44 protein-coding genes (1 of these 44 cut by a window edge) are annotated in these 51,602 nt (G+C 71.6%); 20 read left to right on the top strand and 24 right to left on the bottom strand.

Annotated features, from left to right (window positions below; translation table 11 throughout):
- Window positions 1-587: 587 nt before the first annotated feature.
- Window positions 588-842, bottom strand: a complete 255-nt coding sequence (locus AC0AIB_RS02565) for an SCO4848 family membrane protein (protein WP_328342017.1) — start codon at window positions 840-842, stop codon at window positions 588-590.
- Window positions 843-932: 90 nt separating this feature from the next.
- Here AC0AIB_RS02565 and AC0AIB_RS02560 point away from each other — a divergent pair, with 90 nt between their 5' ends.
- The 3 genes from AC0AIB_RS02560 to argS all read left to right on the top strand — a co-directional run bounded on the left by AC0AIB_RS02560 (window position 933) and on the right by argS (window position 4,267).
- The gene (locus AC0AIB_RS02560; RefSeq protein WP_465095913.1) at window positions 933-1,100 is read left to right on the top strand and encodes a hypothetical protein; all 168 of its coding nucleotides are present in this window, start codon (window positions 933-935) and stop codon (window positions 1,098-1,100) included.
- 99 nt (window positions 1,101-1,199) lie between these two features.
- Window positions 1,200-2,261 (top strand): tryptophan--tRNA ligase, encoded by a 1,062-nt coding sequence (trpS, locus tag AC0AIB_RS02555; protein ID WP_465095912.1) that lies wholly within the window; start codon window positions 1,200-1,202, stop codon window positions 2,259-2,261.
- A 287-nt stretch (window positions 2,262-2,548) separates the two neighbouring features.
- Window positions 2,549-4,267, top strand: coding sequence for an arginine--tRNA ligase (argS, locus tag AC0AIB_RS02550; protein ID WP_465095919.1), 1,719 nt, complete (start codon window positions 2,549-2,551; stop codon window positions 4,265-4,267).
- A 68-nt stretch (window positions 4,268-4,335) separates the two neighbouring features.
- On the opposite strand, the gene AC0AIB_RS02545 is transcribed toward argS, so the two are convergent.
- From AC0AIB_RS02545 to AC0AIB_RS02530, 4 genes are all read right to left on the bottom strand, one after another.
- Complete coding sequence (locus tag AC0AIB_RS02545; protein WP_465095911.1) at window positions 4,336-4,881, bottom strand: SRPBCC family protein; 546 nt, start codon at window positions 4,879-4,881, stop codon at window positions 4,336-4,338.
- Complete coding sequence (locus AC0AIB_RS02540; protein WP_465095910.1) at window positions 4,878-5,240, bottom strand: metalloregulator ArsR/SmtB family transcription factor; 363 nt, start codon at window positions 5,238-5,240, stop codon at window positions 4,878-4,880. The genes AC0AIB_RS02545 and AC0AIB_RS02540 overlap by 4 nt, the downstream gene beginning before the upstream one ends.
- A gap of 161 nt (window positions 5,241-5,401) precedes the next feature.
- A complete protein-coding gene (locus tag AC0AIB_RS02535; protein WP_465095909.1) occupies window positions 5,402-6,466 on the bottom strand; it encodes an ice-binding family protein in 1,065 nt (354 codons plus the stop codon).
- A gap of 216 nt (window positions 6,467-6,682) precedes the next feature.
- Entirely contained in the window at window positions 6,683-8,395 is a 1,713-nt protein-coding gene (locus tag AC0AIB_RS02530; RefSeq protein ID WP_465095908.1) for a sigma-70 family RNA polymerase sigma factor, read from the bottom strand.
- Between the two features lie 136 nt (window positions 8,396-8,531).
- On the opposite strand from AC0AIB_RS02530, the gene AC0AIB_RS02525 reads away from it, so the two are divergent.
- The 4 genes from AC0AIB_RS02525 to AC0AIB_RS02510 all read left to right on the top strand — a co-directional run bounded on the left by AC0AIB_RS02525 (window position 8,532) and on the right by AC0AIB_RS02510 (window position 13,609).
- Window positions 8,532-11,051 carry a S8/S53 family peptidase gene (locus tag AC0AIB_RS02525; RefSeq protein WP_465095907.1) on the top strand — a complete coding sequence of 840 codons (2,520 nt, stop codon included), beginning with the start codon at window positions 8,532-8,534 and terminating at the stop codon, window positions 11,049-11,051.
- Window positions 11,052-11,122: 71 nt separating this feature from the next.
- The gene (locus AC0AIB_RS02520) at window positions 11,123-11,995 is read left to right on the top strand and encodes a hypothetical protein (protein WP_328342003.1); all 873 of its coding nucleotides are present in this window, start codon (window positions 11,123-11,125) and stop codon (window positions 11,993-11,995) included.
- Between the two features lie 166 nt (window positions 11,996-12,161).
- Window positions 12,162-13,385, top strand: coding sequence for a cytochrome P450 (locus AC0AIB_RS02515; RefSeq protein ID WP_328342002.1), 1,224 nt, complete (start codon window positions 12,162-12,164; stop codon window positions 13,383-13,385).
- Complete coding sequence (locus AC0AIB_RS02510; RefSeq protein ID WP_328342000.1) at window positions 13,382-13,609, top strand: ferredoxin; 228 nt, start codon at window positions 13,382-13,384, stop codon at window positions 13,607-13,609. The genes AC0AIB_RS02515 and AC0AIB_RS02510 overlap by 4 nt, the downstream gene beginning before the upstream one ends.
- 71 nt (window positions 13,610-13,680) lie before the next feature.
- Here the strand turns inward: AC0AIB_RS02510 and AC0AIB_RS02505 are convergent, their stop codons facing one another.
- Window positions 13,681-14,388 (bottom strand): TetR/AcrR family transcriptional regulator, encoded by a 708-nt coding sequence (locus AC0AIB_RS02505; RefSeq protein ID WP_328341998.1) that lies wholly within the window; start codon window positions 14,386-14,388, stop codon window positions 13,681-13,683.
- 114 nt (window positions 14,389-14,502) lie between these two features.
- Here AC0AIB_RS02505 and AC0AIB_RS02500 point away from each other — a divergent pair, with 114 nt between their 5' ends.
- The 4 genes from AC0AIB_RS02500 to AC0AIB_RS02485 all read left to right on the top strand — a co-directional run bounded on the left by AC0AIB_RS02500 (window position 14,503) and on the right by AC0AIB_RS02485 (window position 18,750).
- Window positions 14,503-15,483: an NAD(P)-dependent alcohol dehydrogenase gene (locus tag AC0AIB_RS02500; RefSeq protein WP_465095906.1), complete on the top strand. Its 981-nt coding sequence runs from the start codon at window positions 14,503-14,505 to the stop codon at window positions 15,481-15,483.
- Window positions 15,484-15,694: 211 nt separating this feature from the next.
- Entirely contained in the window at window positions 15,695-17,089 is a 1,395-nt protein-coding gene (locus tag AC0AIB_RS02495) for a carbohydrate-binding domain-containing protein (RefSeq protein WP_328341994.1), read from the top strand.
- Window positions 17,090-17,299: 210 nt separating this feature from the next.
- Window positions 17,300-17,893, top strand: a complete 594-nt coding sequence (locus tag AC0AIB_RS02490) for a DUF4956 domain-containing protein (protein WP_328341992.1) — start codon at window positions 17,300-17,302, stop codon at window positions 17,891-17,893.
- The gene (locus AC0AIB_RS02485) at window positions 17,890-18,750 is read left to right on the top strand and encodes a polyphosphate polymerase domain-containing protein (protein WP_328341990.1); all 861 of its coding nucleotides are present in this window, start codon (window positions 17,890-17,892) and stop codon (window positions 18,748-18,750) included. The genes AC0AIB_RS02490 and AC0AIB_RS02485 overlap by 4 nt, the downstream gene beginning before the upstream one ends.
- A 102-nt stretch (window positions 18,751-18,852) precedes the next feature.
- On the opposite strand, the gene AC0AIB_RS02480 is transcribed toward AC0AIB_RS02485, so the two are convergent.
- From AC0AIB_RS02480 to AC0AIB_RS02455, 6 genes are all read right to left on the bottom strand, one after another.
- Window positions 18,853-19,422 carry a DUF3455 domain-containing protein gene (locus AC0AIB_RS02480; protein ID WP_328341988.1) on the bottom strand — a complete coding sequence of 190 codons (570 nt, stop codon included), beginning with the start codon at window positions 19,420-19,422 and terminating at the stop codon, window positions 18,853-18,855.
- 220 nt (window positions 19,423-19,642) lie between these two features.
- Window positions 19,643-21,007, bottom strand: coding sequence for a poly(ethylene terephthalate) hydrolase family protein (locus tag AC0AIB_RS02475; RefSeq protein ID WP_442930857.1), 1,365 nt, complete (start codon window positions 21,005-21,007; stop codon window positions 19,643-19,645).
- Between the two features lie 52 nt (window positions 21,008-21,059).
- Complete coding sequence (locus tag AC0AIB_RS02470; protein ID WP_328341984.1) at window positions 21,060-22,178, bottom strand: ricin-type beta-trefoil lectin domain protein; 1,119 nt, start codon at window positions 22,176-22,178, stop codon at window positions 21,060-21,062.
- Between the two features lie 416 nt (window positions 22,179-22,594).
- Window positions 22,595-23,968 carry an extracellular catalytic domain type 1 short-chain-length polyhydroxyalkanoate depolymerase gene (locus AC0AIB_RS02465; RefSeq protein ID WP_442930600.1) on the bottom strand — a complete coding sequence of 458 codons (1,374 nt, stop codon included), beginning with the start codon at window positions 23,966-23,968 and terminating at the stop codon, window positions 22,595-22,597.
- A 127-nt stretch (window positions 23,969-24,095) separates the two neighbouring features.
- Entirely contained in the window at window positions 24,096-25,826 is a 1,731-nt protein-coding gene (locus AC0AIB_RS02460; RefSeq protein ID WP_328341982.1) for a PQQ-dependent sugar dehydrogenase, read from the bottom strand.
- A gap of 31 nt (window positions 25,827-25,857) precedes the next feature.
- Window positions 25,858-26,940, bottom strand: a complete 1,083-nt coding sequence (locus AC0AIB_RS02455) for an SMP-30/gluconolactonase/LRE family protein (protein ID WP_328341980.1) — start codon at window positions 26,938-26,940, stop codon at window positions 25,858-25,860.
- A 456-nt stretch (window positions 26,941-27,396) separates the two neighbouring features.
- On the opposite strand from AC0AIB_RS02455, the gene AC0AIB_RS02450 reads away from it, so the two are divergent.
- Window positions 27,397-28,221 (top strand): SAM-dependent methyltransferase, encoded by an 825-nt coding sequence (locus AC0AIB_RS02450; RefSeq protein ID WP_328341978.1) that lies wholly within the window; start codon window positions 27,397-27,399, stop codon window positions 28,219-28,221.
- Window positions 28,222-28,447: 226 nt separating this feature from the next.
- Here the strand turns inward: AC0AIB_RS02450 and AC0AIB_RS02445 are convergent, their stop codons facing one another.
- The gene (locus AC0AIB_RS02445; RefSeq protein WP_465095905.1) at window positions 28,448-29,233 is read right to left on the bottom strand and encodes a class I SAM-dependent methyltransferase; all 786 of its coding nucleotides are present in this window, start codon (window positions 29,231-29,233) and stop codon (window positions 28,448-28,450) included.
- 47 nt (window positions 29,234-29,280) lie between these two features.
- Between AC0AIB_RS02445 and AC0AIB_RS02440 the strand changes: the two genes are divergently transcribed.
- Window positions 29,281-29,871, top strand: coding sequence for a helix-turn-helix domain-containing protein (locus AC0AIB_RS02440; protein WP_328341974.1), 591 nt, complete (start codon window positions 29,281-29,283; stop codon window positions 29,869-29,871).
- Here AC0AIB_RS02440 and AC0AIB_RS02435 read toward each other — a convergent pair.
- From AC0AIB_RS02435 to AC0AIB_RS02400, 8 genes are all read right to left on the bottom strand, one after another.
- Complete coding sequence (locus AC0AIB_RS02435) at window positions 29,861-30,007, bottom strand: hypothetical protein (protein WP_328341972.1); 147 nt, start codon at window positions 30,005-30,007, stop codon at window positions 29,861-29,863. The genes AC0AIB_RS02440 and AC0AIB_RS02435 overlap by 11 nt on opposite strands.
- A gap of 168 nt (window positions 30,008-30,175) precedes the next feature.
- A complete protein-coding gene (locus AC0AIB_RS02430; protein ID WP_465095904.1) occupies window positions 30,176-30,958 on the bottom strand; it encodes a hypothetical protein in 783 nt (260 codons plus the stop codon).
- Between the two features lie 505 nt (window positions 30,959-31,463).
- Window positions 31,464-32,402, bottom strand: a complete 939-nt coding sequence (gene surE / locus AC0AIB_RS02425; protein WP_328341968.1) for a 5'/3'-nucleotidase SurE — start codon at window positions 32,400-32,402, stop codon at window positions 31,464-31,466.
- A gap of 225 nt (window positions 32,403-32,627) precedes the next feature.
- Window positions 32,628-33,218, bottom strand: coding sequence for a hypothetical protein (locus AC0AIB_RS02420; RefSeq protein ID WP_328341966.1), 591 nt, complete (start codon window positions 33,216-33,218; stop codon window positions 32,628-32,630).
- The gene (locus AC0AIB_RS02415) at window positions 33,215-34,615 is read right to left on the bottom strand and encodes a hypothetical protein (protein ID WP_328341964.1); all 1,401 of its coding nucleotides are present in this window, start codon (window positions 34,613-34,615) and stop codon (window positions 33,215-33,217) included. The genes AC0AIB_RS02420 and AC0AIB_RS02415 overlap by 4 nt, the downstream gene beginning before the upstream one ends.
- Window positions 34,612-35,415, bottom strand: coding sequence for an ABC transporter ATP-binding protein (locus AC0AIB_RS02410; RefSeq protein ID WP_442930599.1), 804 nt, complete (start codon window positions 35,413-35,415; stop codon window positions 34,612-34,614). The genes AC0AIB_RS02415 and AC0AIB_RS02410 overlap by 4 nt, the downstream gene beginning before the upstream one ends.
- A 103-nt stretch (window positions 35,416-35,518) precedes the next feature.
- Window positions 35,519-36,322 carry a hypothetical protein gene (locus AC0AIB_RS02405; protein ID WP_328341962.1) on the bottom strand — a complete coding sequence of 268 codons (804 nt, stop codon included), beginning with the start codon at window positions 36,320-36,322 and terminating at the stop codon, window positions 35,519-35,521.
- Window positions 36,319-36,888, bottom strand: a complete 570-nt coding sequence (locus AC0AIB_RS02400; protein WP_328341960.1) for an RNA polymerase sigma factor — start codon at window positions 36,886-36,888, stop codon at window positions 36,319-36,321. The genes AC0AIB_RS02405 and AC0AIB_RS02400 overlap by 4 nt, the downstream gene beginning before the upstream one ends.
- Before the next feature lie 166 nt (window positions 36,889-37,054).
- Here AC0AIB_RS02400 and AC0AIB_RS02395 point away from each other — a divergent pair, with 166 nt between their 5' ends.
- The 4 genes from AC0AIB_RS02395 (at window position 37,055) to AC0AIB_RS02380 (ending at window position 41,453) form a co-directional block, all read left to right on the top strand.
- Window positions 37,055-37,414, top strand: a complete 360-nt coding sequence (locus AC0AIB_RS02395; RefSeq protein WP_465095903.1) for a TetR family transcriptional regulator — start codon at window positions 37,055-37,057, stop codon at window positions 37,412-37,414.
- 80 nt (window positions 37,415-37,494) lie between these two features.
- On the top strand, window positions 37,495-38,301 hold the full coding sequence (locus AC0AIB_RS02390; protein ID WP_328341956.1) for an SAM-dependent methyltransferase: 807 nt from the start codon (window positions 37,495-37,497) through the stop codon (window positions 38,299-38,301).
- Complete coding sequence (locus tag AC0AIB_RS02385) at window positions 38,298-40,151, top strand: putative bifunctional diguanylate cyclase/phosphodiesterase (protein ID WP_328341954.1); 1,854 nt, start codon at window positions 38,298-38,300, stop codon at window positions 40,149-40,151. Before AC0AIB_RS02390 ends, AC0AIB_RS02385 begins: the two co-directional genes overlap by 4 nt.
- A gap of 81 nt (window positions 40,152-40,232) precedes the next feature.
- Window positions 40,233-41,453, top strand: a complete 1,221-nt coding sequence (locus tag AC0AIB_RS02380) for a cellulose binding domain-containing protein (RefSeq protein ID WP_465095902.1) — start codon at window positions 40,233-40,235, stop codon at window positions 41,451-41,453.
- 32 nt (window positions 41,454-41,485) lie between these two features.
- On the opposite strand, the gene AC0AIB_RS02375 is transcribed toward AC0AIB_RS02380, so the two are convergent.
- Entirely contained in the window at window positions 41,486-43,873 is a 2,388-nt protein-coding gene (locus tag AC0AIB_RS02375; RefSeq protein WP_465095901.1) for a low temperature requirement protein A, read from the bottom strand.
- Between the two features lie 215 nt (window positions 43,874-44,088).
- Window positions 44,089-45,510, bottom strand: coding sequence for a poly(ethylene terephthalate) hydrolase family protein (locus AC0AIB_RS02370; protein WP_465095900.1), 1,422 nt, complete (start codon window positions 45,508-45,510; stop codon window positions 44,089-44,091).
- Between the two features lie 169 nt (window positions 45,511-45,679).
- On the opposite strand from AC0AIB_RS02370, the gene AC0AIB_RS02365 reads away from it, so the two are divergent.
- Window positions 45,680-46,378 (top strand): histidine phosphatase family protein, encoded by a 699-nt coding sequence (locus tag AC0AIB_RS02365; RefSeq protein WP_465095899.1) that lies wholly within the window; start codon window positions 45,680-45,682, stop codon window positions 46,376-46,378.
- 124 nt (window positions 46,379-46,502) lie between these two features.
- Here the strand turns inward: AC0AIB_RS02365 and AC0AIB_RS02360 are convergent, their stop codons facing one another.
- Window positions 46,503-47,561, bottom strand: a complete 1,059-nt coding sequence (locus AC0AIB_RS02360; RefSeq protein WP_465095898.1) for a polysaccharide deacetylase family protein — start codon at window positions 47,559-47,561, stop codon at window positions 46,503-46,505.
- A 178-nt stretch (window positions 47,562-47,739) separates the two neighbouring features.
- Here AC0AIB_RS02360 and AC0AIB_RS02355 point away from each other — a divergent pair, with 178 nt between their 5' ends.
- Window positions 47,740-48,609, top strand: coding sequence for an NAD(P)-dependent oxidoreductase (locus AC0AIB_RS02355; RefSeq protein WP_465095897.1), 870 nt, complete (start codon window positions 47,740-47,742; stop codon window positions 48,607-48,609).
- A 156-nt stretch (window positions 48,610-48,765) separates the two neighbouring features.
- On the top strand, window positions 48,766-51,602 hold the 5' portion of the coding sequence (locus tag AC0AIB_RS02350; RefSeq protein ID WP_465095896.1) for a glycosyl hydrolase family 95 catalytic domain-containing protein. 73 nt of this gene lie beyond the right edge of the window; 2,837 of the gene's 2,910 nt are visible here — the first part of the coding sequence; the start codon lies at window positions 48,766-48,768; the stop codon falls past the right edge of the window.

Here is a 51,602-nt window from a genome sequence, read left to right as displayed (position 1 = left end):
AAATGTTGCCAAAGGAATCCCCACCGAACAAACCCGAAAGTCTGCCCAGCGCGGGGTATAAATCATCATTGGCACTGGCTTATCAAGCACCCTGTTGAGTTCTCAAAGAACAACCACACACCACCCGGAAGCCCTGCACCGCAGAACCCCCGACCTGGGGTATCTCGTCCAAACACACCCCGCGCTTCCGCGCCAGGCACTTTTACTACGTTACCTCACCGTCTTCGCCGTGTCAACCGGTGTGTCCCGGTGTGTCACGCTTCGTACGGCATTGCTCCACTGAGCGCGCGCAGCGGCATGCACTGTGCTCGATCATTGGATTTTGCAGAACCGGCCGCTGCGGTCTCCCGCAAGCTCGCCCGGTGCCCTGCCGGTCTAGAACACTACCCGGTCGGTTCCGCCCGACCAAATCCGCCCTGCGGCGTTTTGGCGAGCACCACCCGGTCCGTGTCGTTCAGGTTGGTGCCCCGAACGAGCCGGTGCCAAACCCCGAAACTCGACCTCCAGGACTTTCGTCCCGTTTGCCCCGTTCCGCGCTGGCAGAGAGAAAGTTACGCGGTTTCGGGTTTGATCGTCAAATCCGCAGGTCAGCGCCCGACAGGGCGGCGAACTGCCCGCCACCCCCGAACGCCGAGCGCCCCGACGACGGTGCCGATCAACAGCGAGGCGGCGATCAACAGCGCGTGAATCCAGAGGAAGCCGGTCGGCGTCCCCTCGCCGATCGCGCCACCGCCCCAGGAGCGCGGATCGTTCCAGATGGCGAGCCCGAACCTGGGCCAGATGACCCAGCTCCACGCCCCGACCCCGACCAGGAACAGCGACCAACCCCGCGACAAGACCATGGTCGACGAGTATCCCAGCACCGGCTCGCCCGACCGGGTGGACGCCCGGTGCGTCCCCACGGAGCGGCCTTCGACAACTACCGTGGAACCATGTTCCGACCGGTCCCACCCGCGCCGGAGGCCGTGGTCGGTCTGCCGGGCGAGCCGTCGGTGCCCGTTCCCACCCGCCCCGGCCCCGGCCGGGAGTGGACCCTCGACCTCCTTCGTGCCGGCGGAATGCGGTTCCGCGCCGGCGGGCGATGGCGGCCCGTGCTCTGACGAGCCGCTCCTCCCGACCTCGATGGGCGACGACCGCCCCGGGTCGGTCGCGCGTCCGCGCGTCCCGCACCGTTCCTCCGGCACGAAAGGCGTACCAGCATGTCCGTCTCACGGATGCTCACCGGCGACCGCCCGACCGGGCGACTGCACCTCGGCCACTACGTCGGCAGCATCGCCAACCGGGTGGCGCTGCACCATCGGCACGAGAGTTTCTTCATCATCGCCGACCTGCACATGTTGACCACCCGTAACAGCCGGGACGACATCGCCGCGGTGTCCGGCAACGCCCGGGAGATGGTCACCGACATCCTCTCCTGCGGTGTCGACCCCGCGAGGGCGGCGTTCTATCTGCAGTCGGCCATTCCCGAGGTCGGCGACCTCAACACGCTGTTGCAGAACCTGGTGACCGTGCCCCGGCTGGAACGGGTGCCGTCGGTGCGGGAGATGGCCCGGGACGCGGGACGCGACGAGATCCCGTACGGGCTGCTCGGTTATCCCGTCCTCCAGGCCGCCGACATCCTGTGTGTCCGGGCGCACGTGGTACCGGTCGGCAGGGACAACGCCGCGCACGTCGAGGTGACCCGGGAGATCGCCAGGCGGTTCAACCACCTCTACGGCGACGTCTTCCCGGTGCCGGAGCTGATCATGTCGGCCACGCCGACCCTGGTCGGCACCGACGGACAGGCCAAGATGAGCAAGTCCCGGGGCAACGCCATCGCGCTCTCCGACGACCCGGCCACGGTCCGCCGCAAGGTCATGGGGATGTACACCGACCCGAACCGGGTCCGGGCCGACGTACCGGGGACGGTGGAGGGGAACCCGGTCTTCGCGTACCACGCGGTGTTCAATCCGGACCGGGAGCAGGTCGCGGAGTTCGCCGCGCGGTACCGGGCCGGCCGGATCGGTGACGTGGAGGTCAAGGAGGCCCTGGCGGGCGCGCTCAACCGGTTCCTCGACCCGATCCGGGAGCGCCGCGCCCGGATCGAGGCGCAACCCGGGCTGGTCGACCAGCTGATCGTCGAGGGCACCGAACGGACCCGGGAGCGGGTCCGGGCCACCCTGGTGGAGGTCCGCCGGGCAATGGGGTTGACCGCCGCCTACCAGCAGGTCCGCCGCCGGGCCGAGCGGGCCCGCCGGGCCGCCGCGACCGGATCGTCCTGAGCCGACGTACGGCCACCGGGCCGGTCGGCGATCGCGGTGTACCCGCCGCCGGCCGGCCCGCTACGCTGGCGGACATGACCAGCGTGACAGCTCGGCACACCGGAACGTCGTACGACGTCCAGGTCGGTGCCGGGCGACGCCGGCGATCCGTCGCCCGCCCGCGCTGACCATTCCCCTGCGACCGGCGGATCGAGCCGCCGGTCACCTCCGCTGCCCTCGGTCCGTCCGCAGACTCTCCCCCTCCGGAGATCCGCGTGACCGACGGATCCGAGCAGATCGGCGTACCCATGGATCTTGAAAGGCTGCTCACCGACCGGCTGACGCCGGCGTTCACCGCCGTGGCCGGCGAACCGGTCGCCCCGGTGGTACGGCGCTCGTCGCGCGCGGACTTCCAGTCCGACGCGGCGCTGGCGCTGGCGCGGCGGCTCGGCCGGCCGCCGCGCGAGATCGCCGGGGCGGTGCTGGACCGCGCGGTCCTCGACGACGTCTGTGCGGCGGTGGAGGTTTCCGGGCCCGGCTTCGTCAACCTGACGATCGCCGACGACGCGTTGGCCGCGATGGTCGCCGCCCTGGCCGGCGACGACCGGCTCGGGGTGCCGGTGGCCGCCGATCCGGAGACCGTGGTGGTCGACTACTCGGGGCCCAACGTGGCGAAGGAGATGCACGTCGGGCACCTGCGCTCGACTGTCATCGGCGACGCGGCGGTACGGCTGCTGGGCTGGCTCGGGCACCGGGTCGTCCGGGTCAACCACCTGGGCGACTGGGGCACCCCCTTCGGGATGCTGATCGCGCACCTGGTGGACCTCGGTGAGGCCGGGGCGGCGCAGGAGCTGTCCATCGGCGACCTGGACGGGTTCTACCGGGCGGCCCGCTCGAAGTTCGACGCCGACCCGGAGTTCCGGGCGCGGGCCCGGCAGCAGGTGGTCGCGTTGCAGGGCGGTGACCAGGAGGCCCGGCGGCTGTGGCGGCTGCTGGTCGCGCAGTCCCAGCGGTACTTCCTGAACGTTTACCGGCTGCTCGACGTGACCCTGACCGAGGACGACTTCCGGGGCGAGAGCGCCTACGACGACCGGCTCGGCACGGTGGTGGCCGACCTCGACCGGCTCGGGTTGCTGACCGACAGCGCCGGGGCGACCTGTGCCTTCCCTCCCGGGTTCACCGGACGGGACGGCGCCCCGCTGCCGTTGATCGTGCGCAAGGGCGACGGCGGCTACGGCTACCCCGCGACGGACCTGGCCGCGCTGCGGCTGCGCACCGGCGAGCTGGGCGCGACCCGGCTGCTCTACGTGGTCGGCCTGCCGCAGCGGCAGCACTTCGCGATGGTGTTCGCGGTGGCCGGGCAGGCCGGTTGGTTGGGGCCGCAGGCCCGCGCCGAGCACCTCGGCTTCGGCTCGGTCCTCGGCCCGGACGGGCGGATGCTGCGCAGCCGGGCCGGGGAGTCGGTGAAGCTGGTCGACCTGCTGACGGAGGCGGTGACCCGGGCGACCGCACTGGCCCGGACCAAGAACCCCGAGCTGGACGAGGCGAGCGCGGCCGAGATCGGCCGGGTCGTCGGCATCGGGGCGATCAAGTACGCCGACCTGTCCACCGACCGGACCCGCGACTACGTGCTGGACTGGGAGCGGATGCTCGCCCTGGACGGCAACACCGCCCCCTACCTCCAGTACGCGTACGCCCGGACCAGGGCGGTGTCGCGGCGGGCCGGCACGCAGGTCGGCGCGGACGCCCGGATCGTGCTCGGAGAGCCGGCCGAACGGGCGCTGGCGTTCGAGCTGCTCGGGTTCGCCGCCGTCGTCGACGAGGTGGCCCGGACGGCGGAGTTCCACCAACTCGCCGGCTACCTGCACCGGCTGGCCACCCGGTTCAGCGCGTTCTACGAACGGTGCCCGGTGCTGCGGGCGGACGGGGAACTGCGGGCGAGCCGACTGCTGCTGACCGAGCTGACCGGGCGGACCCTGCGGCAGGGGCTGCACCTGCTCGGCATCCGCACGGTCGAACGGATGTGAGCGGACGGCCGCCGGACAGGTGCTCCGGGAAGTCGCGTCCGACCAGGTCGGACGCGACTTCCCGATGGTCAGGTGCGCCGGGTACGCAGCTCCTCGAAGTACGGCTTCATCGCCGGGTAGTAGTCGCCGAAGTCGACCCTCGGGGTGGCGGTACCGGCGGCCACCAGCGCGTCGGTACCGGCGACGGCGTCGGTACCGGCGGCCACCAGCAGGTCGAGGTAGTACTCCCAGCCGGGGCCGATCTCGCCCACGTGCTCCTCGCTGTCGAGGTGGTGGGTGAACCGCAGCTCGGTGGTGCCGGCCGTCTCGGTCAGCACCAGCTCGATCCGCCAACCGCCGGACTCGTCGGTCGCCGACACGGCCAGGTGCCGGGGGGCCTCGCACGACTCGATCCTCAGCTCGGTCCAGGGCGTCCCCTCCTCGAACGCCATCTGCAACCGGATCGTCCGGCCGGGGCCGGCGTCCCCCTCCCACCGCCCGAACCAGCGGGCTGTCCGGTCGGGTTCGGTGACGCTCGCCCAGACGTCCTCGATCGGGGCGCGGAAGGTACGCACCAGCACCAGGTCGGTGCCGGTGACGGTGCGGAACAGCTGCCCGCTGGGGGTGCCTGTCATGCGGTCTCTCCTACTGCTCGGTGCGGCCTGTCGCGGGTGCGGCGCTCACGGCGGGTGCGGTGCACCTCCGTCTCGAGCGCGTCGAGGTGGTGCGCCCAGCCGCGTGGGCGGCGGAACCCGGCGAGCCAGTCGACGAGCGCGGTGAACCGGTCGGCGTCGAGCCGGTAGAGCCGCTGCCGGCCCACCAGCTCGCTCCGCACCAGGCCGCTCTCCCTGAGCACCCGTAGGTGGCGGCTGACCGCCGGCCTGCTGACCGGGAAGCGGTCGGCGATCTCCCCGGCGGGCAGATCGCCGTCCCGCAGCAGTTCGAGGATGCCGCGGCGGATCGGATCGGCGATCGCCGCCGCCACCTCGTCCATCATTGAAGCGTAACCCATCGGTTACATGTCCGCTCTCCTCCCCGTCGCTCGGTCGTCGGGGCGGGTTGCCGTCCGAAACGCACCGAACCGCTGCTCGGCAGCGGTTCGGTGGGTGACGCCAGCGGGTCCGGCGGCCGGTGACCGGCCGCCGGACCCGAGGGTCAGGACGTCCTACGGCGTCGGTGCAGCAGTGTCAGCAGTGCCGCACCGGTGGCGACGGCGAGGCTGCCGACACCGGTCAGGACGGGCACCAACGTGCTGCCACCACTGCCACCCGTGACGGGCAGTTTGGTGCGGCTGGGGGTGGGCTGCCCGGTCGGGGTGCCGGTGGGCTGCCCCGTCGGCGTGCCCGTCGGCTGCCCGGTCGGGGTGCCCGTGGGCTGCCCGGTCGGGGTGCCCGTCGGCGTGGCCGTCGGCGTGGCCGTCGGCGTGGCCGTCGGCGTGGCCGTCGGCGTGGCCGTCGGCGTGCCGGTGGTGGGGGTGCCGGTGGGTTGCAGGCAGGCAGGGGTGGTGATGGTGTTGGTGTCGAGGGTGACGGCACCGGTCTGGGCGAGCGCGCGGCCCTGGAGGGTGGCGCCGGTGGTCATCGTGATCGACGTCTGGGCGAGGATGTTGCCGACGAACTGGGTGCCCGTGCCGATGGTCGCCGAGCTACCGACCTGCCAGTAGACGTTGCAGGGTGAGGCGCCGTTGATGAAGACCACGCTGCTGTTGGAGGCGGTGGTGAGGGTCGACTCGATCTGGAAGATGAACACGGCTGCCGGGTCGCCCTGGGTGTCCAGGGTGAGCTGCCCGGTCAGTTGTGCGGCGGCGAGGCGGTAGACGCCGGGGGTGAGGGTGGTGCCGCCGAGTTCCGCAGGCAGGACGGTGAAGGGTGTGCGTCCGGCGGCGTCGTTGTAGGCGGTGGTGAGGTCGTTCTTGGCCTGGAGGGCCACGGCGTCGCCGAGGTGGATCTCGCCGCCGACGGTGCCCGGCGGGAAGCCGGGCGCGGTGTTGCCGGGAGAGACGCCCAGGCTCTGTTCGAGGAACGTCGCGCCGGTGTTGGTCACGGTGGAACCGGCGAGTACGGAGAAGTTCGCGGCGGTGCCCAGGCCGACCGGCGCTTCCGCGGCGCTCGCGCCGGTGCCGCTGAGAATCAGCACGGCGGTGGCGGTGACGCCGGCGACGATGGTAGCCAGCGCCGCCAGGACGGCGCGTCGTGGGCGGCGCGATGTGGTGACAGTCAAGGTGTGCCCTTTCACGAATGCGTTTCGCCGCACTTCGGTGACCCGGTTTGTCGTCTGGTGGGGAACCAAGGCGGATGCAATCGGACTTTGACACACTTAACGGCACTAAATGCATATAACAGGAATATCTCCCAGTCCGGACATGGGCCCATCGTGTGGCCGGTGGTGGCACCCGGCAGCGGCGCGGTGCCTGACTCCACCACCATGTCCTTCCGATCAGCCGGGCCGCACACACGTGTCCTGCACCGTGTACGACCGGCTTCCCGCCACCCGGCCGTCGGCGGCGGTCAGCCGTACCGACCAGGTAACAGCCGACGCGCGCAGCTGCCCGACGGTCGCCCGCGCGGACGACCCGTCCACCGTCATGGCCCGGCTCTCCGGTGCGCCGTCGACAGGGGTCCACCGCACCCAGGCGCTGTCGATCGTGGCGCTGCCGGTGACGCGGACGACCAGGCTGTAGGTGCCCGCACCGCAGCGCACGTGTGCGTTCGCCGACACCGTGAAAGGGGCGGCGATCTGCGGCGTCCCGGCCGGCCGGGACGCGGCCGGCGGGCGGCCCGGGCCCGACCCGGCGATCGTGGTGGCGTCAACCGGCAGCGCACCGGGCGTGGGCGGGCCATCGACACCGGGCGGGCCGGAGGTCGGCACCGTCCGGCCGGGGGCACCGGCGGTGGTGGCAGCGACCGACGGCCCCGCCAATCCGTTGAACGGCGCGCCGGACGTGTCCGCCACCCGCTCGGCGACCGGCCTGCCAGGTGCGAGCGCCCAGGTACCGACCGCGACGAGGAACAACAAAACGCCGGCGAGCGTGAGCCACCGCCGCCGGTCCCGCCGGCCCCGGGCCGCGGTCGCGGCGGTCGCCACCGGAGTCACCCGGACCGACTGGACGGCGGCACGCGACGCCACCGATCCGCCCCGGGCCACCGATCCGCCCCGGGCCACCGCATCGCCCCGGGCCACCACATCGCCCGGAACCACCGCATTGCCCGGGGGCGCAGATTCATCCGGGGCCACCGCATCGTCCGGGGGCACCGCCGGCACGGGTCCGACAGCCGGTACGGCACCGGCCCCGTCTCCCGACCCGACAGGCACGTCGGCGGGTGGCCCGGCAGGCACCTCCGCAGGCGGCCCGGCGGCAACGGCCTGGAGGGCGGTCGGGTCAGCGTCCGCGAGTCTCGGCCACACCGTCTCGGCGACCACGAGGAAGCCCGGTGCCGTGTACGCGGTCAGCAGCGCCGCCGGGTTGCACTGTTCGCGTCGGAGCAGCCCGCACCGGGCGCAGTCGTCGACGTGTCGGGCGACCCGCTTGCGCAGGGTCGGGGTGAGCCGGCCCTGCCAACCGTCGAGCAGGTCGGCCAGGGCCGGGCAGTCCCGGGCTCCGCTGCGGGCGACGAGCAGCGCACCGAGCGCCCGTTCGAGCTGGGAGCGGGCCCGGGACAGCCGGGCGTGCGCATGGTTGGCGGACACCCCGAGCGCCGCGCCGACATCGACGGAGGACAGGTCGTGGCGGATCGCCAGGTGCACCACCTCACGGTCGCCGGGGTTGAGTGCGGCGATCGCCAGGTGCACCAGGTCGCGTACCTGGTCGGCATTGACGGCGGCGGCCGGGTCGGCGGCGTCGGCCACCGGCTCGGCCGCCTCCGTCAGGGGCGCGGAACGGGACCGCTGCCGCAACTGCCGCAGGCACTCGGTCCGCACGATCGCGTACAGCCAGGGCCGCAGCCGGTCCGGGTCGCGCAGCTGGTCGATGCGCTGACCAGCGAGGAGGAACGCGTCGTGGACGGCGTCCGCCGCCGCCTCCGGCTCGCCCAGCATCATCCGGGCGTACGTGTAGAGCCGGTCGGCGTACCGCCGGTAGATGCCCTCCAGGCCGGCCCGGTCCCCCCGCCGCAGCAACTCGACGATCGCCCGGTCGTCCTGCGCCGTCACGTCCATCCGTGCCCCCACCGCTCGTCTACCGGTCCAGTAGAGCGAAGAAAAAGTTCTCCGGGAACTTTCTGTTGGCATGCCGACCCGACGGCGCTCCTACCGGTGTCATCGCACCGCCGACACCGGGGAGACACCCATGGACAGGACACGTTCCGCGACACACCGACCGGGCGCCGGGAGACGCCGGTACCTGGCCACCGTAGTGGTGGCGACGCTCGCCGCCGGACTCGTCGCGACCACCTCGGTGGACGCCACCGCCGCCACCGTGCCGGGCGGACCGGCCGGGGTGCCGGGCACCACCAGTGCCGAGCCACTGGCCTTCCGGGTCGACCCGGGCCTGGCCGCGCCACGGCTGTCGCTCGACCCCGTCGGCCGCACCGGCACCGGTCGCGAGGTCGGCGTGGTGGCCGGACCGGACGGCTCCCCCGCCGGCCTGGTGCTCGACGAGGTCATGGTGCACGTCGCCGGCCAGGCCGAACTGGACGCCTTCCTGGCCCGCTGGGGTGGTCAGGTGCTCGATTCGTTCGCACCGGACGCCGAGGGGCAGGACCACCTGGTCCGGGTGGACGCCGGTCGGGCCGACCCGGCGGGACTGGTCGCCGACCTGCTCGCCGCCGAGCCGCGTCAGTCCGGCGGGTACCGGGTCGGTGACGAGCGGGCGCTGCGGCTGCTCGCGCTGGCCGCCGCCGAGTGGCGGACGGACACCGAACTGGTCCTCGACTGGCTGGTGGAGCCGTCCGGCATCGTCGACGGCCAGGTGTTCGAGGCTCCCGACATCGGCAAGAACGTCTTCGACTGGACGTTCATGCGGGCCGGTGGCGCGCTGGACATCGGGGTCGCGCCGGCCTGGCAGCTACTCGAGAGCAAGGGCAAGCTGACCAAGCAGGTGAAGTACCTGGTGCAGGACGGTGGGTTCCAGTCCAACGCCGACTTCCCGAGCAAGGTGTCGCTGCACAAGGCGGAGTGGGGCGAGACCAACACCAACGACTGCACCGGTGGTTCGGCCTGCCCGTGGCACGCCACCGACGTGGTGCTCGCCGGGATGGGTCGGGTCGACAACGACTACGGCACCGCCGGTCCGGCCGGTCCGGTGGTCCAGGAGCTGGTGGGCGTCCGCAACGGCATCGACTACTGGACGGTCCTGCGGCGGCTGGAGAAGGCCGCCGAGGCGACCCACCCGGACGTGGTCAACCTCAGCTTCAGCCGGGACGTCAACCTCGGCGGCAACCACGCGCGCACATGGACCGACCGCCGGATGAAGCACGTCAGGGACACCGGTGCGCTGATCGTCGCCGCCGCCGGCAACAACGGCACGAACGTCGACGGCGACACCCTCTGGGTGCCCTGCGAGAGCACCCACGTCATGTGCGTGGGCGGGATGAACACGAACGCGACAGTGGCGGGCGGGTCGAACTGGGGCACCAAGGACCTCACCACGTCGGTGGAGATCTACGGTCCGATGTGTGTGGCGGGCCTGACCGATCCGGGCACGCCGGCGGTCAACACCACGAAGACCACCTGCGGCACCAGCGTGGCCTCGCCGTTCGTGGGCGGGGTCGCTGCCCTGGTGATGGCCGCCGACCCGACGCTCACCTCCGAGCAGGTCCGGGCCATCCTCAACGGCACCGCCCACGTCGGCGGGCTGGGCGCCAAGGTGACAGGCAGCCAGCGCCGGGTCGACGCGCTGGCCGCCGTCGCCGAGGCGCTGGGCGTCACCGTGGGCAAGCCCACGGTGCACATCAGCACCCCGAAGACCAAGCAGAAGTTCGGGGTGAACCAGTCGGTGGACCTGTGGGGCACCGCCACCGACTTCCTGGGCAAGGAGATCCCGCTCACCTGGACCAGCAGCATCGACGGTGAACTGGCCACCGGGTCGCAGACGTTCGTGCCGTCGCTCTCCGCCGGCAGCCACGTCATCACCGCCAGCGCCACCGACAGCCTCGGGCGTACCGGGTCGGCGTCGGTGACCGTCACGGTGGTGGACAGCCCGACGACGGTGGGGATCATCTCGCCACCGGCGGGGTCGACCCTCCCGGCGGGGCAGCCGGTCGGGCTGCTCGGCACCTCGAACGATCCGGACCTCTTCGGGCAACTCCCGGACGCGAAGGTGTCGTGGACGGTCCGGCGTGGCAACACGGTGGTCCTGGAGAAGACCGGCCACCAGGCGCTGCTGCCGGCGAACGCGGTCACGCCGGGGGCGTACACCGTGACGTTCGCGGCGGGTGGCGCGAGCGTGCAGCGTGCCTTCTCGGTCACCTCGGCACCGGCCGGGCAGTCCCGGCCGACCGCCACGATCACCCTGCCGGCGTCGGCCCTGGAGTTGACCACGATCGAGGCTGGGCCGAAGTCGGTCGCGTTGGCCGGGACCGGGGTCGACGTCGAGGACGGCGCGGTCGCCGGGACCCGCTTCCGGTGGACCGCGTACGGCGACGGTGGCGTCAAGCAGGTGCTGTGCCAGGGCAGCGGGGTGCCCACCGGCGAGCCGGTCGACGACAAGGGCACGCCGAAGAACTGTGCGTCCTTCACCGCGGCGCTGGCCCAGCTGACCAGTGGCACCGACACCACCACCTGGTCGGTCTGGCTGGAGGTCTTCGACTCGACGGGACTGGTCGGCACGGACTCCGTGCCGGTCCGGATCCGGCGGCTCACCCCCTGACCGACCGTTCCCCGCACATCCCAGACGAACCGGGACCGACCGGTGCCGGACCGAACGAACAAGGAGACACCATGCGCAAGGAACTGCACCGACACCGGTGGACGCGTCGGGCGGTCACCCTGGGCGGCGCCCTGCTGAGCACGGTCGTGCTCGGTCAGGTCGCGCTCAGCGGGCCGGTGGCGGCGGTGCCCGGCCTGTCGATCCGTACGACGACCGGGCCGAGCAACAGCGTCGCCAAGTCGCAGAGCGCGGTCTGCCCGACGGGCACCGCGGTCATCGGCGGCGGTGGGGCGATCACCGGGTCGGGCCTCGGCCAGGTGGGCATGGACATCGTGCAGCCGCTGGCCGACGCCGCGCTCTACTCGGTGACCGGGCGCGAGGACCCGAACGGTGTCGCCGGGAACTGGGCGGTCACCGCCACCGCGATCTGTGCCCCGGCACCGGCGGGTCTGGAGGTGGTGACCGGCCACTCGGCGGTCAACTCGACCAACCCGAAGTTCCTGGAGTTGTTCTGCCCGGCGGGCAAGCGGGCGATCGGCGGGGGCGGTGCGGCCGTCGGCTCGGGGGCGAGTGACGTGCTCCTGGAGGACCTGCGGATTCACCAGAGCAGCGTGACGGTGGCGGGGGTCGAGGCCGGCAACGCCTTCGCGGGCAACTGGTCGGTGGACGCCTCGGTGATCTGCGTCGACCCGCTCGCCGGGGAGCAGCGGGTGACCGTGGACAGCGCTGACAACTCGACGGCCAGCCGCACGGTCACCGCGACCTGCCCGGCCGGCACCCGGGTGCACGGGGTGGGTGGCGAGATCGTCGGCGGTGAGGGTCAGGTACGTCTGACCGAACTACGGCCCACCTCGTCGACGACGGCGACCGTCCGCGCGGCGGAGGACGAGAGCGGTTTCAGCGGCAACTGGAAGGTACGCGCGTACGCCGTCTGTGCGAGCTGAGCGGTCGACCCTCGGGTCGACCGCTACCCACCGGCCCCACGGCCCGCGCCGATCCGTCGGCGCGGGCCGTGGGGTCGTCGACGGCGCAGGGTTGTGTGGACCCCGGCCGATGAGTAACGTCATGCATCGATACGATTACTCAGGGTCATGGCAGGAGATGTTCCACATGACACAGTCCACGAAGACCGAGCTGCCCCAGTGGCCGCCGGTCAACTCGGCCCGCAGCCCGTTCACCCCGCTCGACGACGCCGAACGGCAGCGGTACGTCGGCCCGGTGACCCGGGTGCTGCTGCCCACCGGCGCGACCGCCTGGCTGGTCAGTCGGCACACCGACGTACGTCAACTGCTGCGCCACCCGGCGTTCAGCTCCGACCTCAGCCGCCCCGGTTTTCCGCTGCTCCGCCCGCTGCCACCCGAGGCGACGCGGAACTCCGAGGGCACGTTCATCCAGCTGGACGGCGATGCGCACTTCCGACTACGACGGATGCTCACCGCCGAGTTCATGATCAAGAACGTGCGTCGGATCGAGCCGCTGATCGCACAGACCGTAGACGAGGCCCTGGCCGACCTGGCCGCCGCCGGCGCCCCGGCCGACCTCGTGTCGACGTTCGCCCTGCCCATGCCGTCCAAGGTGATCTGCCACCTGCTCGGCGTCCCCTATGCCGATCACGACTTCTTCCAGTCCCGCAGCCGCGTCCTGCTCGACCGCGGGACGTCGCCGGAGGAGATCCAGCACACCGTCGGGGAGCTGCGGGACTACCTCCGGGCGCTGATCGACCGTAAGCGGGTTCGTCTCGACGAGGCGGACGACCTCCTCATCCGGTTGATCCGGGAACGCGTCGAGCCGGGCGAGCTCGGCGTCGACGAGTTGGTGGGGATGGCGCTGCTGCTGCTCATCGCCGGCCACGAGACCACCGCCAACATGATCGGCCTGAGCGTCCTGCTGCTGACCCGCCACCCCGAGCAGTACGCGCTCCTGCGCGACCGACCCGAACTCGCGGCCGGGCTGGTCGACGAACTGCTGCGCTACCTCAGCATCGTCCGGACCGGTCTGCTCCGAGTGGCCACCGAGGACGTCGAGATCGGCGGCCGGCTGATCCGGGCCGGCGAGGGTGCCATCGTCCTGATCGCGCTGGCCAACCGGGACGCCGAGGTCTTCGACGAACCCGACGGGTTCGACCCGTACCGGCAGGCCCACCGGCACCTGGCCTTCGGGTTCGGGATGCACCAGTGCATCGGGCAACCGCTCGCCCGCGCCGAACTGCGCATCGCGCTGGTGGAGCTGGCCCGCCGTTTCCCCGACCTCCGCGTGACGGCGGACCCGCAGGAGCTGAGCACCCGGGACAACTCGATCGTGTTCGGCCTCGACGCCCTCCCGGTGACCTGGTGACGCCCGGCCCGCGGGCGGACGAGGGGACGACGTTGCGGGTGGCAGTCGATCGGGCGCGCTGCTGTGGATCGGGCAACTGCGTCCTCGCCGTACCGGAGGTCTTCGAGCAGGACGACGCGGACGGCCTGGTGCTGCTGCGCGACCCCGCACCGCGCGCAGCCCTCCGGGAGCGCCTCGACCGGGCCGTCGACCTCTGCCCGGCCGGCGCGATCCGGGTCGGCTGAGACCGTCCCCTGAAAAGCCGCCGGTGACGACGGCCGGCTGGTGGGCCGGATCGCGCAGCACGCCCGGCGGATCAGCGTGCCGACGTCCAGCCCTGCCGGCGTAGCCGTTCGATGCCGTCCAGCAGCAGGTCCAGCGCGAACTCGAACTCGAACTGGTCGTCGCAGCCCTGTCCCACGACGGACCCGTCGTCGTGGGACGCCGCCAGGGCGATCTCCGCGACGTGGGGAAACCGGGCCGCGACCTCCGGCGGTAGGGGCGCCGGAGGTTCCGGGTCGGTCGGACCGGACCGACCCGCTTGCCGGGAGGCGTCGAACAACTCCTGGCTGAAACCCAGGATCCGGCTGCCCATCGCGTGCATGACGTGGTGGGTGAGGTCGACCGAGAGCCCGCCGGCCCGCAGCGTCCCGATCATCGAGTCGAGGTAGGCGAGGACGGCAGGCGTCGCCATGTTCCGCGACTCGATCGCGAGCGGCGCCCAGGGGTGACGCCGGAGCACCCGCCGCGCCGACAGGACGCGTCGGCGGATCGCCCGCTTCCAGTCGACGTCCGGCACCAGCGGGTCGATCTCGTCGATTATCACGTCGACCATGCCGTCGAGCAGTTCGTCCTTGTTCGCCACGTGCTTGTAGAGGGCCATCGGCACGACGCCCAGATCCTGCGCGAGGTTGCGCATGCTGAGCGACTCGATCCCGGCCCCGTCGGCGAGCGCCACGGCGGCGCGCAGCACCCGGTCCCTGCTCAGGGGCGTCCGGCGCAGCGTCTCAGCCTGCTCAACCATCTCGGTTCCCGTCCTCGGTCGGCGGAGAGACCATATCCGCATTGACAGGTGTACGCCGTACACCTACCGTGATGAGCGTTAGGTGTACGGCGTACACTAGCGAGGAGGGGATGGATGAAGGCGATCGTCCAGGATCGATACGGGTCACCGGAGACGTTGTCGCTGGCGGACGTCGACGTGCCGGTGCCCGCCGCAGACGAGGTGCTGGTGCGGGTCGAGGCCGCGGCAGTCAACGCGTACGACTGGCATGTGATGCGGGGCGATCCCCGGATGGCGCGGTTGGCCCTGGGCGTGACGCGGCCCCGGGCGCGCGTCCGCGGCCGCGACTTCGCCGGTCGGGTCGAGGCCGTCGGCGTCGACGTGCGACAGCTACGTCCGGGCGACCACGTGTTCGGTGACCTCGGGGACGCAAACGGGGCGTTCGCCGAGTACGTGTGCGCCCCGGTGACCCGGGTCGCACCGAGGCCGGCGAACCTGACGTCGCAGCAGGCCGCCGCCCTGCCGCTGGCCGGCTGCACCGCACTGGCGGGACTGCGCGACGCCGGGCGGGTCGGGCCCGGCCACCGGGTGCTCGTCAACGGCGCCGCCGGTGGCGTCGGCACCCTCGCCGTCCAGCTCGCCACGGCGCTCGGCGCGACCGTGACCGGGGTCTGCAGCAGCCGAAACGTCGACCTGGTCCGCTCGCTCGGCGCCGACCGGGTCGTCGACTACACCCGGGCGGACTTCAGCCACGGCCCCCGCCACGACGTCGTGTTCGACCTGGTCGGCAACCGCTCCCTCACCGCGCTCCGGCGGGCCCTGACCCCCACCGGGACGCTGGTGCTCTCCGGTGGGGGCGGCTACCACGGCGGCAGCCTCCTCGGGCCCGTCCGGCTTCTCCTGCGGGGGCGGCTGCTGGCGCCCTTCGTCCGGCAGCGCATCGTCGTCCCCACCGCGACCCCCGACCGGGAACAGCTCGACACACTCCGCCACCACGCCGAGGCCGGCCACCTCACCCCGGTCGTCGACCGGACCTATCCGCTCCACGAGGCGCCCCTGGCCATCGGCCATCTCGAAGGTGGACACGCCCGCGCGAAGGTGGTCATCGTCATCTGAGCCGCCCCGACCCACCCCTTCATGACATTGCTGTGAATAGGCTGTCATCCATATATATACGCCGGATTCTGCGCCTCAAGAGCTATCGGAGCGATCGGCCTTTCATTTACGATCCTCGATGTTGAGCCTCGTTCACCTTCCGTTCACCCTGGCGGAAGCCCGCGTTCGAGGCACCCATCGGCCACCGCCCCCACCGAGGAGCAGGACCACCATGAAAGCCACCGCACGCCGCACCACCGCCCTGGCCGGACTCACGGCAGCCCTGCTGGCCGGCCCGCTCGCCGTCGCGGCCGTCGCCGCCGCAGCGACCGCCACGATCACCCTCAACGGCACCGGCGCAAGCGTCTCCGGCAGCAACGTCACCGTCGCCGGCAGCGCCGTCACCATCACCGCCCCCGGCTCGTACGAGATCAGGGGCACGTTGAACAACGGCTACGTCAGGGTGGACTCCGCCGTCACCGGCACCGTGGAACTCGTCCTCGCGGGCGCGTCGATCACCAACTCGACCTCCTCGCCGTTGTACGTGACCAGGGCCAGCGCGGTCACCGTCACGCTCGCCGCCGGGACCAGCAACAACCTCACCGACGCGACGACGTACACCAACAGCGGCGAGCCGGACTCCGCACTGTTCAGCGCCGCCGACCTGACCATCGGCGGCACCGGCTCGTTGACCGTGCGCGCCAACCACGCCGACGGCATCGTCAGCAAGGACGACCTGGTGATCCAGTCCGGCACCATCACCGTCAACGCGGTGGACGACGCGATCCGGGGCAAGGACTCGCTCACCGTCAACGGCGGCACGATCAACGTGACCTCCTCCGGCGGCGACGGGCTCAAGTCCAACGACACCGAGGCCGGCAAGGGCGTCCTCACCATCACCAACGGCACGATCACGGCCTCCGTCGCCGACGACGCCATCAAGGGCGAGAACGTGCTGGACATCTCCGGCGGCACCATCAACGTCACCCGGTCCTACGAGGCGCTGGAGGGGCTCCAGACCACCATCAGCGGCGGCAACATCACCGTCGTGGCAAGCGACGACGCGGTCAACGCCGCGGAGGAGGGCCTCGGTGAGATGGAGCCCTCCGCGATCGCGTTCATCAAGGTCACCGGGGGCACGGTGGTGGCCACCGGTGGCACCGACGGCTTCGACTCCAACGGATCGCTCACCTTCGCCGGGGGCACCGTGGTGGCCCGGGGCTCCAGCACCAGGGGCGGTGGCGAGGGTGCCATCGACGCCGACGGACCGATCGCCTTCACCGGCGGCACGGTGGTGGGCGCCGCGCTGACCTCGTTGGCGGTCTTCCGGGCGGTGCCGAACACCGGTCAGGGCTGGGTGGCCCCCCGGTTCAACGCCAACCTGGCCGCCAACACCATCGTGCACGTCGTGTCCGGTAGCACGGTGCTGGCCTCGTACCGGACCTCGGCCACCGTCCGGGAGGTCGTCTTCTCGTCCAACCGGATCACCAACGGTCAGCGGTACGACATCTACACCGGTGGCAGCGTGAGCGGCACCAACGTCGGCGGCCTGTACACCGGCGGCAGCATCACCGGCGCCACCCGGGTGCTGACCGGCGTCACCGCCGGCAAGTACGGGCGGTTCTGAGTCGTCGGGCTCGCCGGTCAGGGTCCGATCGGCCCTGACCGGCACCCCGGACGACGGTGGCCCCCCTCGTTCCCCCGGCTCCCGGCCCACAGGGCCTCCGCATCCGACGGCCCGGTCGGGTGCTCACCAATCTTTCACTCATCGATCTGCTGCCCATCCGTCGGACGCCGGGGACCGGGAAGACGGCGGGCGGAGACCCGAAGGAGAAATATGTCGCGCATGGTCCTGGCCGGAGTGGACCTGGTCGCCGTGGTCCTGCTCGTCTTCGCGCTGTACTTCCCACGCCACCGGCGGCGGGACCTGGTGGTGGCCTACCTCGGCGTCAACGTCGGCGTGTTCGCCGTAGCCAGCTCGCTCAGCAGCAGCACCGTCGGCGCCGGCCTCGGGCTGGGGCTGTTCGGGGTGCTGTCGATCATCCGGCTCCGCTCCACCGAACTCGACCAGCACGAGGTGGCGTACTACTTCTCGGCGCTCGCACTCGGCATCCTCGGCCCGCTCTCCGGCACCTCGGTCTGGATGGTCGGCGCGCTGACGGCGCTGATCCTCGCCGTGATGTACGTCGGGGACCACCCCAGGCTGCTGCGCCGGTACCGCCGGCACGTCATCGTGCTGGACAGCGCGGTCACCGACTCCGTCGCCCTCACCGCCCACCTGGAGCAACTGCTCGGCGCCCGGGTGCACAACGTCAACGTGGAGCGGATCGACCTGGTCAACGACACCACTGTCGTCGACGTCCGCTACTCGCGGCCGAGGGTCACCGCGGCCGGCGGGCGACGCCCGACCCAGACGGGTACGGCGCGATGACCCCCTTCGGCCCGTCCACCGCCGCACTGGCCCACCTCACGCCGATCGGGCTGGCGGAGCTGACCGAGCGCGCCGCCCTACAGACCCGGTTCGACCGCAAGTACCTGCTTCCGCTCGCCGAGATCCCCCACCTGATCGCCGGGCTCGACCGGACCGACCAGGTGCTGGAGATCGACGGCAGGCGGTCCTTCCGCTACGAGTCGATCTACTTCGACACCGCCGACCTGATCAGCTTCCGACTCACCGCCCGCCGACGTCGCCGCCGATTCAAGATCAGAACACGGACGTACCTCGACTCCGGTCTCTGCTGGTTGGAGGTGAAGACCGAGGGCACCCGCGGCGGCACGGTCAAGCAGCGGCTGCCCTACCGCCCCGACGACAGCCGCACCCTCACCCCCGGACGGTCGTTCGTCGACGGTGTGCTCACGGCCGTCGACACCGGGCCCGCCCTGACGTTCGCGCCGACTCTCACCACCGGCTACCTGCGCAGCACGCTCTATCTGCCCACGACCGGAAGCCGGGCGACCATCGACGTCGCACTGCACTGGGAGGACAGTCTCGGTCGTCGGCTGGCGCTGCCCGAGCTGGCGATCGTCGAGACGAAGACCGGCTCCACCGCCTCGCACGTCGACCGCCTGCTCTGGAGTCGGGGGCACCGCCCGGTGGCCATCTCCAAGTACGCGACCGGGCTGGCCGCCCTCGACCCCGAACTGCCCGCCGTCCGCTGGCGGCGCACCCTGAGGCGGCACTTCACGCCCGCCGGCAGCCCGCCTGCGGCGACGGCCACGACGGGCCACCGTCGCGACGGGATCTTGGACGACCGGGACGCCTCGACGATCCACGCGGGGCGTACGTGACCGGTTCGCCCCGGACCAGTGGCACCCGGTCCTCCTCCCCGTGGAACGGCGCGACGACGCGGTCCGTACGCCCCGGGCGAGGCGGTCCTGCGGCGCGCGACGCTACCGCTTCGCGGCCCAGAGGACGTAGACCGCGCCGTACGGCACAGCGGTCGTCGCACCGTCGACGCAGGAGCCGGTCGGGGCGACCCCGCCGGAGGTCAGCAGACGGTTGATGTAGGCGACGTCGTCGAGGATGCCGGTGCCGGAGTGGGTGTCCACCGTCAGCAGCAACTCGGGGATGCTGCCCCGACGCGGCCTCTCCGCTGTCTTCTTCGCCGTGACCAGGGAGCCGTCGCGCTCGGACTGCCAACTCGGGCCCTTGAAGTGGTGGATCCGGCCACCGGTGCCGATCAACTGGGCCTCCGGCACGGACGCGCCGGTGAACACGCCGCCGGCACACGTGTAGGTCTGCGTGCCACGGGTGACGACGTACGCGCCGACGAGGCGGGACCCCGCCGGTGGGGCGATGGCCGGGGCGATCCGCGGGACGTCGACCCGGCGGGCGTCGGGGGCCACGGCGACCGGCGCGGCCACCTCTGCGGCGGACGCCTGATGGGTCACCGCGCCGACCGCCGCCAGCACACCGGCCATGCCGGTCACCGCGAGAGCCCGGACCCGGGAGCGAGACATGCGGAGCATTCGATTCCTCCGTTCGGACGGGCGCAACCGCGCCCACGTCGTCCTACACGTGAGGAACGCCTTCCGCGATCAATGCGACACGGGATCTGACGATCGTTCGTCCCCGAGCCGACGTACGGGTCCGGTGGCGCCGCATCCGCGCGGCGAGGCCGCCCACCTCACGTCGAGCAGGTGGGCGGCCTCAGGTCAGGGGCCGGCGGACGGCCCTCGGTCAGGGGCTGGTGCAGGTCGGCGACGGGCTGGTCGGCGTGCCGGAGCCGAGGAAGCCGAACGTCGTCGAGGTGCCCGGGGCGAGCGCGCCGTTGTAGGTGGCGTTGCGTACGGTCGCGGTCGTGCCGCTGGTGCTCAGGGTGCCGTTCCAGACCTGGCTGACGCTCTGGCCGTTGCCCAGACTCCAGCGGACGGTCCACCCGTTGGTGGCGGCGGCGCCGGCGGTCACCGTGACCTCACCCTGGAAGCCGCCGGACCACGAGTTGACGGTGCGGTAGGTCGCGGTGCAGCCGGTACCGGCGGGCGGAGTGGTCGCCGGTGGAGTCGTGGCCGGCGGGGTGGTGGGTGGCGCAGTGGTGGTGGGTGGCGGGGTGGTGGTGGGTGGCGGGGTGGTCGTCGGCGGCGGGGTGGTGGTGGGCGGGGTGGTCGGCCCGCCCGGCGGCACCAGCGGGCAGGTGGAGCTGTACCGGGAGACGCCGGTGCTGTCCGCCAGCGGGCAGAGGAACTGGGTGTAGCGGGTGTCGTTGTCCAGGAAGATCTTGAGCCAGGGGATCAGGAGCCGCATTTCGGTCGGGTTCGACCTGGTGAACGACAGGTGGTCGTTGCCGGCCAACTCCGCCCAGGCGTGCTCCACACCGGCGGGCAGCGTGTTGTAGATGCCCTGCACGTAGGAGGGGGTGACGGTGCCGTCGTTCTGGCCCGACAGCAGCAGGGTGGGGACCTGGGTGGTGGACATGTTCAGGTTGTTGCCGGGCGTGCCGGGGGCGAGGCCGACCGCCGTCTTGAGCGACGACCGCCGCAGCGCCGCCAGGAGCGTCCCGGCCCCGCCCGCGGAGTGGCCCATCACGCCGAGCCGGTTGGCGTCCACCCGGGTGCGCACCGGGCTGGTCCGGGTCAGGTAGTCCAGCCCGGCCAGCAGTTGGGTGGCGCGGGCGTCGGCCCCGTCGGTACGGCTGTTGGTCTCGATCCCGAGCACCACGAACCCGAAGGACGCCAGCCAGGGGCCCATCCAGGCCTCCTCGTTGGCGAACAGGGCGGAGTAGCCGGGGACGATCGCCACCGCGCCCCAGGTGCCCAGGCTGGTGTCGGTCGGGTAGTAGACGTACCCGCCGTTGAAGCCGTTGCCCGCCGGCACGGTCGCCTGCGTCGTGGCGAACGGGCCCCGGGTGGCGGCCACGCTCGCCAGGGTCGGATCCGGACCCCGCTGGTACGGGCTGTCCGCGGCCGCCGCGTGCGGCGTCGTCGCGGACACCGCCAGGCCGAGGACCACCGCGAGCCCGGCCGTCAGCCACCTGGCGACACCGGACCGGCGGACGGACGGCGTACGGTGTGCGGTCCCCGGTGGCGGGGCTTGCGCTGTTGGCAGGTTCACTTCTCGCTTCTCCTTCGATCAGACAGGCCGGGGCCGGCCGGGTGAGCTACCGACGGCTCCACTGCTGGTTGGCCTGGCCGGTGCAGGTCCACAGGACGAGCTTCGTGCCGTTGCCGGTGCCCTGGTTGTAGGGGTCCAGGCAGAGGCCGGACTGCACGCCGGTGATGGTGCCGTTGGCGTTGACGGTCCACTGCTGGTTCGTGCCGCCGTGGCAGTCGTAGATGGTGACCTGGGTGCCCGGGGTGGTGCCGTAGCCCGCCGCGTCGAGGCACTTGTTGCCGTAGACGGTCAGCGCCCGGCCGGAGGTGTAGGTCCACTGCTGGTTGCTGCCGCCGTGGCAGTCCCACAGTTGCACCTGGAGGCCGTTGGTGGTGGCGGAGCCGGGCACGTCGACGCACCGACCCGACGGGGTGCCCACGATCGCGGTGGTCTGGCCGCTGCCGTTGCCGCTGCCCGGGTTGCCGATGCTGCCCGGCACCGACTGCAACGCGCTGTACCAGCGGGCGGCCATCTTGTCGTAGCCGCCGGCGGTGGGGTGGATGCCGTCGATCAGGTCGCCGGTGGTCAGGGCGCTCTGCATGTCGACCAGGTGCACCCGCTTGCCGGCGTTCACCTTGCTCTGCACGATGCCCGGGATCGCCGCGTTGAAGGTACGCGCGGCCGCCGCCTGGTTGCTGTTGGAGAGCGTGATGATCTGCGCGACGAACACCTCCGCGGTGGGTGCGGTGGTGGTGATCCGGTCGATCAGGGTGGAGAGCCGGTTCGGCGCGGTGCTCACGTTGTAGTTCTGGAGGATGTCGTTGGTGCCGATGTGCAGCAGGACGGTCTGCGGCCGTTGGGTGTTCAGCCAGCCGACGATGTTCGCGTCGATCTGGTCGATGCGCCAGCCGGGATGCCCCTGGTGGTCGTGGTCACCCAGGCTGGCCGGCCCGTTGAACTGCGAGCCGACGAAGTCCACCGTGTAGCGGCCGCCGGCCAGGCGCTGCCAGAGGCCGATGCGGTAGCCGCCCGGCACCTGGGTGCCCTCGGTGATGGAGTCACCGAGCGGCATCACCCGCGTGCCGCCGTTGGACTCCGCCTGTGCCGGGCCGGCCGGTGTCACGACTCCGGCGACCATGACACCGAGCGCGGCGAGCGCCGCGAGCCATCTTGTCCTCGTTCGCATGGATCTCTCCCTGGATCGGTGGAGCTGGCCGAGGACGAGGGCCGGTCGGCCGGTCGCCATGGTGGGCTGGCGACACGTCCGGGAGGGTGGGTCGACCGGGGGCGGCGGCCACCGGCTGCCGGCTCCGGCCGGACCACGCCGACAGCCGCATCGGCATGGTGGCGCTGCCTCGGCACTGGGACGGTTTGTGAGCGTTAACAGTGACTATTGTAAATTCTTTGTGACGGTCCGGTCCACCTCGCCCCGGATCCGCCCCCGGTCAGCGCGCCCGTTTCGCCAGCCGACCGCCCGCGAACGTGCGCCCTCGTCCCCCGTCGTCCCGGGGCGACGGTCCGCCGTGCTCCGCCGCGGCGGTTCCGGGTGCGTCCCCCGCCGGCTCTGGTGGGGGACGCACCCGTGGTCCCGGGCAGGGTGGCTCAGCTCCGCAGCGCCCACCGCTGGTTGGCCTGACCGTTGCACGTCCAGAGGATCAGCTTCGTGCCGTTGCCGGTGCCGGCCGCATTGGCGTCCAGGCACAACCCGGACTGCGCGTTGGTGATGGTGCCGTTGGTGTTGACGTTCCACTGCTGGTTGGTGCCGCCGTGGCAGTCCCAGATGATCACCTGGGTGCCGTTGCCGGTGCCCGACCCGCTGGCGTCCAGGCACTTGCTGCCGTAGACCGTGAGCTGTCGTCCCGAGGTGCGGGTCCACCGCTGCCCGACGGTGCCGGCACAGTCCCACAGCTGCGTCTGGACGCCGTTGGTGGTGCTGGCGTTCGGCACCTCCAGGCAGCGGCCCGACTGCTCCCCCACGATGCTGACCCCGGCCGTCGGCGTGGTCGGCGTGGGGGTGGGGGTGGTGGACGTGGTCGGTGTGGGGGTCGGGGTGGTGCCGGTGCCGTCGAGGCCGAGAAAGGCGATGGCGTACGCGATCTGACCGGCCTGCGGCAGCTCGTGCCCCACCCCGCTGATGCTGATCCCCTCAACCGTCGCCCGGGTGCCGGTGTCGCCGTACCGGGTCCTGGTCCAGTTCGACTGCGGGCGGTCGGTGGAGGCCGGGGTCTGGCTCAGCCCGGTCAGGTTGGTCCACTGCTTGATCTCTTCACCGAAGTTCACGTACGACAGGGTGGTGTCGGTCGTCCCGTGCAGAAACTGCATCCGGGGGTACCGGCCGGTGTAGCCGGGATACATCCCCCGGGCGGCGTCGCCCCACTGCTGGGCGGTCTTGGTGAGCTGACCGCCGGCACACTGGCCGTTCCAGGTGTTGCTGCTGCTGCCGGTGGCGAAACAGGTGGCGGGCACCCCGCTGAACGACGAGCCGGCGGCGAACACGTCCGGGTACTGCGCCGCCATCACGTTGGTCATCATCGCGCCGGAGGAGAACCCGCTGACGAACACCCGGTTCGGGTCGACGTTCTGCCGCTGCTTGGCGTAGTTGACCATCGAGATGATGCCGTCGGAGTCGCTGCCGCCGCCGCGCCGCAGCCCCTGCGGCGAGTACACGTCGAAGCACTTGCTGCTCCGGGTGACCTCCGGCAGCACGATCACGTAGCCGTACCGGTCGGCGGCGGTGACGTAGTCGCGTCCGTTGCCGTTGAAGATCGCCGGCCCGGACCCGCCGCAGTAGTGGATCAGCACCAGCAACGCCGGCCTCGGCCCGACGTTGTCGGGAACGTAGAGGTACATGTTGAGGCCGCTGGGGTTGTTGCCGAAGTTGGTGACCTGGGTCAGCGATGCCGCCGCGGCCGGTTGTGCCGTCATCAGCACGGTCATCGCCAGCAGCGGCACGACCGCGCTGACGACGGCCGTCACCGCCCTGAGTAGACGTCTCACGGGCAGGGTCTCCGATCTAGGGGGACGGGGGTGCGGTGCGGTCACCGACCGGTTGGTCGGCGCCCGCACCGCAGGTGGTGGTGTGCCGGTACGCCTCGGCCCGGGGCTACCTGCCGAGGGTCACCTTGAGAATCCGCTCGTTGCTGTTGTTCGGGACGCTGTCCTTGTCGCCCCCGGTGCTCGTGGTCAGCCACAGGTTCCCGTCGAGGGTCGGCTCGACGGTCCGCAGCCGGCTGTACGTGCCGACGAAGTACTGCTGCACGTCGGTGAGCGTGTTACCGCTGATCACGGCCCGGTACATCCGGTTGCCCCGCAGGCAGGCGAGATAGACCACGTCCCGGACGATGGCCAGACCGCTGCACGAGCCGTCGGCGACCGGATAGGTGTGCACGGGCGCGAGGTAGTTCGGGTTGGCGCAGCTGCCCACGGTGCCCTCGCAGGCCGGCCAGCCGTAGTTGCCACCCCGGACGATGATGTTGGTCTCGTCCATCACGTTGTTGCCGAACTCCTGCTCGAAGAGCCGACCCCGGGAGTCGAACGCCAGCCCCTGCGGGTTGCGGTGGCCGTAGCTCCAGACCGCGTTGCCGAAGGGGTTGTCGGACGGCACGGTGCCGTCGGGGCGGATCCGGAGCACCTTGCCGCCCAGGTCGTTGACGTCCTGGGCGCGGTCCGGGCTCTGCCCGTCACCGGTGGCGGCGTAGAGCATCCCGTCCGGGCCGAACCGCAGCCGCCCGCCGTTGTGGTACTTGTTGCGCGGGATGCCGGTCAGCAGCACCTGCACGGTGCCGGTCTGCAGGGTGCCCTCGTAGCGGATGCGGACGATCCGGTTGTCGGTCGTGGTGGTGTGGTAGATGTACAGCCACCGGTCGGTGGCGAAACTCGACGACACGGCCAGACCGAGCACCCCGCCCTCGCCGTTGGTGCCGGCGACGTTGGGCACCGTGCCGATGCTGCGCTTGTTGCTGCCGTCCGGGTTCATCGCGACCACGTCGAACAGGTCACGCCGGCCGTAGAGCACGGTGCCGTCGGGCAACTGCACCAGCCCCCACGGCAGGTCCCGCTCGGTGGTGACCACCGTGGTGCCGCAGACCGCGCTGGTACAGCCCGACCCGGTACGTACGGTCACCGCGCTGCTCGCCGCCGAGGCGTTGCCCTGCGCGTCCCGGGCGACCACCGTGTACCGGTATTCGGTGTCGGCGGTCAGCCCGGTGTCGGTGAACGAGGTCGCCGGCGGGTTGGTGGCCGTGCCGGTGACCGAGCCGACCGTCACCCCACCGCGCAGGACGTCGTACCGGGTGACCGCGACGTTGTCGGTGGCGGCCGTCCAGGTCAGCGTGACGTCGGTGCCGTTGGCGGTGGCCGCGAGGTTGGTCGGGGTGGTGGGCCGCTGGGTGTCGGACTGGCAGAACGGCGGCGTGACGGGGAGCGTGGCACTGGCCTGCGACACGTTGCCGGCGGCGTCCCGGGCGTTGACGTACCAGCCCCAGGTGACGCCCTGGGCGACGGTGAGCGTGGCGGTCAGCGTCCTGCCGGCGACCGAGGTGACCAGCTGGCCGTCGTGGTAGATGTCGTAGTACGCCACGCCGACGTCGTCCCGGGACGCCGACCAGGTGAGCGTGACGGACTGGCAGGTCAGCCTGCTGCTGCGCAGGTTGGTCGGCGGGGTGGGCGCCCGGGTGTCGGCGAGGGCCCGGCCGGCGGCAGCCGTGGTGGCCGTCGTTCCGGCCGGCGGCGTCGGCGGGCCCGCGGTGACCGGCGCGCTGGCCAGGACGGCACAGGCGCTGGTCAGCAGGGCAACGGTGACGAGATGGCCGGGATGACGAGGACCTTTTCGCACGCGATACGTCCCTTCCTGCGGAACATGGTGGTCAGTACGGGTAACCGGGCACGTTGAGCCGCACGCTGTACAGACCGGAGTCGTTGGTGCGGCCCGAGGTGACGTAGAGGGTCCGCCGGTCGGACCCGCCGAACGCCACGTTGGTGGTGCCCGAGGAGCCGGACCGGATCGTGCCGAGCTGGGTGCCCGTGGGCGAGTAGACGTGCACCAGGCCGTCGCCGCCGGAGGTCCAGTACACGTTTCCGGCGCAGTCGATCGTGCCGCCGTCCGGGCCGCCGACGTAGTTGACGAACACGCTGCGGGGCCCGGTGCTGCCGTCGGGCGCGACGGCGTACTTGTAGATCTTGTTCTCGCCGTAGGCGCCCACGTAGAGGGTGCTGCCGTCCGGGGAGAGCGCGATGCCGTTGGGCTGGCGCAGCGCGTCGTCGACAAGCGACACCTGGCCGCCCGAGACGCGGAAGACGCTGGTCCGCCCGCTCATCTGGTCGGGACGGTTGCCGCGCTGGAAGTTCGGGTCGGTGAAGTAGACGACGCCGTCCGAGCGGACCGCCACGTCGTTCGGCGAGTTGAACGCCCGGCCCTGGTAGTTTCCGGCGACGACGCCCCGGGCCAGGTTGTCGAGCCGGTACGTCGAGACGCTGCGCTGGTCGTGCGTGGCGGCGACGAGCTGCTGCCCGTCGGGGGTGAGTGCGAGCCCGTTGCTGCCCGCGTTGGCGATGAACGTGTCGAACGTGGCAGGCGGCGTGAAGCGCCGGATCGTCGACGGTTGGACGTTCTCCGACCCGGTGCCCGCGCCCATGTCGGAGAAGAGCAGGTAGCCCCGGTCAGCGATCCAGACGGGCCCTTCGAGGAACGAGAAACCGCCGCGGATCTTCGTGGCCACGACCGACGTCGAGGGCAACGGCGGGCCGTAACCGGTGCCGGTCGGGCAGACGCCGGGCGGTGCGCCGGGCGGCCCGGCCAGGGCGTCGACCGCCTGTTCGGCGCTGCTGTGACCGTTCACATGACCGGTCCGGCCAAGCGGCACGGACGAGGCGGCGGTGCCCGCCGGGACGGCGGCGGGCAGAGCGAGGAGGAGACTGGCCAGCGCGGTGGCGGCCGGGTGCAGGACCATCGAGAGCTCCGATCGGCGAGCGGGCCCGCCGTCGGCGGGTCGCGGGTGTTACGGCATTAATCTAACTGTATCGATGTAACCTGGGCAGCATAAATCAGGAAACACCGGTCCGCATGGGTTCCGACCCAACCGCTCCACCGCTCCACCCCGACCCCTCGACCCCGATCCTCGACACAAGCTCGTCGATGCCCCAGCTCACGGGTCGCCGCCCCGGGCACCGTCGGGACGTCGACTGTGGAGACGGTGAGGGCCGGGGAGCGGGCCAGCGGTCCTGGTTGGCACGCATCCCTGCCGAGTAGCCGACACCCGCGGAATCGACGTTGGGAGCGTGCTCATCTACCCTCAGGACACATCCGTCCCACTCTCGTGGGCGGCATCGGCTTGGCAGCCATGAGCGTCCTGGTCTCCCCGCCAATCTGCGACCGACCATGGCCCCCGTTCGGAGGGATCGAACCGTTGACGAGCGAGAAGGCGGCGCCGCCGGGCGTCGACACCACCCGACCCAGCATCGCCCGGGTGTACGACTACTATCTCGGCGGCAAGGACAACTTCGCGGTTGATCGACACGCCGCCGAGATGGCGATGCAGGTCACGCCGGACGGCCCCGAGGCTGGGCGGGCCTGCCGGGCCTTCCTCCGTCGATCGGTCCGTTACCTGGCCGCCGAGGCCGGCATCCGCCAGTTCCTCGACCTCGGCTCCGGGCTGCCGACCCGGGGCAACGTGCACGAGATCGCCCACCAGGTCGACCCGGACGCCCGGGTGGTCTACGTGGACAACGACCCGATGGCCCTCGCGCACGGCCGGGCCCTGCTCGCGGACGCCCGGACCACCACCGTGGTCGGGGCCGACGTCCGGCAGCCGGAGGAGTTGCTGGCGCACCTGCGCGAACACAAGCTGATCGACTTCGACCAGCCGGTCGGGCTGCTCCTCCTGGCGATCCTGCACCACCTCCACGACGACGACGATCCGACCGCCGTCGCCCGGCGGCTGATCGACGCCCTCCCCTCGGGGAGCTACCTGGCCATCTCGCACTTCTACGACCCGGGTGCGGCCCAGCCGGAGTTGTCCGAGAAGGCGCGGGCGGTGGAGAAGGTCTTCAACGAGACCCTCGGCACCGGTCGCTGGCGTACCCGTGACGAGATCCTGGGCTTCTTCGGCGACCTGGAGCTGCTGCCGCCCGGGTTGGTCCCGCTGGCCGAGTGGCACCCGGACGGCGAGGAGGACACCAGGCAGACCGCCACCTACCACACCATCGTCGGCGGGGTGGCCCGCAAAGCCTGAGCACCGGCGAGGCCGGCGGCAGGGTTAGGAGCCAGTCCGGCTCGCCGCCGGCTACCGCCTACCGGTGCCTCAGGAGGTGGTCCGCCCCCGCAGAGCACGCACGCCCTCGTCGACCTGCTCGACCGGTTGGTGCGACCGGGTCGGACCGGAAGCTGACCGGCATCGCGGCGACCTCGACAACAACGGCCGGTCCCCGGCGGCGGCACGGCCGTCGCAGGTCGGTTGGTCAGCGGCGGCCCAGCCAGACCGTCCGCTCGGTGCGGACGCTCAGGTCGGCCCGGTCCGACAGGCCCGCGACGATCCGCTCCAGGCTGTCGACTTCGACGGCGGAGAGCCGCCCCTCCAAGCCGTGGCGCATCCGGCTCAGCGACACCTGCGCGTAACGGACGGTGGCGGCGGGCAGCGGAGGGCGCAGGTCGATCTCGAAGTGCCGCTCGGTCACCGAGCTGAACCCGGCCTGCCTCATCCGGTCCCCCCAGTGTTCGTGCATGTGCAGACCCGCCTCGTGCCGACGCTTCGCCGCCTCGGCGTGACCACGCAGCTCCACCTCCTCGTCCGGCGTGCCGGCCAGGAAGCGGGGGAACGAGTCCAGTTCGGCGATCACCAGCAACCCACCCGGCCGCAGCGCGCCGAACGCCGACGCGAGCGCGCCCGCCGGATCGGCCAGGTGGTGCATCGATGCGGCGGCCCAGATCACCTCGACCGGTCCGAGGTCGGGCCAGGGCTGGTCGAGGTCCGCTTCGACGGTACGGATCCGGTCGCGCAGCCCGGCGGCATCGGCCCGGGCGCGCAGGTGGGCGAGCATCTCCGGGGAGAGGTCGACCGCGGTGATCGTCGCACCGGGCAGTTGCCGGGCGAGGGCGAGGGAGGCGGTGCCGCTACCGGCGCCGAGGTCGACGACGTGAGGTCGCTCGGTGGCCTCGCGGCCGACCCATCCGATCACGTCGCGGAAGTAGTCGTGCAGGACCTCTGCGTCCAGGTCGAGCAGCTCGATCAGGGAGTCGTGTGCCATGGGCAGACGGTAGCCCCGTCATGCCTCTTGGGCATAGCATCTTGCTTATGAAGCAAGACAAGGATCTGGAGACCCTGGTACGCCAGCGGATCCGCAGCCTGCGGGTGGCGCGCGGCTGGTCGCTTGACGAGCTGGCCCACCGTTGCCTGATCAGCCCCTCCACGCTCAGTCGGATCGAGACCGGGCACCGACGGGTGGCGCTGGACCAGGTGGCCACCATCGCCCGGGTGCTGGGCATCACGCTCGACCGGTTGGTCGAGTCCGACACCGACGACGACGTGGTGATCCGTCCGCACTGCGACGAGGACCGCGGCGTCACCACCTGGCTGCTCTCCCGGGGCAGCAACCAGACGGTCGCCAAGATGCGGATCAGCCGGGAGGTGCCGGCGGACCTACGGGTGCACCCGGGCCGGGACTGGTTCACCGTGCTCTCCGGCACGATCGAGCTACGTCTCGGCGAGCGGACGATCCTCGTCGGCACGAACGAGGCGGCCGAGTTCTCCACCCTGGTCCCGCACGCCTTCGGCGCACACGACGGTCCGGCCGAGATCCTCTGCATCCTCGACCACGAGGGCGAGCGCAGCCACCTCGGCCCGCACCGCCCGGTCCCGGACCCACCGACGACGGCTAGCCGGTGATCACCGGCCAGGCGTAGGCCAGCAGGGCGCACGCCGCCCCGAGCAGGGCGAGCGAGAAACCACGGGTCGGGATGGGCAGCGCGGCGAGCACGAGCAGGATGACCGCGACGACATAGAGAAACGCCTGCGCCGACATGAGAGTCTCCTTCGGGGGTTGGCTGATGACGGTGCGATCTCTACCCCCGGCGACCCGGTCGGGAAACCCCTGCCCGCCCGGGCGCACCTGATCTACGGGCTCCGGGGCCCGACGGGCCCGGCCTCAGTCCGGTCAGGACGACGGTCCATCGTCCTGACCGGACCGGCGTCAGCAGCCGAGCCGCTTGGTGGACAGGGCGATGTCGTCGATCCAGAGGTCAAACTCGCCCGGCGTGGTGCCACCCTGGTAGAGCTGCCAGCCGATCTTCACGGTGTCGACCTTCGGCAGCACGAACGGGACGTCGTTGCCTCCGTGGGCCGTGGTGGAGGCGGTCAGTTCCGGGTTCGCCACGCCGTCGATCCACACCGCTACCTGGTTGTCCGTCGGGTCGAGTTTCCACTCGAAGCACTGCCAGGCGTCCTCGGTGACCGGGGCGGACTCCCGCCAGTTGGTCCAGTCGCCGGTCGGGCCGCCGTCGGCGCCCACCCCCCAGAAGGTCCCGGGGACCGTGGGCGCGTACTGGCCGCCGATCGGGCGGACGACCTCCGAACTGTCGGTGCCGGTGGCCTCCACCAGCGTGAAGTGCGCCCAGTCGGGAGCGGTGGGAATGGCATCGACGCGCAGCCGCATCCGGCCGTAGAAACGGTTGCCGGGCGCCGCGAAGTCGTCGACCCGCAGGAAGGCGCGTCCGTTGTCGACCGTGTGGATGTGCAGGACCTGGTTGCCGTGGCGGGCACGCTCCACGGTGAGGGTGCCGTTGCGGGTGTCGACACCCCAGTTCAACGTGCTGGGGCCACCCCGGGGCAGCCGTTCGAAGTCTTCACAGAAGAGCACGCCACGCGGGCAGGAGCGCGGGGCGGCACCGGTCGGACCGGCCGCACCGGCCGGGGCGCTGCCGGCCGTGGTGCCGAGGATCAGGGCGGCGGTGAACACCGCGAGGAAACTGCGCATGGTCGTCCTCCATGACATCGCGTTCCCACCGTTGGGTGGAAGCAGAACGGGCTCGGCGAGCGTCGGTCACTGCGGTGCCGGTCGGCGGGCGTCGACAGGTTCGCGTCGGGCACCTCCGGCCAGCAGCGGCCGAACGTCTCGGTGGTCGCGGAAAATGTGGCGGGGTCACGTACGGCGGGACAGACCGCCCGTCGTCGTGGACCGGCCCGGTGCCGCGGCGGCACGTACGCCGAAGCGGCGCGTTGCCGGCCTGCGCTGCTCCCGCGCTCGCCGTTCCCAGCGCGGTTGCCCCCGTGCCGCGGCGCTCTCAGCCATTCCAGCATGTCGATGCCTGCCCCGGCAACACCGGTGGTGACGAGGCCGGCGTCGACGCCCCGAGGGGCATCGACGCCGGCGCGATCGTCATCCTCAGCCCTGACCACCCCGCGCGCTACGCATCGTCCCGCCAGCCGTGGGGCGACCTGCCGTCGATCCGTCCGAGGACGGGAGGTGACGGCCAGGGGCGTCAGGGGGTGAGCCGCTCCAGGAAGTGCAGCCGGGTCGCACCGCGCGGGTTCGCGCTCAGGTCGGCGTCGATCGGGCTGATGCTGATCCTGCCGGCCTGGAGTGCGCTCCAGTCGCTGCCGGGAGCAGGCGTACCCGTCGGCCCACCGATCGACAGCGCGTACGTCCCGGGCTGGCCGGGCGCCCCCGTGGTGTTGGTGAACCCGAAGCGGAGGTAGCCGTTCCGGTCCACCCGGGTCAGGCTCGTCCCGGTGACCGCGGTGCCGCCGGGGTAGTTGATGTTCAGACCGAGACCCTCGGGAAGGAGGGCACCGCCCCGGGCGTTGCGGGCCAGCGCCGCCACCACGTCACCGGTGTACGCGGCGACCCGGTCCTTGAGCGCCAGGGACTGGTCGACGGTCTTGCCGTCGATGCTGACGGCGATGGCCGGAACGTCGTTCTCCAGGGCGGCGATCGCCGCGCCGACGGTCCCGGAGTGGTTGACGACGGAGGTGTAGTTCCCGCCGGGGTTGATCCCGGACACGACGAGGTCGGGCGGTCCGCTGCGGAACAGGGCGTCGAGACCGACGATCACCGCGTCGCTGGGGGTGCCGGTCACGGTCCACACCCGGGGTTCGGGGTTGGCGAGGTTCACCGTCGGATAGGTGATCAACGTGCCGGTGCCGCTCTGGTTGGTCGCCGGGGCGACGACCGTGACGTCGTGGCCGTCGGCGGCCAGGGCGTCGCGCAGTGCCACGATCAGCGGGGTGCTCGCTCCGCCCGGCCCGATCCAGCCGTCGTCGTTGGTGATCATGATGCGCAGCCGGCGGTGGTCGGGCTGGACCTGATGAACCGGCTGGCCGACGGGCTGGGCGACGGGTTTGGCCGCGGCGTCCAGGGACGGGACCAGAGCAAGGGCAAGGGCCAGGGCGATCGGCATGACGTGACGCGCTGTGCGCAAGGCAACTCCTCTTCGAGGCTCCGCCCCGGACCGCACACCGTCGTCTCGTGCCGCGAGGGCCTGACCCGACGGGGCAACAGGCGCGGATTCGTGGGGCATGCGTGACTGACCGTCGAGTGTAGACGATCGTGGTCGCCCCGGGTGGGGCTCGGTGACGGCGGCCCGGCCCTGATCCCACCGGCACGCCTGACGGACACTGCCGGGAGGCGTACCGGTGGCTCCGGGTCACTCCGACGGTTCCTGTCGGGCCGGGCCGGCGATCGCATAGGTGATCAGCCCACCGAGGGCGAGCACCGCCGCCGCCACCGTGGCGGCCCGACTGTCGGGCGGCTGGCCCTGCCACGTCGCGGTCGCCCCCCAGGTGCCCTCCTGCGGGTAGATGGCCGCGATGGTGGTCCAGCCCAGCGGCAGGAACCACGACCGGGCGGCGCCGAGCACCGTGGCGCACAGTGCCGTCAGGCCGAGCAGACCGGCGGCGTCGCGCGCCACCAGAGCGGCCGGTCCGAACCGGGCCCCGGTGTGCCGGGTGGCGAGCAGGACCACGAGGACGAGCACCAACCCGGCGAGCAGGTGCACAGCACGCCGCCAGGACCAGCGGAAGGACGCGGTCCGGTCCAGGTTTCCGTCCGGGCCGGCGAGGGTGGGTGCGAGCGCCGAGACCATCAACAGGACGGTCAGCACGACCACCATCGGGGTGGCGTCCCGCTCCTCGGCATAGACCAGGTACAGCGCCCAGACCAGCGCCGCGCCGCCGAGCGCCGTCGCCAGGGCCAGCGGTACGCGTCGCGAGCGCAGGTACAGCAGGGTCCAGGTCACCTGCCGGTCCCGGACAGCATCCCGGCGGGGTCCGTGCAGGCCGCGAGGGCGTCGCGGACCGCCGTGACCCGGGCCAGTGCCTCCGACTCGGGCAGGTCGCGTAGCCCCCGCCACAGGGTGACCGCTGCGGGGTTGATCCCGGGCTCCTCCTCGACCATCCCGGGCACCACCTCGACGTCGGACTGCGGCTCACGGTCCAGGAGCCAGTAGGCCGCCGCCCGTTCGACCACCTCGTCGCCCTTGTCGCACTTCCCGTCGTACGGCACGCCCAGCCTTCTGACGATCTCGGGAACCACGGCGGCCGGGTGGGCGAGCCGGCCACGCCTGTCCAGCCGGACCTCGATCGTGACGACACCGTCCTCGGGAACCGGCCAGGCCTCGTCGAACCCGATCGTGCGGGTGTCCTCGTGCACGGCGGTCGGTGCGTCCGGCAGTTTCGCCAGCGCCGTCAGGCCCTCCCGGGCCAGCGGGGTCACCGTGTCGAGCACGTTGGCATGGACGCGGCTGACGCACACCCTCGGGGTGTCGTCGGTACACACCAGTTCCCGCGCGACCGGGTCGACCGGCCAGTTGAGCACGTCGCGGTCGCGGGGGACGACCACCAGCGCCACCACGAACCCGAGCAGCACCGGCAGCACCGCCGTCAGCCGCGCCCGCCAGCCACCGGCGACGAACAGCAGCAGACCGGTGACGGCGAGCGCGATCATCGAGATCGCCAGCGCGCCGCTGACCCGGTTGTCGATGGTCTGGTAGTCGTGGAACGGGCCGGAGCCGTGGGCCGGAGAGATCACCGCGGCCACCCGGTCGGACGGCCCGATGGTGGCGAAGAAGACAAGCAGTACGCCGCCCACCCCCAGCGCCGGGGCGGTCACCAGGGCAGGAAGCAACCGCCCGAGCCCCAGTCCGAGCCACGCCGCGGCGATCAGGGAGAGCGCACCGACCCCGGTCACGACGACGAAGTTCAGCAGGGGCACGTACGAGGCGGTGGTGATGATCCAGGCGACGCCCGCCGCGGTGACCAGCAGGTAGGCGACCGCGAGGGTGAGGGCCATCGCGCCGAGCACCGGCAGCATCCGTGCGGCGCGCGGTCGGGCGGTGGTGGCGAACAACTCGCCGACCCTCGCCCGGTGTTCGCGGCGGCCCTGCCAGGCCCCGGCCGCGAGGGCCAGCGGCCACAACAGGAGCAGGTATTCCCGGACGGCCAGGGCCAGGGCCATCCAGCCACTCGACCACCGGCCGGTCGCCGCGTACAGCGCGCCGACCCCGACCACCACCGTGATCAACGCGGCGCCGAGCGCGGCTGAGCGGCGCAGTTCGACCGCCAGGATGCGCGTGCCGGCACCCGGCTTCGCGTCGTGCTGTCGTGCGGTGCCGGTCGGCACCGTACGGCCGCTCATCGGGCGGTCTCCGCGCGGTGCTGACGAAGGAGCGCGGAGTAGCCCCGCTCGGCGGGGCTGTCGCCGGCGTGGCCCTGGTCGCCCCGGGCGGAGAGCACGTCCGGGGTGCCCCGCCACACCAGGCGACCCTCGTTCAGCAGTACGACGTCGGTGCAGGCTGCCACCACGTCCTCGACCAGATGGGTGGAGACCAGCACGCAACTGTCGGTGCCGAGGTCACGCAGCAGCTCGCGGAAGTCGAGGCGCTGTTCCGGGTCGAGGCCGACGGTCGGCTCGTCGAGCAGCAGGAGCCGTGGGTCGTTGACGATGGCCTGTGCGATGCCGGCCCGGCGCAGCATGCCGCCGGAGAGGGTCTTCAGTCGGGCGTCGGCCTTGGCGGTGAGCCCGACCCGGTCGATGGCCCGCTGCACCGCCGCCGGGATGCCCGCCTTCGGCATCTCCTTGAGCCAGGCCAGGTAGCCGACGAACTCACGCACGGTGAACCGCGGGTAGTAGCCGAACTGCTGCGGAAGATAGCCCAGGGCGCGGCGCACCGATCGCAGTTCGGAGCGGCCGTCGACCGGGTGTCCGAGCAGCGTCAGCCGACCGCCGGCCGGCGCCAGGACGGTTGCCAGGGCACGCATCAGCGTGGTCTTTCCCGCACCGTTCGGGCCGAGCAACCCGTGCACGCCCGTGGAGAGGGTCAGATCCAGGCCGTCGACGGCCAGATGCCGTCCGGCCCGTACCTGTAGGCCCTCCGCGTGGATCGCCCAGGGATTGGTGGTGGCGGTCGTCTCGACCGCACTCACGGCGCGCATCATCGTCATCTCCTTCAGTAGTCGCCACAGGGCAGCGTGGTGACACGGCGTGGGTGGCCGCATCTCGGGTCCGGGAGCCGGTCGCGGGCTCCCGTCGGTGCGGGTGCTAGTCGTGGTGGGAAAGCCGCCGGGCTCCGTTGACCCGCAGCAGGGCCATGACGGTCAGGAGGACCGTGGCCAGCGCCCAGCTGCGGGCGCTCTCCGCCGACAGCAGCACCGGCATCCGGGCGGCGGCGAGGCTGGGGGCGATCACCGCGAGCGTCCAGACCGTGATCACCCCGATCGCGGCGCGGCGCACCCCGACGAGGGTTCCCAGCAGCAGCGTGGCGGCGGTGAACGCCAGGCAGGGCAGCAGCATCAGGGCCAGCGACACCCCGGTGCCGGCGCCGACCAGAGCCAGCGCGGGAATGACGAACGCCAGCACCGCAGCCGTACGCCGCAGCAGCATCGTCAGACCGGCGGCGGGAGTAGCGGCGATCAACTCCCAGGCCGGGTCGGCCCGACGATGCCAGGCGACGGCCACACCGGGCAACGGAGCGAGTGGTGCGACAAGCAGCACCAGCGAGGGAACCCCGACCCACAGCGCGCCGAGCAGAGCAGCACACGCGAGCACCGTGGCGGTCATCGCCAGCCACGGCAGCAGCGTGCCGACGAACCAGCGGTGGCGCAGCACCGACCAGGGCCGGCTCCGGCCGGTGGGCGTCGGCGTGGCCGCGAGCTCGCGGTCCAGCACCATCGCGACCCGATCGATCACCGCGCGGCTCTCCACGGTGGTGCTGCCGGCCAGGCGGGCGCGACAGTCGGCGCAGTCCTCGAGGTGCACCTCGATCGCCCAGACGCCGGGCTCGTCGAGGCCCGGATCCCCGGCGGCATAGCGGTCGATCTGGGTCAGACTGGGATGGGTAGTCATGACAGCGCCTCCCGTAGGGCGATCCGGGCACGGCGGACGCGGGACTTCACGGTGTTCTCCGGTATGCCGAGCAGCACCGAGGCTTCGCGGGTGGAGAGCCCGTCGAGGACCGTGGCCCGCAGGGCGGCCCGGACCCCGGGCGGCAGGACGAGCAGGGCCTGCTCCAGTTCCTGGCCGATCCGGGCGGCCATCACCTCGTCCTCGGCGGCGGGGGCCGTGCTCGGCATCAGCTGCACCTGCGGCACCCGACCCTTCCGCGCCCGGTGGCGGAACGCATCGACCAGACGGTGGGCGGCGATGGTCCACAGCCAGCCCACGGCACTTCCCGGTGCCCCGCCGCCGCCCCTGGCCGAGGTGCCCGCGAAGCTGCCCGCCGCCCGCCAGACCGTCAGGTAGGTGTCCTGGAGCACCTCGGCGACCACGTCGGGGTCGGCGCAGCGCCGACGCAGCCGCACCTCCAACCACGGCGCGGTACGCCGGTAGAGCTCGTCGAACGCCCGTCGTTCACCACGGGCGACGCGCCGCACGAGTTCACCCTCGTCGGCCGCGTCCAGGTCGGTTCTCACACCCGGTAAGACGACGGGGCTATCCGGGCCGGATCCCACTTTCCTGTGACCGTCGTCACTCTCGAACGCATACGCCACCGCGACGTCCGTGCGTCTTGACTGCGGGGATGGAGCAGAGCGCATCACTGCCAGCGCACGACTCGTCGACCGGGCAAGGAGCGTGAGCATGGATTCGGATACCGGACGTGGCATCGACCGGCGGCGGCTGGTCACCTGGGGCGGCGCCCGGGCAGTCACGACCCGGGGCGTCGCGGAGCGGGCGCGGGTCCGGGCGCCCACGATCTACCGCCTCTTCGGCGACAAGGACTACCACCTCTTCGGCGACAAGGACGGCCTGGTCGAGGCGGTCGCCGAGACGTGGTCGGCACGGGCCGACCGGTGGACACGTACCTGGCGGGCGCAAAGGAAGGCCGCGGTGGCCGGACCGCGGCTGCCGGCCGCCGCTCCGGAGCAGGAGAGCCCCGTTGTCTGTACCGTGTGGACGGACGGCGGCGGCGTCAGTGGACCTGCGGGGCGGGCGTCCTGATCTCGGTGCGGTGCGGCAGGGGAGAGTTCCGTTTATAGTGGCGGCGGTCACGTCACCTGTGGTGGTGGGGAAGGGCAGCGATGGAACGGCCGGAGTGGGCGCCAGCAGATGTTGATCTCAGCCGGCCGAGCGTGGCGCGAGCCTACGACTACTGGCTCGGGGGGTCGCACAACTTCGAGGTCGACCGGGAGTTCGCCCGGCAGGCGCTGGCGGCGGTGCCGGATCTCCGCCTGGTCGCGCGGGCGAACCGTGAGTTCCTGCACCGGGCGGTGCGGTTCATGCTCGACGAGGGGATCCGGCAGTTCCTGGACATCGGGTCCGGTATTCCGACGGTGGGCAATGTGCACGAGATCGCCCAGCAGGTGGATCCAGACACCCGGGTGGTCTATGTGGACATCGATCCGGTGGCGGTGACGCACAGCACGCACATCCTCGCCGACCAGCCGAACGCGGTCGCGCTACTCGAGGACCTGCGTCATCCGGAGGTCATCCTGGACCACCCGGAAACCCGTCGGCTGCTGGATCTCGACCAGCCGGTCGGGCTGCTGCTCGTCTCGGTCGTGCACGCGGTTCCCGACCACGACGACCCGTACGGGCTGATCAGGCGGTTGTGGACGGCGCTGGCCCCGGGTAGCTGCGTGGCGATCAGCCACGTCACCACCGACAGTCGGCCGGACGAGATGGGCGAGGGCGCCCGGCTCAGTGGCCGGACGAACACGCCGGTCACCGCCCGCACCCGCGCTCAGGTGGAGGACTTCTTCGCCGGTCTCGACCTGGTGGACCCCGGTGTGGTGTGGTCACCGCTGTGGCGTCCCGAGTCACCGGCCGAGGTCGGGGAGCACCCGGAGCGGATGAGTTTCTATGTCGGAGTCGGACGCCGCAGGTGAGTGACCGGCCCGATGCCGACGGGGTCGACGACCGGAGCGGTCCGGGCGTCGAGGAGTTCGTCACGGCATGGGCCACGGCCCTGCACCGGGCCCACTACGTGCCGATCAGCGCCGAGCAGCGGCACCGCATCGTGGCCGGGCTGGCGGACCGCGTGGTCGCCGCGATCCTCGCCGCACCGGGCGAACCCGGCGACGGGCAACGGATCGGCGCCGATCTGGTGGCGGCCGGCTTCGGGGCGCCGGAGGCGCTCGGTGGGACGATCGCGGTCATCGGCTCGCGGTTGCCCGGCGACCTGGGCATCGCCGCCGACCCCACCCGTACCGCCCGGCTGAACGGCCTGCTGGCGGAACTCGCGGCGGGCTTCGCGGCGGCCGCACACGATCGCAGCCTGCGCGCCCAGGACACCGTCCGGCTGGCCGCGCTGGCCGCCCGCACCCGGGCCGAGGAGGCGCTACGGGTCAGCGAGGCCAGGTTCCGTCGCTTCGCCACCCACGACCAGTTGACCGGACTGCCGAACCTGACCCTGTTCACCGAGCAGTTGGGACGGCTGTCCGCCGACGAGGTGCCGATCGGCCGGGTCGGGGTCTGCTGCCTCGACGTCGACGACTTCGCGGCGGTCAACGACGTACTCGGGCATCAGGTGGGTGACCTGTTGCTCCGCGAGATCGCCGACCGGCTCGACGCGCTCACCGACCGGCGGATCGACCTGGTGGCGCGGCTGGACAGCGACCGGTTCGCGATCCTGGTCCGGGACACCACCTGCGCCGAGGACACCACCAAGATCGCCGATCAGGCGCTCGCCGCGCTCGCCACCCCGTTCCGCGTCAACGGCACCGAGGTGCCGTTGACGGCGAGCGCGGGAGTGGCCGAGGGCACCGTCGCCGACGGTGGCGCCGCGACCCTGATGCGCGCCAGCGAGATCGCGCTGCACTGGGCCAAGGCGGACGGGAAGGCCACCCTGCGCCAGTTCGACCAGGACCGCAGCAACGCCGACGCCACCCGGTACCGGCTGTCGGCGGCCATGCCGGCGGCGCTGCGCCGGGGCGAGTTCACCGCCGCCTACCAGCCCATCGCCGCGCTCCGGTCCGGGCAGTTGGCCGGGGTGGAAGCCCTGGCCCGCTGGCGGCATCCCCAACTCGGCCTGCTGACCGCCGGCCGGTTCATCGACCTCGCCGAACGCACCGGCCTCGTGGTGCCGCTCGGCCGCCAACTGCTGGAACAGGCGTGCCGGCAGGCCAGCCGTTGGCAACGGATCCAACCCGGCCTGTACGTGAGCGTGAACGTCTCGGTACGCCAACTCCACCAGAACGGCCTGGCCGGGGCGGTGGCACAGATCCTCGACCGGACCGGCCTGCCACCGCACCTGCTCCACCTGGAAGTCACCGAACAGGCCGTGATCGACCTGACCGACCCGGTGACACAGACCCTCGCCGCGCTGATGACACTCGGCGTCCGGATCGTCATCGACGACTTCGGCATCGGCTATGCCAACCTGGCCAACCTCCGTTCCCTCCCCCTGCACGGTCTGAAACTCGACGCCAGCCTGACCCGTCCGTCGACGCAACCGACCCGACGACCGGGGGCCCGCCGCCCCGGCGCGGATGACGACTTCCTCAGCACCGTCGTGTCGCTCGGGCACAAGCTCGGCCTCGTCGTGACCGCCGAGGGCATCGAAACCGCCCAGCAGGCCCACCAGCTGACCGCGACCGGCTGCGACAACGGGCAGGGCTGGCACTTCGGCCGTCCGGTGCCGCCCCACCAGATCACCGCCACCCTCGTCGCGCAGCAGCACCACGACGCCGTGCCCCGGAACACCGACCTGCCGGCGTTTCCGACCCGGCGGCGCTGACGCCGCAGTTGGTGCCGGGGCCAACCCACCGGCTGGTGCAGTTTGTTGACAAGCGTCGATGTGCTGTCGCACCGTTGACCCATGGCAGGCATGCGCTCGTCCTCCCTGCGCCGCCGCGTGCGGCCCGGCCTGCTGGCCGCCGTCGTCTCGTCGATCGCGATGCTCGGCGTCGGGCTGATCGCCGTACCGGCCGCCGGTGCCGGCACCGCGACGCCCGCCGGGCCGGTCGCCGGCAGCCACCCCGAGGTCGCCCCCATGCCCGCCGGTGCGGCGGATTCCCTCCCGGGAGCGGCTACGACACCCCCGTCCACGCCGACCCCGGCACCCACGACGCCGCCCAGCACGCCGGACACCTCGCCCTTCCCGCCGAGCGCGCCCACGAACGTCACCGCCAGCCAGGTCCGGGCGGGGTCGGTCACCCTCACCTGGACGGCCGCGACGCCCGGCTGCTGCGCCATCGCGGGCTACGACATCACCTACTACATGGCCTTCGACGACGTCGTCGTCGCGGCCAGCGTCGGGAACGTCACCACCACCACGATCAGCAACTACCTCCGCGCGGGCCGGCAGTACTCGTTCCGGGTCTCCGCCCGGGACGTCGTCGGCCACCGCTCCGCCTCGTCGGACACGGTGACCGTGGTGACCCCGGTGACCGACACCGGACCGGACACCACCCCACCGAGCGCTCCGCAGAACCTGACCCTGGGCGACGTGACCGACTCCACCGCCACGCTCTCCTGGTCACCGTCGACGGACGACGTCGGGGTGAGCGGCTACAACGTCTACCGCTTCGACGGCTGGTACACCTCGGTCCTGGTCGCCACGGTGCCGGCGACGACGTACACCGTCGCCCTCGCGCCGTCGACGCCGCTGCGCAACCTTTTCTACGTGCGGGCCCGCGACGCGGTGGGCAACGTGTCGATCGCCTCCAACACGGTCACCGCGCCGACGACGCCCACCCCGCCGACCACCCCGCCGCCGTCCACCTGCCGGGTGACCTACCAGAACCAGTCCGAGTGGCAGGGCGGGTTCGTCACCGCCGTGACGGTCCAGAACACCGCGACCGCTCCGGTCGACGGCTGGACGCTCACCTTCAGCTTCCGGGGCGACCAGCAGATCACCTCCGCCTGGAACGCCACGACCAGCCAGAGCGACGCCACGGTGACGGCCCGCAACGTCGACTGGAACCGCGTCCTCGCGGCGAACGGCTCCGCGAGCTTCGGCATCCAGGGAAGATGGACCGCCAGCAACGCGCCGCCGGCCAGCTTCGTGCTCAACGGCATCCCCTGCACCGTGGGCTGAGAGCGCACCGACGGGCCCGGTGGACCCCGGGGTCACGTCCGGGCCGGCCGCCGGGTACGCGGGTCGCCCTCCTGCACCGCCTCGACGACGGCGAAGACGACGCCGATGACGGTCAGCAGCACCAGTGAGACGACGGAGGGCAGCGCGACGGTCACCGGCGCCAGGACGGTCACCACGCCGGCGCCGATGAGCCGGTGACGGCTGACGGTCCGGAAGATCCGCAGCCAGAACATCTGGTTGCCGAGCAGGTACAACGCCACGCCGAGGAACAGCGTGTAGTGGCCCAGCAGGGCACTGTCGCGGTCCTGGGACGCGGCAAGGGTCTGGTGCAGGCCGTAGGCCACCAGGACGATGCCGGCCACCATCGGCAGGTGCAGATAGGTGTACGCGTCCCGCGCGGCGCGGACCTGACGGTCCCCCTCGTAGGCCGCGAGCGTGATCCGGGCAGCGTCGATGCCGGTGAAGTAGCTCCACCAGATGGTGCCGAGGGCGACGACGGACGCGACGACGACGACCAGGGTAGGGGCGGCGATCGGTTCCTCGTCGATGGCGACGCCGACGGAGAGGACCGCTTCGCCGAAGGCGATCAGGATGACCAGGGCGTGCCGGTCGGCCCAGTGCCGGACCAGCCTGATCCGCCACAGCCGCCCACCGGCCCGGTAACCGGCGACGTACTGCACGAGCAGCGCGGCCACCCAGAGCAGCGTCATGGCGGGGTGCCGGGTCACCGTGTCGGGGGCGGTCAACTCGACGACGGCGATCGCCAACAGGATGACGATGGTCGCCCCCGTGGCGCCGAACCGGTTGCGGGCGCCCTGCAGCTCGGCGTTCTCCCGGACGATCTGCCGGAAGATCAACGCCTGCATGAGCTGGATGGCGATGTAACACCCGATGACCAGCAGCGGGCCGGGCAGGCTGCCGGGCAGGGGTTCGAAGGCCTGCGGGATCGCCAGCCCGATCAGCAGCACCGCCGTCATGATGCCTGCCGTGCTCAGTCGCACCACCGTGCTGTCGTGCCGGACCGCGTTGGCGAGCCAGGTGTACGACGTCCAGGCCCACCAGAGCAGGGCCAGCAGGATCATGCCCTGGGCGAGCCCGAGCAGGGTCGGGAAGCGGTTCATCACCGCGGTGACCTCGATGAAGGCGTACACGAACACGAGGTCGACGAAGAGTCCCCGGGGGTCGACCGCCCCGACGGGGATCTTGTTCGACTCGACCGACTCGTGGAGTTGCCGGTGCCGCTGCCGGAAGGCGGTGTTGTCCAGCACCACCATCGCGCAGGTGGCGACGACCAGCACCACCAGGGCCTGCACCTCGGAGATCCGACCGACCACCGTCAGTAGCGCCAGCAGCAGCCCCACCCCCGTCAGCGGACCCCGGCCCAGCAGCCGGACCGCCCGCCACTCCACCGCGACGAGCGCTCCCAGATAGAGCAGCACGCCGCCGTACAGGATGGTGGTGCCGGCTGAGGGCCACGGGTGCGCGCTCTCCGGGGTGGCGTGCGTGTTGAGATGCTTCAGTCCCAGCGCGAAGAAGATCAACCCGCCGATCATGGGCAGGTGCAGCCCGCTGTAGACGTCGCGCCCGACCCTGGTGCGGTCCTTCCCGGCGCTGGCGTGCAGCGCACGTTCGATGATCACCTTGGCCAGGTCGAAGTAGCTCCACCACAGCGCGAAGACCACGATGATGCCCAGCACGGCCCCGGCGGCCAACTGGGGGGTCACCGGGCGGTCCACCCCGAGCCCTTCGCTGGCACCGATCGAGATGATCGTCTCGCCGAGCGCGATGAGCACGATCAGGGCGTGCCGTTCGGCCAGATGCCACGGCGAGACGACCCGCCAGCCGCCCCTGCTGGCCACCACGAGGATGAGAGAGTCGATCAGGAGAGCGCACGCGAACAGCGCCACCTGCACCAGTGCGGCATCGACGGTCGCCGGCAGCAGGGGCGGCACCAGGGCGGAGGCGAGCAGCACCAGCCCGCCGGCGATGAAGATCAACCATGCGGCGACCGCCGACCGCCGTCCACCCTCGCCCCGGTGACGGACGAACGTGAGGATGACCATGGCGGTCGCCCGGATCAGCAGATACCCACAGATCAGCACCAGCGGGCCGGGCAGCCCGCCCTGCCGGTCGGTGAACGCCTCGGGTATCGCGACCCCGATCACCAGCAGGGCGGCGGCGATGCCGAGCATGATCGGGGGCATGACCCCCCGGTCGAGGTGCACCACGTTGCCGAGCCAGACACACGGCGTCCAGCAGTGCCAGATGAGCAGGATCACGAGCACGCCCTGGACCAGCCCGAGAGGGCTGAAATGCTCGCCCATCAGCGTGGTGACGGCCAGGAACGCGAACACGAAGAGCAGATCGACGAAGAGTTCGACCCAGCTCACATCGCCGATGGCCCCGGGGTCACGGGCCACCAGACGCCGCCCCCCGGCCGTCGGGTGTGGCGCGGGATCATCCCTCCGCACCCGCTAAGCCTCGCAAACCGGACACAGCTTGTCCCGCCAACCTCGATTAGCAGTGCGAACGGCCGAATCTGAGAAGGAGTCACCAGCTGGCGTACGGCACGGGCCCTGCGAAACGGTGGACGCACCCGGTGGGTCAGGGGCCTGTCCGCCGGGTCGGTCGGGAGTCAGGCGAGGGGCGTGAGGGTGAACCGCTGGTTGGTCTGACCGTGGCAGTCGTAGAGCTGGATCTGCGCCCCGTTGGCCGTGCTCCAGACGTCCAGGCACCGCCCGGACTGCACGCTGCTGATGGTGCCGTTGGCGTTGACGTTCCACTGCTGGTTGGTCTGGCTGTGGCAGCCGTAGATCTGGACCGCCGCGCCGTTGCCGGAACCCGCCGCGTCCAGACACATGTCGCCGTACACCCGTAGTTGCTTGGTCGAGGTGTAGGTCCAGGACTGGTTGGCCTGCCTGTTGCAGTCCCAGAGCTGCACCCGGGTGCCGTTGGCGCGGGAGGCGTTGGGCACGTCGAGGCACCGGCCGGACTGCGCGCCGACGACCAGGCTGGCGGTGCCGGGCGGGCCGGTGGTCGGCGGCGTGGTCGGGGTGCTCGTCGGCGTCGGCGGCGGGGTGTCCGACGGGGTCGGCGGCGGGGTGGTCGGCGTCGTGGGCAGCAGCGGGCACGTGCTGCGGTAGGTCACCACGCCGCTGTTGTCCGCCAGCGGGCAGAGGAACTGGCTGTAGCGGGCGTCGTTGTCGACGAACATCTTGAGGAACGGCAGCATGGTCCGGATCAGCACCGGGTTCGACCGGCCGACCATGAACCCGTGGTCGGCGCCCGCGACCTCCAGGTAGGCGCTCTCCGTCGTGGCCGGGATGCTGTTGTATAGACCGGTGGCGTAGGACGGGGTGACCACCGTGTCCGCCTGCCCGGAGAAGATCATCGTGGGCACCCGGTCGTTGGCCAGGTTGGACGACGGCGAGTACGGCGCGATGCCGACCACCGCCTTCAGCGACGCACGCCGGAGCGCCGCGCTCAGCGCTCCACCGCCACCCATGGAGTGACCGGAGACGGCCAGCCGGGTGGGGTCGACCCGGTCGCGCACCGGGCTCTGCTGGGTCAGGTAGTCAAGCGCGGCGAGCAACTGGGTGCCCCGGGCCGTGTCGAAGTCGTTGCGGCTGTTGGTCTCGATGCCGATCACGACGAAGCCGTGCGAGGCCAGCCACGGCCCCATCCAGGCCAGCTCGACGGAGAACAACGCGGTGTAACCCGGCGAGATCGCGATGGCGCCGAAGGTGCCCTGGCTGGTGTCGGTCGGGTAGTAGATCCTGCCGCCGTTGAATCCGTATCCGGTCGGGACGGCGACCGACGTGTTGGCGAACGGGCCGTTCACCGCCGCGACGCTGGCCCGGGTGGGGTCCGGGCCCCGCTGGTACGGGTTGTCGGCAGCCGACGCCGACCCCGTCGCCACCGTCATGGTGAACAACCCGACGACGGCGGCGGCGATCCCGGCCGTGGCGAGCTTGGCCAGCCGTCCCCGCAGGCCTGGGGACACCCGGTCCGCGTGGGTGTGTTCCAGGGGCGGGGGGTGGTATGCCTGTCCTCGCACTGTCGCTACCTCCTGTGGTGGGTGGTGGTACGGCTTACCAAGATCCTGTTAACGTTCACAGACATCGATGCGTTTCAGGCTGGCAGACATGTCCGGGTTTTTCAACCGGTAGTTTCGGACGTGTGACTCGATAGTTTCGGACGCAGCCCGGAGGGCCCGCGGATCACCCATGGACACCGTCGCAGAGTTGACAGTCGTTCGGCACGGGCAGAGCCTCGCCAACGTCGCCTTCGCCGAGGCCCACACCCGTGGCGTCGCCGCGCACGGCCTTACCGGGCGCGACGCCGACATCGACCTGTCCCCGCTGGGCCGGCGGCAGGCCACCCGGCTCGGCCACTGGCTCGCGGCGCAGCCCGCCGACCAGCTCCCGGAGCACGTCGTCTGCTCCCCCTACCTGCGGGCCCGCCAGACCTGGGCCCGGGTAGCGGACACCGCCGCCGCCCTCGGTGTCCCCCACCCACCGGCCGACCTCGACGATCGGCTGGTCGACCGGGGCATGGGTGACCTGGAGCTCCTGACGCCCCTCATGATCGCCGAGCGCTTCCCCACCGAGGCGGCCCGGCTCGCCGCCGACGGCCTCTACGCCTACCGGCCACCGGACGGGGAGACGTTCGACGACGTCGTCGCCCGCGTCCGTGCCGCCCTGGCCGACCTCGGCAGCCGCCACGCCGGCCGCCGGGTGTGGGTGGTGGCCCACGACGCCGTGGTCGTCGCCGTGCGTCACCTCCTCGACGGACTGTCGTTCACCGACCTCGACGCGATCCTCGCCACCACCCCGATCGCCAACACTTCACTGACCCGCTACGCCCATGCCCGCGGTCGTCTCCAGCTCGTCGAGTTCGCCGCCACCCCCCACCTGCCCGGATAGCACCACCGCCGGCCGGCCCTCCCCGGATGCGACGGATCCTGCATCCGGGGAGGGTCGGCCGGCGAGGTGGGATTGACGGCCCCTCACCCGAGCCGTACCGGTGGCCTCGGCGGGCCACCCGCGATCAGCCCGTGGTGCAGGACCGGATCTGCGGTCTGGCGCCGCTGTTGCCGTTCATCATCGTGGTGAAGCCGAAGGTGTTGCCACTGCCGTTGAACCGCATCGTCATCACGTTGCCGGTGCCGTCCCAGCTGGGGGCGCCGTTCCAGGTGGTGGTGATCTTCTGCGGCGCGGTCACCGCCACGACCACCGTCCAGTTGCCGGCCCCCTGGACCGTCACCGACGTGTTGTACCTGTCGCCCCAGACGTTGGGGTACGTCGCCGTCGCGGTGCAGCCCCCGCTGGGCGGCGGGGTGGTCGGGTTGCCGGGCGGGGTGGTCGGAGTGCCGGTGGTCGGCGGGGTGCCGTCCGGGGCCACCGCCCGGCCGGTGCTCGGCGAGATCATCCCCGGGCAGAGGTTGCGGCTGTTCAGGTTGGCCACGATCTGCGGGATCGCGTCACGGGTGTTCTGGATGCCGTCGTGCATCAGGATCACCTGGCCGGCCTGGAGCCGGCCGGCGTTGGAGACGATCTGGCCGACGCTGGCACCGTTCCAGTCCTGGGAGTCGACGTCCCAGATCACCTGTCGCAGGCCGAGCGACGAGGCGACCGACTGGAGGGTCGAGTTGGTCTCCCCGTAGGGCGGGCGGAACAACTGCGGCCGGACACCGGTGGCCGCCTGGATCGCCGAGTTGGTCTGGGAGAGGTCCGACTGCATCTGGCTCTGACCCATCGAGGTCATGTGCGCGTGGTTCCAGCTGTGGTTGCCGACCCACATGCCGGCGTCGACCTGGGCCCGCGCGGCGGCCTGGTTGCCCTGCACGTTCTGCCCGACGTTGAACATGGTGGCCCGGACGTTGTTTGCGCGCAGCACGGACAGCAGTGCGCCGGTGCTGCCGGTCGGACCGTCGTCGAAGGTGAGGCCGACGTAGCCGTTGCAGGCGGCGGCGCTGGACGGGGTCGCGGCGACCGCGAGACCGACGGCACCCAGCGCCACGGTGGTGACGAGCGCGGCCAACCGGACGGTGCGGCGCGATGCTCGGGGGACGGACGGGCGGCGGGAGCCACCGATACTGGCGATCATGCGCAGGTCCTCCTGGGAACTGGGACACACCTGACGAGGCGGATATCTATTGAGATGCGTTGATGTCACTGCGCTCGGAGTATTGCAGCGGCATTTCGAAAGTGTCAACGAGTTTCGGAAAACTTTCGAGATGCCGTGTCGAAGATGCCGCCACCCCGCCGTCGGTAAGGATGGGTCCATGACCGATGAACTGACCGTGGGTGTTCTGGGCGCGGGCATCATGGGCGCCGCCATGGCCCGCAATCTCGTCCGGGCGGGCCATGCCGTACGCGTGTGGAACCGCTCGCCGGACAAGGCGGCGGGGACCGGTGCGACAGTGGCGGCCTCCCCGGCCGACGCGGTACGCGACGCCGACGTGATCATCACGATGCTGTACGACGGCGGGACCGTCCGCGACGTGATCAGGCAGGCGACGCCCGGGTTGAAGGCGGGTGCGCTCTGGCTCCAGACGACCACCGCGAGCCTGGCCGACGTGGCCGGGCTGGCCGGGGTCGCCGCCGAACACGGGGTGGCCTTCTACGACGCGCCGGTGCTCGGCACCCGGGAGCCCGCCGAGGCCGGTCGACTGACAGTGCTCGCCGCCGGGCCGGCCTCCGGTCGGGAGCGGCTCGCCCCGGTGCTCGACGCGATCGCGGCCCGGGTGGTGTGGCTGGGCGAGGACGGCGCGCGGGGGGACAGCACCCGGTTGAAGCTGGTGGCTAACAGCTGGGTGCTCACGGTGACGCACGGCGCGGCCGAGCTGCTCGCATTGGCCGGGGCGCTCGGCGTCGACCCGGACCGCTTCTTCGAGGTGATCAAGGACGGCCCGCTCGACCTGGGTTACCTGCACACCAAGACCGACCTCGTGCGGCAGGGCCGGCTGTCACCGGCGAGCTTCGCGGTGGGGACCGCCGAGAAGGACGCCCGGTTGATCGTCGCCACGGGCCTGGACCACGGCGTACGCCTCGACGTCGTGGCCGCCGGCGCCGAACGGTTCCGGCGCGCGGCCGAGCAGGGACACGGCGACGAGGACATGGCGGCGTCCTACTACGCCAGCTTCACCCCGTGACCCCCACCGGTCGGCACCCTCGGCCCGCGGGCCTGCGCACACGCCCCACAACACATTGACACATATCGACAAAACTTCTTAGGATGGCGGCGAATTGAGTCGATAGTCATCGATGAAATCCGGGTCGGGTTTCCTGGCAGACAGCGGGTTCGACGCGTGGGTCTTTCCGAACATCCCATCAGGCGCAGGCAACTGCTCGCGGGCGCGGGGCTGTCGGCCGGCGCTGCCGCGCTGTCCGGTGGGTTGCTGCCCGCACGGGCGGACGCGGCCGTCCCGGCGCAGGTCACGCTGCCCGAGCGGGGGATCCATGACACGGCGGCGGCGACCGCGTGGACCGATGGTTTCCTGACCGGCAACGGTGAGTACGGTGCGGTGCTCCACGGAACGCCGACACTGGAGAAGGTGATCTTCAACCACCACCGGTTCGTGTTGCCGAACGGCTCCCGCGGCGTGCTGCCGCCGGTGACCTCCGGACAGCTCTCCCGCGCCCGGGACCAGGCCATGTCCGGAAACTACAGCGGGGCCACGGCGACCTTCGTCAACGGCTGGGCGCTGCGCTGGACGCAGACCTACCACCCCGGCCACGAGCTACAGATCAGCACGCCGGCGATGACGACGGCAAACGACTACGCCCGGATCACCGACTTCCGCACCGGCGAGGTCAGCCACGCCTGGACCGACGGTTCGGGGACCTGGCTACGCCGCGCCTTCGTCTCGCGCGCCGACCGGGTCGTCGTCCACGAACTGCTGCCGGCCGCCGGGCAGACGCTGGACGCGACCCTGCGCGTCAACACCGGGTTGGACGGCGTACCGGGCAACGTCGGTTACACGGTCTCCGCGACGCTGGCCGGTGGTTCCGGGTACCTGGACGTGCGCGGCACCTATCCGTCCGGCGGCGCGTACGGGTTCGAAGGGGTCACCCGCGTCGTGGCCGACGGTGGCCAGGCGTCGATCACGGTGAGCGGTTCGGCGCTCGTGGTGTCCCGGGCCACCAGGATCCTGCTGCTGACCAAGCTCGACCGGTACGAGACGGCCGGTGGTTGGAGCGGGCAGCCGTTGCAGGCCGCACTGGCCGCGCTGACCGTCGACTACGCCACCCTGCTCGGCCGGCACGCCCCGCAGCACCAGGCGATGTACGACCGCTCCGGTATCGACCTGGGCGTCTCCGCCGCCGACCGGCAACTGTCCACCAGTCAACTGGTGGCCCGCCAGAAGGCCAACCCCTCCGTCGTCGACATCGCCCTGTTGGAGCGGCTGTACGACTCGGGCCGGTACCTCTTCGTCAGCTCCAGCGGGATCCTGCCGCCGCGCCTCACCGGGATCTGGACCGGCACCTGGACCGGAGCCTGGGCCGACGACTTCACCACCGACGCCAACATCAACCTCCAGGTCGCGGGCGGGAACATCCTCGACCTGGGTGACGCGATGCAGGGGTACCGCACCCTGGTCCTCGGGCAGCTCGCCCACTGGCGGGAGAACGCCCGCCGGCTCTACGGAGCGCGCGGCTTCCTGGCCCCGAGCCGCACCGACGGCGAGTACGGCTACATGCTGCACTTCGACACGGGCTTCCCCGGGCAATGCTGGACGGGCGGTGCGGACTGGCTGCTCTACCCGCTGCTGGAGTACTACCAGACCACCGGGGACGCGGCCTTCCTGCGTGACCAGCTCGGCCCCGCCCTGATCGAGCTGGCCCTCTTCTACGAGGACTTCCTCACCCGTACCGACTCGGCCGGCAAGGTGGTCTTCGTCCCGTCCTTCTCGATGGAGAACCGGCCGGCCAGCACCGGTCAGCTCCTCGCGATCAACGCGACAGGCGACATCATGGCCGGTCGACACGCGTTGACGGCCGCCATCGACGCGGCCAACACGCTCGGCGTCGAGCAGGGCAACGGGCAGGGCGTGCAACGCTGGACCGCGCTGCTGGCCAGGCTCCCCGGCTACACCGTCAACGGCGACGGCGCGCTTGCCGAATGGTCCTGGCCCGGCCTGACCGACAACTACAACCACCGGCACGTGCACCACCTGTACGGCGCCTGGCCGTTGCACGAGATCAACCCGGAGCAACGGCCCGACCTCGTCCGCACCGCCCGCCGGGCACTGGACCTGCGCGGTGACGAGAACCTCTCGGCCCACGGCAGCCTGCACCGCGCCCTGGCCCGGGCCCGCCTCAAGGACGGCCCCGGCGTGTACGGCAACCTGCTGAAGATCCTCGGCCGGAACATGGTGTTCCGGTCCCTGATGACCTCCCACAACCCGAACCTGGACATCTACAACGCCGACGCCGCCAACGCCATCCCCGCAGTACTCGCCGAGGCGCTGGTCTACACCCGGCCGGGTGTCCTGGAACTGTTGCCCGCGCTACCCGACCAACTCCCCCGGGGCACCATCACGGGGGTACGCGGCCGCAACCGCATCCACGTCCAGCGGCTCAGCTGGGACACCGGCAGCCGTACCGCCACCGTCACCCTGACCTCGGCGATCACCCAGGACATCAGCCTGATCTGCCGACGGGGCATCGCCACCGTCACGACCACCCCCGGTGTCACGGTGACCTCCTCCACCCTCGGCGACCACGCCCGGGTCGTCACGCTGCCCGCCGGTACCACTGTCCAGCTCACCCTGGGCCTCACCGCGACCGCCCCGGCTGCCAGCTACCGGCTGGTCAACCGCAACAGCGGCAAGGTGCTCGACGTCAACGGCGCGTCCACCGCCGACGGCGCACGGGTCATCCAGTGGACCTGGACCGGCGCCGCCAACCAACGGTGGTCGTTGGAACCCAACCCCGACGGTTCCTACCGGCTGCGCAGCGCCCACAGCGGCAAGGTGCTCGGCAGCCCCGGCGGCTCCGCCCAGGGCGCGGCACTGGAGCAGTCGACCGATGCCAACAGCGACAACCAGTGGTGGAGGCTCGTGCCCGCCGGCAGCAGCGGTTACCACCGGCTGGTCAACGTCCGCACCGGTTGGTGTGCCGACGTGTCCGGCGGGTCGACCGC

The organism is Micromonospora sp. DSM 43699 (assembly GCF_055517075.1).
Note: the sequence above shows the minus strand (reverse complement) of the source record. Positions and strands in the feature narration are given on the sequence as shown.

Bases quoted from the DNA above. Each gene is read 5' to 3' on its own strand.
- AC0AIB_RS02495 (WP_328341994.1), top strand. From the start codon at position 15,695: ATGAAAGCCACCGCACGCCGCACCACCGCCCTGGCCGGACTCACGGCA.
- AC0AIB_RS02440 (WP_328341974.1), top strand. From the start codon at position 29,281: ATGAAGCAAGACAAGGATCTGGAGACCCTGGTACGCCAGCGGATCCGC.
- AC0AIB_RS02485 (WP_328341990.1), top strand. From the start codon at position 17,890: ATGACCCCCTTCGGCCCGTCCACCGCCGCACTGGCCCACCTCACGCCG.
- AC0AIB_RS02380 (WP_465095902.1), top strand. From the start codon at position 40,233: ATGGCAGGCATGCGCTCGTCCTCCCTGCGCCGCCGCGTGCGGCCCGGC.
- AC0AIB_RS02540 (WP_465095910.1), bottom strand. From the start codon at position 5,240: ATGGACGAGGTGGCGGCGGCGATCGCCGATCCGATCCGCCGCGGCATC.
- AC0AIB_RS02455 (WP_328341980.1), bottom strand. From the start codon at position 26,940: ATGGTCCTGCACCCGGCCGCCACCGCGCTGGCCAGTCTCCTCCTCGCT.
- AC0AIB_RS02500 (WP_465095906.1), top strand. From the start codon at position 14,503: ATGAAGGCGATCGTCCAGGATCGATACGGGTCACCGGAGACGTTGTCG.
- trpS (WP_465095912.1), top strand. From the start codon at position 1,200: ATGTCCGTCTCACGGATGCTCACCGGCGACCGCCCGACCGGGCGACTG.
- AC0AIB_RS02410 (WP_442930599.1), bottom strand. From the start codon at position 35,415: ATGATGCGCGCCGTGAGTGCGGTCGAGACGACCGCCACCACCAATCCC.
- AC0AIB_RS02545 (WP_465095911.1), bottom strand. From the start codon at position 4,881: ATGACAGGCACCCCCAGCGGGCAGCTGTTCCGCACCGTCACCGGCACC.
- AC0AIB_RS02360 (WP_465095898.1), bottom strand. From the start codon at position 47,561: ATGATCGCCAGTATCGGTGGCTCCCGCCGCCCGTCCGTCCCCCGAGCA.
- AC0AIB_RS02415 (WP_328341964.1), bottom strand. From the start codon at position 34,615: ATGAGCGGCCGTACGGTGCCGACCGGCACCGCACGACAGCACGACGCG.
- AC0AIB_RS02470 (WP_328341984.1), bottom strand. From the start codon at position 22,178: ATGCGAACGAGGACAAGATGGCTCGCGGCGCTCGCCGCGCTCGGTGTC.
- AC0AIB_RS02430 (WP_465095904.1), bottom strand. From the start codon at position 30,958: ATGCGCAGTTTCCTCGCGGTGTTCACCGCCGCCCTGATCCTCGGCACC.
- AC0AIB_RS02355 (WP_465095897.1), top strand. From the start codon at position 47,740: ATGACCGATGAACTGACCGTGGGTGTTCTGGGCGCGGGCATCATGGGC.
- AC0AIB_RS02405 (WP_328341962.1), bottom strand. From the start codon at position 36,322: ATGACTACCCATCCCAGTCTGACCCAGATCGACCGCTATGCCGCCGGG.
- AC0AIB_RS02445 (WP_465095905.1), bottom strand. From the start codon at position 29,233: ATGGCACACGACTCCCTGATCGAGCTGCTCGACCTGGACGCAGAGGTC.
- AC0AIB_RS02560 (WP_465095913.1), top strand. From the start codon at position 933: ATGTTCCGACCGGTCCCACCCGCGCCGGAGGCCGTGGTCGGTCTGCCG.
- AC0AIB_RS02490 (WP_328341992.1), top strand. From the start codon at position 17,300: ATGTCGCGCATGGTCCTGGCCGGAGTGGACCTGGTCGCCGTGGTCCTG.
- AC0AIB_RS02565 (WP_328342017.1), bottom strand. From the start codon at position 842: ATGGTCTTGTCGCGGGGTTGGTCGCTGTTCCTGGTCGGGGTCGGGGCG.
- AC0AIB_RS02390 (WP_328341956.1), top strand. From the start codon at position 37,495: ATGGAACGGCCGGAGTGGGCGCCAGCAGATGTTGATCTCAGCCGGCCG.
- AC0AIB_RS02395 (WP_465095903.1), top strand. From the start codon at position 37,055: ATGGATTCGGATACCGGACGTGGCATCGACCGGCGGCGGCTGGTCACC.
- AC0AIB_RS02525 (WP_465095907.1), top strand. From the start codon at position 8,532: ATGGACAGGACACGTTCCGCGACACACCGACCGGGCGCCGGGAGACGC.
- AC0AIB_RS02435 (WP_328341972.1), bottom strand. From the start codon at position 30,007: ATGTCGGCGCAGGCGTTTCTCTATGTCGTCGCGGTCATCCTGCTCGTG.
- argS (WP_465095919.1), top strand. From the start codon at position 2,549: ATGGATCTTGAAAGGCTGCTCACCGACCGGCTGACGCCGGCGTTCACC.
- AC0AIB_RS02365 (WP_465095899.1), top strand. From the start codon at position 45,680: ATGGACACCGTCGCAGAGTTGACAGTCGTTCGGCACGGGCAGAGCCTC.
- AC0AIB_RS02505 (WP_328341998.1), bottom strand. From the start codon at position 14,388: ATGGTTGAGCAGGCTGAGACGCTGCGCCGGACGCCCCTGAGCAGGGAC.
- AC0AIB_RS02515 (WP_328342002.1), top strand. From the start codon at position 12,162: ATGACACAGTCCACGAAGACCGAGCTGCCCCAGTGGCCGCCGGTCAAC.
- AC0AIB_RS02480 (WP_328341988.1), bottom strand. From the start codon at position 19,422: ATGTCTCGCTCCCGGGTCCGGGCTCTCGCGGTGACCGGCATGGCCGGT.
- AC0AIB_RS02520 (WP_328342003.1), top strand. From the start codon at position 11,123: ATGCGCAAGGAACTGCACCGACACCGGTGGACGCGTCGGGCGGTCACC.